This window comes from Paenibacillus oenotherae (genome assembly GCF_019443105.1).
Taxonomy (GTDB): domain Bacteria; phylum Bacillota; class Bacilli; order Paenibacillales; family Paenibacillaceae; genus Paenibacillus_Z; species Paenibacillus_Z oenotherae.
Window position 1 is genome coordinate 57,672 of record NZ_JAHZIJ010000008.1, and the last position, 57,671, is coordinate 115,342.

57 protein-coding genes and 1 pseudogene (2 of these 58 cut by a window edge) are annotated in these 57,671 nt (G+C 46.8%); 47 read left to right on the forward strand and 11 right to left on the reverse strand.

All coding sequences use genetic code 11. From position 1 onward, the window contains the following. Positions 1 to 282 carry the 3' portion of a CBASS cGAMP-activated phospholipase gene (locus K0T92_RS13050; RefSeq protein WP_219872922.1) on the forward strand. The gene continues 726 nt to the left of window position 1, outside the view, so only the last 282 of its 1,008 coding nucleotides appear in the window; the start codon falls outside the window, past its left edge; its stop codon occupies positions 280 to 282. A gap of 230 nt (positions 283 to 512) precedes the next feature. Further along, positions 513 to 1,019: a hypothetical protein gene (locus K0T92_RS13055; protein ID WP_219872923.1), complete on the forward strand. Its 507-nt coding sequence runs from the start codon at positions 513 to 515 to the stop codon at positions 1,017 to 1,019. 245 nt (positions 1,020 to 1,264) lie between these two features. On the opposite strand, the gene K0T92_RS13060 is transcribed toward K0T92_RS13055, so the two are convergent. Further along, a complete protein-coding gene (locus tag K0T92_RS13060; RefSeq protein ID WP_219872924.1) occupies positions 1,265 to 1,570 on the reverse strand; it encodes a hypothetical protein in 306 nt (101 codons plus the stop codon). Between the two features lie 98 nt (positions 1,571 to 1,668). Between K0T92_RS13060 and K0T92_RS13065 the strand changes: the two genes are divergently transcribed. The 4 genes from K0T92_RS13065 to K0T92_RS13080 all read left to right on the forward strand — a co-directional run bounded on the left by K0T92_RS13065 (position 1,669) and on the right by K0T92_RS13080 (position 4,396). After that, positions 1,669 to 1,878 carry a helix-turn-helix domain-containing protein gene (locus tag K0T92_RS13065; protein WP_219872925.1) on the forward strand — a complete coding sequence of 70 codons (210 nt, stop codon included), beginning with the start codon at positions 1,669 to 1,671 and terminating at the stop codon, positions 1,876 to 1,878. Positions 1,879 to 2,273: 395 nt separating this feature from the next. Then, positions 2,274 to 2,807, forward strand: coding sequence for a hypothetical protein (locus K0T92_RS13070; RefSeq protein WP_219872926.1), 534 nt, complete (start codon positions 2,274 to 2,276; stop codon positions 2,805 to 2,807). 498 nt (positions 2,808 to 3,305) lie between these two features. Continuing rightward, positions 3,306 to 3,962: a hypothetical protein gene (locus K0T92_RS13075; protein WP_219872927.1), complete on the forward strand. Its 657-nt coding sequence runs from the start codon at positions 3,306 to 3,308 to the stop codon at positions 3,960 to 3,962. A gap of 113 nt (positions 3,963 to 4,075) precedes the next feature. Beyond that, positions 4,076 to 4,396 carry an HNH endonuclease gene (locus tag K0T92_RS13080; RefSeq protein WP_219872928.1) on the forward strand — a complete coding sequence of 107 codons (321 nt, stop codon included), beginning with the start codon at positions 4,076 to 4,078 and terminating at the stop codon, positions 4,394 to 4,396. A 312-nt stretch (positions 4,397 to 4,708) separates the two neighbouring features. On the opposite strand, the gene K0T92_RS13085 is transcribed toward K0T92_RS13080, so the two are convergent. After that, positions 4,709 to 7,714: a DEAD/DEAH box helicase gene (locus K0T92_RS13085; protein ID WP_219872929.1), complete on the reverse strand. Its 3,006-nt coding sequence runs from the start codon at positions 7,712 to 7,714 to the stop codon at positions 4,709 to 4,711. Beyond that, entirely contained in the window at positions 7,711 to 8,895 is a 1,185-nt protein-coding gene (locus tag K0T92_RS13090) for a hypothetical protein (protein ID WP_219872930.1), read from the reverse strand. Before K0T92_RS13090 ends, K0T92_RS13085 begins: the two co-directional genes overlap by 4 nt. 190 nt (positions 8,896 to 9,085) lie before the next feature. On the opposite strand from K0T92_RS13090, the gene K0T92_RS13095 reads away from it, so the two are divergent. Further along, positions 9,086 to 9,754, forward strand: a complete 669-nt coding sequence (locus tag K0T92_RS13095; RefSeq protein WP_219872931.1) for a DNA alkylation repair protein — start codon at positions 9,086 to 9,088, stop codon at positions 9,752 to 9,754. 20 nt (positions 9,755 to 9,774) lie between these two features. Here the strand turns inward: K0T92_RS13095 and K0T92_RS13100 are convergent, their stop codons facing one another. Further along, positions 9,775 to 10,686, reverse strand: coding sequence for a helix-turn-helix transcriptional regulator (locus K0T92_RS13100; protein WP_219873052.1), 912 nt, complete (start codon positions 10,684 to 10,686; stop codon positions 9,775 to 9,777). 100 nt (positions 10,687 to 10,786) lie between these two features. Between K0T92_RS13100 and K0T92_RS13105 the strand changes: the two genes are divergently transcribed. From K0T92_RS13105 to K0T92_RS13140, 8 genes are all read left to right on the forward strand, one after another. Then, positions 10,787 to 11,731 (forward strand): alpha/beta fold hydrolase, encoded by a 945-nt coding sequence (locus K0T92_RS13105; protein WP_219872932.1) that lies wholly within the window; start codon positions 10,787 to 10,789, stop codon positions 11,729 to 11,731. A gap of 646 nt (positions 11,732 to 12,377) precedes the next feature. Then, positions 12,378 to 12,827 carry an aegerolysin family protein gene (locus K0T92_RS13110; RefSeq protein WP_219872933.1) on the forward strand — a complete coding sequence of 150 codons (450 nt, stop codon included), beginning with the start codon at positions 12,378 to 12,380 and terminating at the stop codon, positions 12,825 to 12,827. A 294-nt stretch (positions 12,828 to 13,121) separates the two neighbouring features. Continuing rightward, positions 13,122 to 13,676, forward strand: a complete 555-nt coding sequence (locus tag K0T92_RS13115) for a TIR domain-containing protein (protein WP_219872934.1) — start codon at positions 13,122 to 13,124, stop codon at positions 13,674 to 13,676. Between the two features lie 14 nt (positions 13,677 to 13,690). Continuing rightward, the gene (locus K0T92_RS13120; protein WP_219872935.1) at positions 13,691 to 14,521 is read left to right on the forward strand and encodes a macro domain-containing protein; all 831 of its coding nucleotides are present in this window, start codon (positions 13,691 to 13,693) and stop codon (positions 14,519 to 14,521) included. A gap of 489 nt (positions 14,522 to 15,010) precedes the next feature. Next, positions 15,011 to 15,889, forward strand: coding sequence for a TIR domain-containing protein (locus K0T92_RS13125; protein ID WP_219872936.1), 879 nt, complete (start codon positions 15,011 to 15,013; stop codon positions 15,887 to 15,889). Between the two features lie 648 nt (positions 15,890 to 16,537). Beyond that, positions 16,538 to 17,008, forward strand: coding sequence for a GNAT family N-acetyltransferase (locus K0T92_RS13130; protein WP_219872937.1), 471 nt, complete (start codon positions 16,538 to 16,540; stop codon positions 17,006 to 17,008). A 117-nt stretch (positions 17,009 to 17,125) separates the two neighbouring features. After that, positions 17,126 to 17,698 carry a hypothetical protein gene (locus K0T92_RS13135; RefSeq protein WP_219872938.1) on the forward strand — a complete coding sequence of 191 codons (573 nt, stop codon included), beginning with the start codon at positions 17,126 to 17,128 and terminating at the stop codon, positions 17,696 to 17,698. Positions 17,699 to 17,738: 40 nt separating this feature from the next. Then, positions 17,739 to 18,251, forward strand: a complete 513-nt coding sequence (locus K0T92_RS13140) for a hypothetical protein (protein ID WP_219872939.1) — start codon at positions 17,739 to 17,741, stop codon at positions 18,249 to 18,251. 313 nt (positions 18,252 to 18,564) lie between these two features. Here the strand turns inward: K0T92_RS13140 and K0T92_RS13145 are convergent, their stop codons facing one another. Further along, the gene (locus K0T92_RS13145) at positions 18,565 to 19,431 is read right to left on the reverse strand and encodes an SDR family NAD(P)-dependent oxidoreductase (RefSeq protein WP_219872940.1); all 867 of its coding nucleotides are present in this window, start codon (positions 19,429 to 19,431) and stop codon (positions 18,565 to 18,567) included. A gap of 179 nt (positions 19,432 to 19,610) precedes the next feature. On the opposite strand from K0T92_RS13145, the gene K0T92_RS13150 reads away from it, so the two are divergent. After that, complete coding sequence (locus K0T92_RS13150; RefSeq protein WP_219872941.1) at positions 19,611 to 20,111, forward strand: MerR family transcriptional regulator; 501 nt, start codon at positions 19,611 to 19,613, stop codon at positions 20,109 to 20,111. A gap of 194 nt (positions 20,112 to 20,305) precedes the next feature. On the opposite strand, the gene K0T92_RS13155 is transcribed toward K0T92_RS13150, so the two are convergent. Beyond that, a complete protein-coding gene (locus tag K0T92_RS13155; protein WP_219872942.1) occupies positions 20,306 to 20,863 on the reverse strand; it encodes a TetR/AcrR family transcriptional regulator in 558 nt (185 codons plus the stop codon). 135 nt (positions 20,864 to 20,998) lie between these two features. On the opposite strand from K0T92_RS13155, the gene K0T92_RS13160 reads away from it, so the two are divergent. The 27 genes and pseudogenes from K0T92_RS13160 (at position 20,999) to K0T92_RS13290 (ending at position 49,872) form a co-directional block, all read left to right on the forward strand. Beyond that, on the forward strand, positions 20,999 to 22,243 hold the full coding sequence (locus K0T92_RS13160; RefSeq protein ID WP_219872943.1) for an acyl-CoA dehydrogenase family protein: 1,245 nt from the start codon (positions 20,999 to 21,001) through the stop codon (positions 22,241 to 22,243). Continuing rightward, complete coding sequence (locus tag K0T92_RS13165; RefSeq protein ID WP_219872944.1) at positions 22,240 to 22,854, forward strand: hypothetical protein; 615 nt, start codon at positions 22,240 to 22,242, stop codon at positions 22,852 to 22,854. The genes K0T92_RS13160 and K0T92_RS13165 overlap by 4 nt, the downstream gene beginning before the upstream one ends. Positions 22,855 to 23,013: 159 nt before the next feature. Then, positions 23,014 to 23,928: a quinone oxidoreductase family protein gene (locus K0T92_RS13170; protein WP_246628133.1), complete on the forward strand. Its 915-nt coding sequence runs from the start codon at positions 23,014 to 23,016 to the stop codon at positions 23,926 to 23,928. Positions 23,929 to 23,932: 4 nt separating this feature from the next. Next, entirely contained in the window at positions 23,933 to 24,367 is a 435-nt protein-coding gene (locus tag K0T92_RS13175; protein ID WP_219872946.1) for a MarR family winged helix-turn-helix transcriptional regulator, read from the forward strand. Positions 24,368 to 24,597: 230 nt separating this feature from the next. Next, the gene (locus K0T92_RS13180) at positions 24,598 to 25,095 is read left to right on the forward strand and encodes an RNA polymerase sigma factor (protein WP_219872947.1); all 498 of its coding nucleotides are present in this window, start codon (positions 24,598 to 24,600) and stop codon (positions 25,093 to 25,095) included. Further along, positions 25,076 to 25,630 carry a hypothetical protein gene (locus tag K0T92_RS13185; RefSeq protein ID WP_219872948.1) on the forward strand — a complete coding sequence of 185 codons (555 nt, stop codon included), beginning with the start codon at positions 25,076 to 25,078 and terminating at the stop codon, positions 25,628 to 25,630. Before K0T92_RS13180 ends, K0T92_RS13185 begins: the two co-directional genes overlap by 20 nt. Positions 25,631 to 25,793: 163 nt before the next feature. Next, positions 25,794 to 26,996, forward strand: coding sequence for a pectin acetylesterase-family hydrolase (locus tag K0T92_RS13190; RefSeq protein WP_219872949.1), 1,203 nt, complete (start codon positions 25,794 to 25,796; stop codon positions 26,994 to 26,996). Between the two features lie 118 nt (positions 26,997 to 27,114). Beyond that, the gene (locus tag K0T92_RS13195; protein ID WP_281423148.1) at positions 27,115 to 27,327 is read left to right on the forward strand and encodes a type II toxin-antitoxin system RelE/ParE family toxin; all 213 of its coding nucleotides are present in this window, start codon (positions 27,115 to 27,117) and stop codon (positions 27,325 to 27,327) included. 100 nt (positions 27,328 to 27,427) lie between these two features. Then, complete coding sequence (locus tag K0T92_RS13200; RefSeq protein ID WP_219872950.1) at positions 27,428 to 28,321, forward strand: AraC family transcriptional regulator; 894 nt, start codon at positions 27,428 to 27,430, stop codon at positions 28,319 to 28,321. A gap of 109 nt (positions 28,322 to 28,430) precedes the next feature. Then, on the forward strand, positions 28,431 to 30,152 hold the full coding sequence (locus K0T92_RS13205; protein WP_219872951.1) for a glycoside hydrolase family 13 protein: 1,722 nt from the start codon (positions 28,431 to 28,433) through the stop codon (positions 30,150 to 30,152). Then, the gene (locus K0T92_RS13210; protein WP_219872952.1) at positions 30,146 to 31,816 is read left to right on the forward strand and encodes an alpha-amylase family glycosyl hydrolase; all 1,671 of its coding nucleotides are present in this window, start codon (positions 30,146 to 30,148) and stop codon (positions 31,814 to 31,816) included. Before K0T92_RS13205 ends, K0T92_RS13210 begins: the two co-directional genes overlap by 7 nt. 1 nt (position 31,817) lies before the next feature. Continuing rightward, a complete protein-coding gene (locus K0T92_RS13215; RefSeq protein WP_219872953.1) occupies positions 31,818 to 32,579 on the forward strand; it encodes an SDR family NAD(P)-dependent oxidoreductase in 762 nt (253 codons plus the stop codon). Between the two features lie 539 nt (positions 32,580 to 33,118). Beyond that, entirely contained in the window at positions 33,119 to 33,571 is a 453-nt protein-coding gene (locus K0T92_RS13220; RefSeq protein WP_219872954.1) for a MarR family winged helix-turn-helix transcriptional regulator, read from the forward strand. Between the two features lie 14 nt (positions 33,572 to 33,585). Beyond that, entirely contained in the window at positions 33,586 to 34,104 is a 519-nt protein-coding gene (paiA, locus tag K0T92_RS13225) for a spermidine/spermine N(1)-acetyltransferase (RefSeq protein WP_219872955.1), read from the forward strand. A 61-nt stretch (positions 34,105 to 34,165) separates the two neighbouring features. Further along, on the forward strand, positions 34,166 to 34,777 hold the full coding sequence (locus tag K0T92_RS13230) for an FMN-binding negative transcriptional regulator (protein WP_219872956.1): 612 nt from the start codon (positions 34,166 to 34,168) through the stop codon (positions 34,775 to 34,777). Between the two features lie 221 nt (positions 34,778 to 34,998). Then, positions 34,999 to 35,472, forward strand: coding sequence for an NAD(P)/FAD-dependent oxidoreductase (locus tag K0T92_RS13235; RefSeq protein ID WP_219872957.1), 474 nt, complete (start codon positions 34,999 to 35,001; stop codon positions 35,470 to 35,472). Between the two features lie 33 nt (positions 35,473 to 35,505). Then, positions 35,506 to 36,270, forward strand: a pseudogene (locus tag K0T92_RS13240) (FAD-dependent oxidoreductase); the annotation flags it as partial. Positions 36,271 to 36,312: 42 nt separating this feature from the next. Next, a complete protein-coding gene (locus K0T92_RS13245; protein ID WP_219872959.1) occupies positions 36,313 to 36,894 on the forward strand; it encodes a TetR/AcrR family transcriptional regulator in 582 nt (193 codons plus the stop codon). A gap of 242 nt (positions 36,895 to 37,136) precedes the next feature. Next, the gene (locus K0T92_RS13250) at positions 37,137 to 38,909 is read left to right on the forward strand and encodes a DUF2207 domain-containing protein (RefSeq protein WP_219872960.1); all 1,773 of its coding nucleotides are present in this window, start codon (positions 37,137 to 37,139) and stop codon (positions 38,907 to 38,909) included. Between the two features lie 38 nt (positions 38,910 to 38,947). Beyond that, positions 38,948 to 39,508: a LemA family protein gene (locus tag K0T92_RS13255; protein WP_219872961.1), complete on the forward strand. Its 561-nt coding sequence runs from the start codon at positions 38,948 to 38,950 to the stop codon at positions 39,506 to 39,508. A 624-nt stretch (positions 39,509 to 40,132) separates the two neighbouring features. Continuing rightward, the gene (locus K0T92_RS13260) at positions 40,133 to 41,248 is read left to right on the forward strand and encodes a LacI family DNA-binding transcriptional regulator (RefSeq protein WP_219872962.1); all 1,116 of its coding nucleotides are present in this window, start codon (positions 40,133 to 40,135) and stop codon (positions 41,246 to 41,248) included. A gap of 204 nt (positions 41,249 to 41,452) precedes the next feature. After that, positions 41,453 to 42,700, forward strand: coding sequence for a sugar ABC transporter substrate-binding protein (locus K0T92_RS13265; protein WP_219872963.1), 1,248 nt, complete (start codon positions 41,453 to 41,455; stop codon positions 42,698 to 42,700). Positions 42,701 to 42,766: 66 nt separating this feature from the next. Beyond that, positions 42,767 to 43,693, forward strand: coding sequence for a carbohydrate ABC transporter permease (locus K0T92_RS13270; RefSeq protein WP_219872964.1), 927 nt, complete (start codon positions 42,767 to 42,769; stop codon positions 43,691 to 43,693). Further along, entirely contained in the window at positions 43,693 to 44,526 is an 834-nt protein-coding gene (locus K0T92_RS13275) for a carbohydrate ABC transporter permease (protein ID WP_219872965.1), read from the forward strand. Before K0T92_RS13270 ends, K0T92_RS13275 begins: the two co-directional genes overlap by 1 nt. A 21-nt stretch (positions 44,527 to 44,547) precedes the next feature. After that, complete coding sequence (locus tag K0T92_RS13280) at positions 44,548 to 45,519, forward strand: 2-hydroxyacid dehydrogenase (RefSeq protein ID WP_219872966.1); 972 nt, start codon at positions 44,548 to 44,550, stop codon at positions 45,517 to 45,519. Positions 45,520 to 45,569: 50 nt separating this feature from the next. After that, on the forward strand, positions 45,570 to 47,897 hold the full coding sequence (gene yicI, locus K0T92_RS13285) for an alpha-xylosidase (protein WP_219872967.1): 2,328 nt from the start codon (positions 45,570 to 45,572) through the stop codon (positions 47,895 to 47,897). Positions 47,898 to 48,312: 415 nt separating this feature from the next. Further along, entirely contained in the window at positions 48,313 to 49,872 is a 1,560-nt protein-coding gene (locus K0T92_RS13290) for a gluconokinase (RefSeq protein WP_219872968.1), read from the forward strand. Between the two features lie 365 nt (positions 49,873 to 50,237). On the opposite strand, the gene nspC is transcribed toward K0T92_RS13290, so the two are convergent. Then, entirely contained in the window at positions 50,238 to 51,365 is a 1,128-nt protein-coding gene (gene nspC / locus K0T92_RS13295) for a carboxynorspermidine decarboxylase (RefSeq protein ID WP_219872969.1), read from the reverse strand. Position 51,366: 1 nt separating this feature from the next. Continuing rightward, the gene (locus tag K0T92_RS13300) at positions 51,367 to 52,605 is read right to left on the reverse strand and encodes a saccharopine dehydrogenase family protein (protein ID WP_219872970.1); all 1,239 of its coding nucleotides are present in this window, start codon (positions 52,603 to 52,605) and stop codon (positions 51,367 to 51,369) included. Between the two features lie 627 nt (positions 52,606 to 53,232). On the opposite strand from K0T92_RS13300, the gene K0T92_RS13305 reads away from it, so the two are divergent. Together K0T92_RS13305 and K0T92_RS13310 are read left to right on the forward strand one after the other, a co-directional pair. Continuing rightward, positions 53,233 to 53,661: a VOC family protein gene (locus K0T92_RS13305; RefSeq protein ID WP_219872971.1), complete on the forward strand. Its 429-nt coding sequence runs from the start codon at positions 53,233 to 53,235 to the stop codon at positions 53,659 to 53,661. Positions 53,662 to 53,717: 56 nt separating this feature from the next. Next, positions 53,718 to 54,302 (forward strand): TetR/AcrR family transcriptional regulator, encoded by a 585-nt coding sequence (locus tag K0T92_RS13310; protein ID WP_219872972.1) that lies wholly within the window; start codon positions 53,718 to 53,720, stop codon positions 54,300 to 54,302. A 379-nt stretch (positions 54,303 to 54,681) separates the two neighbouring features. Here K0T92_RS13310 and K0T92_RS13315 read toward each other — a convergent pair whose 3' ends face one another. From K0T92_RS13315 to K0T92_RS13325, 3 genes are all read right to left on the reverse strand, one after another. Next, positions 54,682 to 55,104 (reverse strand): SRPBCC family protein, encoded by a 423-nt coding sequence (locus tag K0T92_RS13315; RefSeq protein WP_219872973.1) that lies wholly within the window; start codon positions 55,102 to 55,104, stop codon positions 54,682 to 54,684. Beyond that, positions 55,101 to 55,430, reverse strand: coding sequence for an ArsR/SmtB family transcription factor (locus K0T92_RS13320; protein WP_219872974.1), 330 nt, complete (start codon positions 55,428 to 55,430; stop codon positions 55,101 to 55,103). Before K0T92_RS13320 ends, K0T92_RS13315 begins: the two co-directional genes overlap by 4 nt. 81 nt (positions 55,431 to 55,511) lie before the next feature. Beyond that, entirely contained in the window at positions 55,512 to 55,934 is a 423-nt protein-coding gene (locus K0T92_RS13325; protein ID WP_219872975.1) for a DoxX family protein, read from the reverse strand. A gap of 406 nt (positions 55,935 to 56,340) precedes the next feature. On the opposite strand from K0T92_RS13325, the gene K0T92_RS13330 reads away from it, so the two are divergent. Next, positions 56,341 to 57,456: a serine hydrolase domain-containing protein gene (locus K0T92_RS13330; RefSeq protein ID WP_246628134.1), complete on the forward strand. Its 1,116-nt coding sequence runs from the start codon at positions 56,341 to 56,343 to the stop codon at positions 57,454 to 57,456. A gap of 63 nt (positions 57,457 to 57,519) precedes the next feature. Then, positions 57,520 to 57,671 carry the beginning of a LytTR family DNA-binding domain-containing protein gene (locus tag K0T92_RS13335; RefSeq protein ID WP_246628135.1) on the forward strand. The gene runs 349 nt beyond the window's last position, so 152 of the gene's 501 nt are visible here — the first part of the coding sequence; the start codon lies at positions 57,520 to 57,522; the stop codon falls past the right edge of the window.

A 57,671-nucleotide genomic window follows, 5' to 3' on the forward strand; every position in this document is an offset into this window, starting at 1 on the left:
ACGGAACTATTTATGCGGGCGCAAGACTCTGCGTCTTTGGGAACAGCCATGTTGCTTGCTGGGCATCCTATCCATAATAATGTATACCGGCTTTCCAAAGAAGCTCCGCCGAAGCTTTACACCCTTGACGGAGTGAATAGAATTGATCTGTTGAAATCTCTAGCTGCAGATGTAGCAAGAGAAGAGATTGCGAAATTACGAAAGCTCGGCTTTTTTGATCAACCAGCAGAGGCTTTTGTTCCTATTCCAATGCCGAATGTGAAAGAGGGGGTTGCCGGATAAGGATGCTATTCGGCTAACGTTGCTGGGAACTTCACATAACACTGCATGCACGTTGTGGGGCACTGCCTCTCGGTCTGGGCCGAAGTTGAATTCGACTGGAACGAAATCAGATACAGGGGAGCGGGATCAGCCGGACACATCCAACTCCCTAACGCATCGCGATCGCCCTTCGGGGTTAACGAAGTTGGACGTTATGAACATAAAAACGTCATCAAAAAAGAGGTGATGATATGAGCTTGTTAGTTCAACGCAGAATAAAGAGTGCAGTTGATCGATTATTTTACTTCGATAGAGATTTATTCATTTATAATTCAAGCGAGAGATCAATTACTCATAGATTTGCATTATATTTAGGATATATGTTTTATCAGTGGGATATTGATGTTGAATACAATCGAGTTGGGAATGATCCTAAAAAAATCGACAGAATAAACCAAAGCTTAAAAGAAGATGTTAACAACACAGACGATATTTTTTCAGGTCGTATGACAATTTATCCAGACATAATAGTACATAAACGTGGTAAACCGAAGAATCATTTAGTTATTGAAGTAAAGAAAATAAATTCAACAAATGATGTTCTAGATCAGTATGATATAAAGAAATTAAGAAATTCTATTTTAGAACCAACACTCAATTACAAGTATGGCGCCTTTGTTAAACTTGGCTTGATTAACGAAGAGCCAATCCATGAAATTAAGATCTTTACAAAAGAGGATTTTAGCGGTTCGAATTGAACTTCAGCTAACACAATGTTCATATATTGGGGCATTCGTCCCACGAGATAAAAATTGATTTAGCAACAGAAACTGCAAGATGGTAAAAATTTCACCTTAGCGATGATATGCTGAAAAACTATATAACAAGTGATTGCGAAAAATCGATGTTTGAAGAAGTCAGGAGATTTTGAATTTCAGGGCTATAGGTATTTATTTCGTATATAGTCTATAACGGAGGTATTCCTAGAGTTCATTAATATACGTTAAGTTAACTTAGAAGAATCATTGAACTGCTCAAAAAACAAATACTTAATGAGTCCAGCCCCGTCTTTCAAGCCTTGTTTATAGATAAGGTCTTGAGAAATCGAGTGAAGATAGTTCATATGCTCTTCATATTGAAATAATAAATCATGAAAATCATCCGGTAAATTGGTTTTCAAGGTATTGAAATAATCCTTACATTTATGGGACAATAATTTAAACTGGTCATGATGCGCACGTAGATGGGAGCTAACGTGATTTGCTCGTTCATCAGTGAGTATTTGGAAAGTATTTTCAAGAGATTTCATATATTCACTCCTAGTATTAACCTTATAGAGATATTATATAACCCTATAAGGTTAATATAAAGCGTTTTTTGTGTATCAGAGGTAGGAGAGTGGGAAGCATGGTAAAGTGTCATTTGAGAAGACTAATGGCTGACCAGAAAATTGATGATATTACGCAACTTATGAAGTTATCTGGACTGAGTCGTAATGCAATTAATAAGTTGTATAGGGAAGAAAATATAGAAACAGTCAAAATGGAAACCTTATTTAAATTATGCGATACGTTCAAATGCAATTTATCCGATCTTATTGAATACATACCTGATTGAGAAGATGTTTTTTAGACATCACCAGTTCCAAGCCGCCGATTATTTCGGCGGCCTCTTTGAGTACGTTGTAAAAGCTTGATTGTGAGAAGTCGGTAACTATGCGCTGCGGCGGATTTTTCGCCGATAGCCCCGTTAAGCTGAACCTTATCATAAGTAAGGGCGAAAAATTTTGTGTGACAAGAAAGGGGTAGAGGGTTGTAGGACCACTAAGAAGACAACCCCCCCAGAATTAAAAGAATCAAGGAGAATATTCCTGAAAAGTTACCTAGAGTTGCGGAAAAAGCAGATTTAAAGTAGCGGATATTACTTACGTAACACTCTTTCAAGACATACGCTCCTCTTTTTTCTGATATCTCCAAGTACAGTAATAATTATAGAAAGAAGGTAAACTCACGGTGACAACCAATTTACTTGAACAATGGAAAGAAGAATACCTAAGCAATAATGAGACTTATAGTAACCATGTAACTAAATTTGTTCGTTATATTACGTCTATTGGTAAGGGAAATCAACCAATTGGGATTGGCAAAGACGATGTTGTTGAATGTATAGGTTATTATAATCAACAGGGGAAGATTAAAACAATTAGTACGATGGAGAGTCATTTAGAATCAATCAAGGCATTTTATAAATATTTGGTTGGACGAAAGTATGCAGATGACATATTTAATAACATCGCGTCATTCCAAGATTTTAAAGATAAAATAACAAATCGATATAACCTAACAAACCCTAAGAACAGAGAGTATTGGGAAGAATCAGAATTAGTCGATATTTTAGAGGCGATTGATGGATACTTTGAGAGAACAAATTTGTCTGAGGTTACTAAAGTCAACGAGAGAAAGATTCCACAAAACAAAGAAGTATTGGAGAGGATGAATCAATTTTGGATTTTGTATATAATGATGAGTTTCGAGTTGAGAGTCTAAATGAATTTTTTTGTGCATTTTTAAAGTCTACTAACTTATTTGAAATTCCAGATCATATTGGGAGTTATTCAGTCGAAATAATTATGGACTCAGCTTTATATGAGATGGTTAAAAATGGAACGAACCCAGCACTAATTGCTAAGATTAATGGAACGAAAATTTCAGCACTTGAGAAGAAATTTTATAGTAACGGTATCCCAATTAACAATTCAGATGAGTTAATAAACCATGAGATAGCAAAGAACAAGTACTACAATTACATTTAGCTCACTCAATGAAGGCAGGTACATTATCTAACACCGAATCCCGCCCTTGGTCCGGCAGAAGGATAGAAGCAAGGAAGCGGAATAGGCCGAACATATTTGCAAGATTAATTTACCTTCGCGAACTGGTATACTGGATTAATCCCTATCAATTGCATCAGTTTTTGACTTTGTGATGATACAGTCGTTATCTGAAAGAACGTTTAGTGTATGAAATATGTAAGGGGGAACATTGTTGAAAGAAGTAATTGAACAAAGATTTAATGATCTAATAGAAGAAGGCAAGAATCTTGCTGTTAAAATTGATGGCAAGGAAAATTTAATACCGAGGGGAAGTATTCATAGTTTTCAAGCATGGTTAGCTTCATGCTGTAATCTCATTCAAATGTTGGCCCCACAAGGCAGTTTCCACTATAGGGAATCTAACAATTTAATGGAGCATGAATTCATGAAGAATGGAATTCATGTGATAGTTTACTCAAAGATGATGGGGTTGTTTGCTTCCACATATATTGAATGGTCTAAAGGAACACTCGGACAAATTGAATATATAGTTGCTGCTGAAACATTCGATGATTTCTTAGATCATTCGTCCAATTATCATAAAGCTAACAAGAAGGTTGAAGCTTCGATATTGGCTAGTTCCGTATTGGAGGATACCGTAAAAAAGATTGCGACAAAGAACAATCTACCAGTCAAAGGCATTTCTTTAGAACCACTTATAGAAAGTTTGGTTGTAGTTGGAGTTTTTAATCAAGTAAAAGGAAAGAGAATTAAGGCGTATGCAGGAACCAGAAATAAGGCATTACATGCAGAATGGGAAGAGTTTGATATAAAGGACGTTGGGGAAATGATTAAAGGGATAAGAGAATTAATAGAAGGTTATCTCTAAGACGACAAGTTTCTTCAGAGAATACCAAATTCATGATTGGTTCATTCAACCCTTGTCTCGTAAGGGGATAAATTGGATACGGAGGCTCAAAAATGACTAAGGAGAGCTAAACCATGACGATGCCAACAAAAGCCAAGATTTTTGAACATTGGATGGACTGGTTGGATAAGAGAGGATTCGACTGGGGGGAGCCGTATTGCTGGGCTTGCAAACGTGATTTAGATGATAAGTATGATTTGAACAAGCCCAACGCTACACGTGAAGAGATAATAAAGAATTGGGGGAGGGCACCTCTTCAACGTTGCCACATAATTGCCCGTCAGTTTGGTGGAGAAGATACCCCGGATAATCTATTTCTGATGTGTATGAGCTGTCATGATCTGAGGAGGGAAAGTTGCCGTTACAGACAGCGCGTTGAACCGTATAAGCATTAATCGGTAGAATGTTGAACTGGCAAGAAAGCAGCAATACATCATCTGCATTCTCGGATGAAGAAACGATTCCTGAATAGGCTAGGGGATATGCCCACTCTGCGCTTGAGCAAGGTATATTAACAGGAACTCGTGGGACAACTTTTTTGCTTTGTACAACCAAATGAATAAGCTATTTCCGGACGCGGCGATTATGTGCGGCATGTATCGTTAGCCTGAAGAGCTGACGATCGATATCGAGCTCAATATCGATCGCTTCGTGTACCAGCATCATTATCATATGAATGGCTTCCGGTAGGCCAACCTAATCCCTTCTTAATCGCGCGACCAGTCCCGCCGTAACGAGAACATCTCCCTCAGCGCATCCGTCGACAGCTCGGTTATCCAGCCTTCCGAGCTGGAGATCACGTTGTCGCTTAGCTGCTGCTTGTTCTCCAGCATCTCGTCGATGCGTTCCTCGAGGGTGCCGAGCGAAATGAATTTATACACCTGCACGTCGCGCGTCTGGCCCATCCGATAGGCACGGTCGGTCGCCTGGTTCTCGACGGCCGGGTTCCACCAGCGATCGAAGTGAAAGACATGGTTCGCCGCGGTCAAGTTAAGTCCAACGCCTCCCGCCTTGAGAGAGAGGATGAACACGTTTGGCTGCTCGGACGACGGAAGGCCGCGGGACTGGAAACGTTCGACCATCCGGTCCCGCTGCACCTTTGGCGTACTGCCGTTCAGGTACAGCACGGGTTCGCCTAGTTCGCGCTGCAGGACATCCTGAATCATTTTGCCCATGCCAATGTATTGCGTGAAGATGAGGCAGCGCTCGTCCGCCTCGCGCAGCTCCTGGACCATCGCGAGAAGCCTCTCGAGCTTGGAGGAGCGGGCGACGATCGCCTCCGTCTGTAGAGGGCCATCCTCCGTCTCCGTTCCCGTATCCTCATCCAGCAGAGCCGGATGGTCGCATGCCTGCTTGAGCCGCGTCAGCGCTCCGAGAATCGCGCCTTTGCGCTGGATGCCGTCGAGCTTCTTCAGCTTCTCGAGCAGCTCCTTGACACAATTGTCGTACAACGCAGCTTGCTCGGAGGTAAGCGGAACATACGTCTTCATCTCGTTTTTGTCCGGCAGGTCGAGCTGGATGGCGGGATCCTTCTTTTTGCGTCGCAGCATGAACGGTTTCACTAGCCGCTTTAGCTCGGCCGTGCGACGCCCGTTCTGTTCGCGCTCGATCGGGGCTGCGAAGCGGTCCTGGAACGCTTTGGCGGTTCCGAGGTAAGTGGGCACGGTAAAATCGTAGATCGACCATAGCTCCGCCAGCCGATTCTCGATCGGCGTCCCGGTGAGCGCGATGCGATGGAGCGCGGGAAAGCTCTTGACCGCCGCGGCCTGCCTGGTCCCGGCGTTTTTGATATTCTGTGCTTCGTCCAGACAGACGGCGCCCCATTGGAACGCGGCCAGCGTCTCCTGGTCGAGTGAGGCGGTAGCAAAGGAGGTCAGCACGACGTCAACGCTGCGTACCTCCTTCCGGAACGCGTCGCCGCTCTTTCGCCCGGAGCCGTAATGCATGGCCACCTGCAGGGATGGGGCGAAGCGGGAAATCTCCTTCTGCCAATTGCCGAGCACCGACGTGGGGCAGACGATCAGCGAAGGGAGCCGCATGCCCTCGTCCGCCTGCTCCTTGGCGTACAACAGGTAGGCAATCAACTGGACCGTCTTGCCGAGGCCCATGTCGTCCGCGAGACAGGCCCCGAGCCCGAATCGGCGGAGAAAAGCCAGCCAGGCGAACCCCTCCTGCTGGTAGCTGCGCAGCTCGGCGCGCAGACCGGCCGGCGGATCGAGCCGTGGCCATTCGCTCTGCTGATTAATCTTGGCGAACAGCCCGGTCAAATGCGCGTTGAGCTCGACCTCGAGTTCAACGCGGGCGGCATCGGTCCCGAATGTCTCCGCGCTGGCGTCCATCGCCCCGCCGTCCGCGTCGCCGTCTGCCTGGCTCTGAGAGAGCAGATGCAATTGCAGCACATTCTGGAAGCTCAATCCCTGGCTCTTGTCCATGCCTTCCATCATGCGGCGGATCTGGGCGATCAACGCCGGGTCGAGCACGATCCAGCGGTCCCTGAACTTCACGAGTCGCTCCCCTCGCGCGAGCAGCTCTTCGAACTCCTCCTCGTTCAGGTCGGCGTCGCCAATGGAGATGCGCCAGTTAAAGCTCATAATCGCTTCCAGACCGAATAAGGACTTGCCGCCGCCCCGTTTCTTGGAACCGTCCTCCGACTGTACCGCCGCGCGCAGCCGCGGCTTCTTGCGGCTTGCGGCTTCCCACCAGGCGGGCAACAGGACCTGCCAGCCGGCTTCGAGCAGCCGGCGGCTGTCCTCGTTCAGGAACCGCCAGGCCGCCTCGTCGTCCAGCGGCTTGCCGAGCACGTCCTCGCCGCGCGACAGCCGATCGTGCGGAAGGCTGGCCCGCAGCCGTTGCAGCCAACCGTCCGAGCGGCTGCGAATGGCTTCCGCCCATGCGTCAGGCCATTTGCCTGCCGCCGAGCCGTCATTGCCGAGCCGCACTCTGTGGAGCTTGGCTGGATCGCTCTTGTCCTGCAGCACGAGCCGCAGCCGCCAGCGGGAATACTCGTCGCCTTCCCACGGCTCTATTAGCTGCAGCAGGGGGCGGAACGGCGCGACATCTGCTTTCCAGCCGATCTGCACAAGCCAGGTCTCGTCGTCGAGTCCCGCTGTCGCGGCCGCCGCGTTCTCGCGCGCGAATAGAGCCGGGAACTCTCGGCGCAGATCCGCCTCGTCCGGCTCCGTACCATAGAAGCGGCTCGTTACGGCCGCCGAGAAGGCCGCCATTAGCCCGTTGCGCGCCTCATCGCTCCAACTGCCTCGCTCCAGGTCCAGCTCGTCGCGACATGCCTGTCCAAAGGTCGCGCAGGCCGCAGCCGCATCCCAGATCCAGTTCAGAGAGCCTCTGCGGTAAGCCGCAAGGTCGGGCGCGTAAAGCCCCTTCTCCAGGCACTTGCCCAGCAACGGCGCCAATGCGACCAAGCGCGCGGCATCGTCCTCCCACTTCCACTCGATATGCGCCAGGAGCGGCCCCGAGGCGAAGAAAGCAATGACCTCTTCGGCGGGCAGCACGACGGCCTCGAGCTCCCCGATTTTGACAAGCTCCAGTCCGGTGCCATAGAAGGACTGCTCGTGCCAGGCGAACAGGCGATGCTTCAGCTGAAGGCCGGTCCACTCCCGCAGCGAATCCGGGTCTGCAAAGAACAACGCGTCGCCATGCGACGTCAGCACCATTCGAACCGCGATAGTATCCAGGTTATAAGTAGTGGTCGTCATGGGATTAGCCCTCCCTTTCGCAGTTCTTCCTGAAGGGCTCGCAACCGGCTATTCCGGCTGGCGAAGATCTCCATGTACGCCTCCCACCGCTGCTCGCGCTTCAGCTTTTTGTACAGCTTGGCCAGCCGTTTGAGCAGCTTGACCGCCCGCTTGTAGCCGTCGCGGTTTTTTAACAACACGTAGTTCTCTACGCCTTGGTGGTAGAAAGACAGCAGCGATTCCGGAGCCTCCTTCTCGATGGGCTGCAGATCCTTCGCTCGAAAGTCGAGAGGATCGCTGCCGAGGCTAAGCTGGTAATCGATCCACTGGTGCCAACGGCCATAGCGCATCAGGTTCTCCACGTACAGGCTGCTGCAGTAGGGAGGCAGGCTCACAATCGCGCTCCACATTCGTTCCTCGGCCTCCGGCCGTCGCTCGACGACGGCATTCCAGAAGCGGCCATATTCATCAAGGCTGCCGGATCTTCGCCCGATCTGCTCGTTCGCGTAATGAATCAACCAGGCTTCAAGCCGGATCCATTCGCCGTTCTCCTCCAGCAGGCGCAGGAAACGAAATATCTGCCTGGGCTCTAGCCCATGCCGCTCTGCAGCATCCAGCAGCCGCCAAGCCTCCTGATCCTCCCCGAGCCAGAAGCGCATCCAGGCGAGGGCGACGAGAGGGAAGAGCTCATTCCCCTTGCTCCGCTCTTCGGTCAAACGCGACAACTCCTCCTTGAAGAGACGAGGGCTGTCCGCAGCGGATGATACCAGAATCAGCCACAGCTCGACGTAGATATCCAGATAGGCGGGCGGATACCATGCACTCTCGATCGCCGTTTCACGAATGTATGCAGCCGTCTCCAGTAGACGCCCCTGCTGCTTGACCGCGATCTTCGGAGGCAAGTCGGTATGGAATTGGCTCTCGATTGCATGCAGCGTCTCGGATACCGCCATCTGGGCAAAGTAGCCCAAGTGGCGTTCGGTCGATTGCTTGCGGAGCAAGAACAACCCGACGTTCAGCTCGAACAGCCAGGTCTCCTCGAGTGTCAACTCCGATATGAAGGGGCGCACCATGGATCGCAATTCGGTGCCATAATTTTTTTCGTACGGGGTATTCGCCGCTTTCCGGGCGCAGCTGGCGATCATATCCTGCCACTGGGCAACCCTCAGCCCGATCGGTGAATTGGAATCCATTGTCGTCATGATGGAAGGTATTCCTTTCTAAGGATCATGATTGCGATTTGCTAACCAAAAGATTAAGATCTGAATGGTAGGGACATAATGTCGGCTTGAAAACGACCGATCGCAACCAACCCAATACCGCCGAAAGTAGAATATTCGATCTCGGAATACGGCAAAGATTGAGTTCTGTTTAATAAAGGAGTTGTGTCAAATGAATAAGAATAAAAGTACAGAAATGAAACGTTCTTCAAAAGCAGAAAACATTCTACCACAGATCAATAGTAAAACTAAGCTAGGCGATTTACGAAAAATCGCGAAGGACATTAAAATAGATCACGAACTAGCTATGGAATTTTGGTCAACCGAAGAGTTTTTGCCCAGACTATTGGCAATCTTAATTATGGACAAAAAACTTCTTTCAGAAGATGTGCTTAACAGGCTTGATAAGGATATGCAGATTCACACATTCGATGAGCGAAATAACTTAATGGATTGGTTAATGGCTAATCAGCTCACCAAAGACAAGAAGAACATTGCATTGATGGAGTTATGGGAAAATAGTCCATCTGCTCTTCAAAGGCGAGCCTTCTGGTATTATAAAGGGCGATTGAGATGGACTGGACAAACACCGCCTGATAACACCGAAGACTTACTATCTGCAATTGAAGCTAATATTACGCAGGAAGAACCGGAAGTTCAATGGGCTATGAATTTCACCGCAGGCTGGATAGGCGTTTATGATCAAAAGTATCGAGCACGTTGTATTAAACTTGGTGAGAAAACGGGTCTTTTTAAAGATCAAATGGTATCAAAGGGCTGTACCCCCAATTATTTGCCGGAGTTCATTGCGATTGAAGTTAATAAACGAAATAAGAATTAGTTACCCCGACGAGACCTTAATCAGGAATAGTTCTCCATCATTTGATATAAATAATTTCGAAAGTCTTCAACATAGGTTTGGGGCTCTACAACTTTTAGATGAGTGCCGAAGCTTGCTAAAAATTGAAATCCCATACGATTTTGAGGGACATGCATGGTTGCTAATAAAAATCCAGAACTATGGTCTTCAATACTTCTTCGACCATACCTTTCGATGATTTGATCTTTTATGCTAGGCGATATCCATGCCTTAATCGTGACGAGTTGCGGTAGATAACTTGCCTCGTGTTCTTGCTCTGACCAATCGTCTCTAGGATGAAACGCGCGTTCATCCATCGTAATATGATCGATCCGGGATAACTTGAATGATCGATATCCCTGTCGATGTAAACAGAATCCTTTCAAGTACCAACTCGATTCGCTAAAATGCAGCTCATAGGGCTCGACCATTCTATTCGTTACAGCCCCGTCTTTATCTGTATAATCAAACGAAACCAGTCTTTTCTTTGAAATAGATTCTTGACATGTTTTTAAGGTTTCAAGAATCTCGGACCGACCTTCCCAATCATAAAACGACAGTTGAATGGATTGATTGAGAGACAATGGACTAACCATTGCCTCTATTTTTTTTATCGTTCTTTCAACTTCTTCAGTAAGGAGAATTTGTTCCAATCCGCCGAGCGCAGTTAATATATTCTGTAAATCGGAGCTGCTTAAAAGGCGTTTATCCACCTTGTATCCATCCATTAGGCCGTAGCCGCCTTTGACCCCATTGATAGAGTAGATCGGGATGTTCGATAAGCTCAATGTTTCCATATCGCGAAGGATGGTTCTTTTGGAAACATTGAATAGTTGTGAGAATTCCTTTGTAGAAACCAGCTCTTTTTTCAGCAGTATCATGATAATCGAAATGAGTCTCTCCACTTTGTCCATCATTGTCCTCTTTTTTCTACATGATCTCGGAACGGTGACAATAAGATGTCACCTTTTGTCCATTATACTACATGTATCACAAAAAGGAGGGTTTGATTCCATGTTTAATCCAACCGATTTCCCCAAGCCCACCCTTATTTCAGTCAACGGTGTGGAACTCGAAGTCTTTGAAGCAGGCAGAGAAAACGCAGGAAAACCCATTGTGCTCTGCCACGGCTGGCCTGAACATGCTTTTTCCTGGCGCCATCAGGTGCCTGCGCTTGCCGCAGCGGGCTATCATGTCATCGTCCCCAACCAGCGGGGTTACGGCAACTCGTCCCGCCCGGCCGAGGTGACGGATTATGACATTGAGCACTTGTCGGGCGATCTCATCGCCCTTCTCGATCACTATGGATACGAGGATGCCACCTTTGTCGGTCATGATTGGGGTGCGATGGTCGTTTGGGGACTGACCTTGTTGCATCCAAATCGCGTGAACAAGGTGATAAATCTGAGCTTGCCCTACCAGGAACGCGGAGCAAAACCCTGGATCGAGTTCCTGGAGGAAATACTCGGCGGCGACTACTATTTTGTCCACTTCAATCGACAGCCAGGTGTCGCGGACGCCGTATTGGATAAGAATACGTTTCGGTTTCTTCGCAACCTGTACCGTAAGAACGAGCCTCTCAGAGCACCTGAGCCAGGCATGGCGATGATCAATCTTGCCAACGCGGAAACACCGCTCGGCGAGCCCTTGATGAACGACTGCGAACTGGCCGTTTTCGTATCCGCCTTTGAAACATCGGGGTTCAGGGGCAGCATAAATTGGTACAGGAACCTTGACCGCAACTGGCGCTTATTGGCGGACGTGGATCCTGTCATCCAACAACCCGCGCTCATGATCTATGGCGACCGGGATGTGGTCCCAAAATCCGAAAACCTGACAAAATTCGTGCCCAATGTGGAAGTGGTCAATCTGGATTGCGGTCATTGGATCCAGCAAGAAAAGCCGGAAGAAACAAACCAAGCGATTGTGAGATGGCTGGAACAGCAGGATGCCACCTAGTCCCAAGAGTGTTTCAAGGTTGAGCCTGCCCTCCGGCTTGACCGGAGGGTGGAATGAGACGCGGTCACCGTCTTCGAGGTGACTGATTGGGCATCGCTACCCCGGTAGGGCCAGGGCGTGTCTCCTGAAGACGCGGCGGTCGTGAGCCGTGCAGGCGGTGTTCGGTGTGATCAGCGTGTTGCCAGAGAGATATCTAAGTAACCGGCTGGCTAGAGGGTAACAATCAGTTTGTGCTTGAGATTAGGGGCTTTTCCTGACAAAGGAAAAGCCCCTTCCGCCATTTTGTTAGCAGAAGGGGCTACGCTAAATACTTATCGGTCTCTTCGTTAAAGACTAGTTCTACGCAGTCGACGCGGTACCTGTTGTCCAGAGTGGTGGTCATATGTCGCGCTGCAAGAAGCTGTCGTTGACCGGATTACGTATCCGCATCAATTGAGAATTTTTTTTCAATCCGAGCTCTTACAGAGGAGCAAAGGTCTTTACAACTATGTTCTATGGAATTCGCTTGATAGTCCGAAAGTAGGATATGATCGTATATTACAGCTATTTTTGGTAGAATTGTATTGAAATCATTCGTAAATAGCGTTGCCGGGTTGTGGTTCTTTCGATGCAGCCATGTAAAACTAATCATCCGGGAGGGAAAACAATGTCAGATCTCTTATGGCTCGAAGTCGTTATCGAAAATTACAACTCTGAAGTAACCATTCGAAATATTACGCTTGAATGGGGGAGGTTGTACAACTTAGGTGATAGGGACAACGAGATCAGTGCCGAATCGCTCAACGGAACCGTTATTAAGGCGGGCAAAAGGCTTTGGATTTGCGCATGCGGTCGCAGTTGGTCTCCATCCGGAACGGAAGGAAGCTTCCAGCTATTTGACCCTGAGAACAAGTTGATTGGCACGTATTCCTGGGATTGCCCCTTAGGTCAAAGAATGAATAAATCTTCTTGGACTAAAAGTAACGACACCAATTTTCGATTTGATTTTTACCCTGGGAATTGTAATTATGGTGGATATGAAAAACGTGACGGTACTAACATAGGCAGAGTCACGCTTCGTTTATGGGATGCAAGTAAACCGCCTTATACCCGATAAAAATGACGTATCCCATCTCTCAAAACAAACTTAGGATGATGCAAGAAAGAAGTGCCTGACCACGATTTCGGTAGTCAGGAATCAGCACATGCGCATCTACAGGGGAGCAAATGGAAGCCGGAAAAGAGGATAACGTTGGCAATCATGTGCCGAGACGCATTTTTCGCCGATAGCCCCGTTAAGCTGAACCTTATCATAAGTAGGGCGAAGTTTTTGGTTAGAGTAGTAGGGGACATATTTATGGTAAGATATTTCCATACGGGATAGCAAATTATTTTAATGGGGGGATAGACCATGGCAAACCGGACAGGAACCTATGTCGCCTTTGATGGTTTAGGAGAGACAGATCCTACAAAGTCTGATTTTAAGTATTATGCCACTCTACAAGCTTGGAGTTCGAACAAAAACATCCAGTTTTCGCTGACCAACAGTCACGAGAAAACGGATGCGGTACGTGATACAAGTAAACGGGCAACATTGTATGCACGCATTCAGGAACGCTTAAGAGCATCTAAAAACATGCTTGTTATCCTTAGCAGTAAGACTCGGTTTACCGGAAGCGTTTTATCCTATGAAATTGAACAGGCTATAGACAATTACAATATTCCGCTTATTATCGCCTACCCCGAATTCTCATCCATTTTGAACGTGGAGGGCCTCAGTGGCATTTGGCCAAAGGCACTCACCGAACGAATAAATAAGACTGGAGTAGAGGCAATCCATATCCCTTTTGCTAAAGAGTGCATTTTGAATGCTATCACGCGTTTTCATGTGAATGGTGAGCATCTTAGCAGTGGGAAGAATTATTACAACCGTGAAACGCAAGTCGAATGGGGCCTGATTCGATAAAGGAGAAGATGCAATTGAAAGTCCCGTTTTTCAGTAAAAAGATACTGCATACGTTCTACGGCTTTCTAAGCGTGATAAGCGTCATCACCTCTATTGTCTTTCTTTTCGTTGAAATAGATCCCAAAAGCAAGGCAGCCATTGGTGGAGGAGCACTAGCGTTGCTGGTCCTTGTTTACATCGTAATTTGGGTTCATGGCAATATGCGCCGAAGCATCACACTAACGATTAACACCTCAGAGATTGAGGTAAAGTTCGGTGATATATTTTCTGAGGAAGCTGATCTGAAAGTAATCGCTTTTAATGAATACTTCGACACACTGGTAGACGAAAAAGTCATCTCAAGTAGTTCACTCAACGGAATATATATCAAGAAATTCTATCAGGGAAATGTCGCTGTTTTAGACGACATTATTTCTTCTGACACCCACTTGCCAGAAATGATCGTCAGCGAAAATGCGGGAAGGACTGCGGGGAAGAAGACTAAATATAAACTTGGAACAATATGCACTGTAGACGACTATCTCCTCACCGCGTTCTCGCGTTTTGATGATAGAAACAAAGCATATCTCGAAATGAACGACTATATAAACTGCCTGTTGAATTTTTGGAATGAAATAGATAGAGTCTATGCCGGGAGAACAGTTGCCTTGCCTGTTTTGGGATCTGGGATCACTCGCTTCAGAGGATATGAAAATATATCGGATCAAGAATTACTTGAACTCATTATATGGACATTTAAAGTGAGCCGTATAAAATTTGCGTATCCTTCTAAGGTGAAAATCGTTGTCTGGCAGAAAAAACAAGAAAAGATAAATCTACTTGCGCTGAAGGACTTAGAATCTTGAAAGTAAGTATAAGGACCCAGGCCAAATTATAATGAACAGCTTCCGCTATGTCAGTAGAAGGGGCTAAGCTTATAAAATGCTTCTGTCTCCACGTTGAAGGAGAGCTTGAACCTGCCGACGGGCTTCCTGTCAGCCAGAGTCAATATGGGATCGCCCGCCCTATCCCTTACCGACACGAAGCTCTCCTTCGGTCGCATGACCTACCCACATCAGTTTTTATGTGTGTATTTCTGCTGAGGAGCGGTTTTCGGGCTAGTGGATTATTTTAGGAACAGTGCCATGAGTGACGGTGAAAAATTAGGATGTTAGTGATTTAAGTGTAGAGCCTCTGGATCATAAGTTTCAGAGGCATTGACTTCGTTTACGGGGAGATAACTGAAGCATTTGCGAAGTTCATGGGTTGGACGTTGTCTGCAATATCCGATGATAAAGGATTAACAAAAAATATGTCGAAGTATATTCCAAAGGAAATTAATGGGGGACGTTACGATGAAAGTATTTTTAAGTTGGTCAGGAGACGTTAGTAAAAAACTTGCTACTGTATTCCATGACTGGCTACCATCTGTAATTCAATCTGTTGAACCCTACATCTCTTCGGAGGACATTGATAAGGGTGCAAGATGGAGTCAAGATGTTGGAAAACAGCTAGAAGAAACCTCTTATGGAATTATTTTTATTACACCGGAAAACATCTCAGCTCCATGGATAAATTTTGAAGCAGGCGCTCTTTCTAAAGCGATGGATAACTCTCTTGTTTCACCGTTTTTATTTCAAGTTAAAAACTCAGATCTTAGTGGTCCTTTAACACAATTTCAAACTACACTATTTGAAAAAGAAGAAATAAAAAAACTACTTTTTAGTGTTAATAAGGCTTGTAGAGATGGAGCTCTAAGCGAGTCACGGTTAGTTACAGTGTTCGAAAAATGGTGGCCAGACTTAGAGCAGAGACTAACCGAGATTCTTCCGCTTTTAACTAAATCAAAAGAGAGGAAACAAACTTCCGATAAACCAATAGATAGTCATGCTGTTAAAACAGAGAAGATGCTTGAGGAAATTTTAGAACTTACCCGGCTTCAACAAAGAATCTTAAGATCGCCGGATGAGTTGTTTCCAAAAGACTTTCTTGAGTATTTATTGCACAATGCAAATTTTCGACCACATGTATCAAGCCGAGCTCTAATGCACCTTGAAAGAGCATATTCAGAACTTGAAGCAACCATCGAAAAATATGACTTTTCAGAATCTATTCCCAATCAAGATATATTACCTTTCATAAAAGAACTAGGTGATCCAATAAGGTATCTTGTAAAAAGAAATGCTCCATTTAATTCTACTAGTAGTAAAAAGTTAATTGAAACAATGAACTAGCATCCGGGATGCTTTTTTCTATTATTTCAAGGTGATTCAAGAAGTCGGATACTTCAGATTTCACGCATCGCATCTTAGTGCTGCTTGCTTTGTCTCAAGCATTTGGTTGGATACCAATAAGGATAAAACACCTGAATTGACCAAGCCTGCCAAAGCCGAAGCGGAGAAGTTCAAGGCGGATTGGGTGCTTTTTGAGTTCGCTCTATTTTTGATACGGGGAACCGTATCAAAAATAGAGCGAAAAATTGGGTGCCGGTTTGCTGGGATTGTTGGGTAACATGTGGAATAGTGGATTTTGGGAGCCCCCGAGACTGTTGATCTCAGGGGCTAATTTTTGACTAGAAATTGGCCACTATTTTCCATGGTCATGGTAAGATGAGAAGTAATATCGTAGTTCGCTCACAAGGCATATTGGGAAATAATATTCAAATTTACGAATAAGATATTAGACGAAATACTTGAAAATCAGAAAATCAAAGGAGATTTAAGAGAAATGTTTATTGAATTTGAAACATCTGAAAAAGGATTAATAAAGAATTCCCAGAGATAATGTTCGATGAATGTACTTGAATATACCCACTTGATTCTATTGAATTGGATTGCCCTTTAACAGAGGAGATTGAGAATCAACTCAAATCCAAATACCATGTGGAAGACGATCAAATAATAATTGCGAGATTAGAAATAACTGAGTTTCCAGATGAGTGGAAAGAAGAAATGGAAACTTCTTGGCATAACTGGTTGGATGCTCTAGATGGGGATCACGCTATAGTTGGAGCAAGGGCAGATCAAATAGTAGACGAGGATATTTATGAAGAAGATTTCTATTATGGAAGTTTGTATTATATTTGGAGGTTAGATGTTCACCCTAATTTTAGGGGGGAAGAGATCGGAATAAAGTTGATTAACTATACATTTAAGCATTTGTTAAGAAATGCTCAAGGTATTGTTTTCTTGATAGCTAAGCCAATGCAGTCAAGGCTTTCAAAAACTCAAATAAACTTCAACAGTTCAAGTAGACTATCAAAATATTACAGACGTTGTGGGTTTAAAAGAGTATCGAAAGAAAGAAGTAAATCAATTTTGATGGAAGTTCAAGTACATGAAATAAAAATTTGAAATAAAGAAATTAAACGCGTCGTCTAATACCGACATCCCCACTGCCTGCCGCCGCTTGGTTCAGTAAGTCGTTAAATGATAGTGTTGGGAGATTACTAAAACAAAGGGAGCTATTTCATGGGCATGTTTGAAGAATTTGAGGCAAAGAAGGCTGCTGGAGAAGCACTTTCTTTAGATGATCTTACTAAAGAACATCTCAAAACGATGTTTATTAATGAGCAGAAATCAGATTATATGATTTCTCAACTTTTTGAAGTAAAAGAATCAAAAATTACGTACAGACGTAAGAAATACGGAATTACTATTAGAAATTCAATACTTGATGATTATTTACTTGTTAAAACTGACCATGCACAAGAAATAAATAACAAAGTAAAGGCTGAACTTTTAGTTGAAGGAAACGTAACAATGATTGCAAAAGCCATTACTCATTTTGCATTTAGAAATGGTCCGGTTGAAGATATGCATGCACATCCAAATAATCAACTCTCAGAAATAGACATGGAGACTCTAAATAAATTCATGGTGAATAGAATAGCATACATTGTTAAATTAATAATTGAAGAACGATGGATCGAACTTGATTTTTTGATAAGGAATACTGATCGGTGGTACGGGCATCGATGGGATGAAGCTATTCCTGATGATGGGAATACGAGAAAAATAATTGAGTTAATGTTAAAGAAATAGTATTACCCTAGCAGAGCAAAGGCAAGAAGGAGGAGATCATATGAGCGGTACACGGTGGTTGTACATTAATAAAGAATTAAAGGTTATTAAGATTCCAAGTCCTAAGAATCACATATATAAACCTATTAAAGAGTGGGCTGGACAAGAAGTTCTAAAAATCCTTTTGTTTTACAAGACCAAAGATAGAAAACCATCAAAATTATTAATGATTGAATTTGACAGAATAACCTTGGATAGTAATGGGGGATATCAATTAACAGATGAGCTAGTACATGAAGCGATGTATAATTTTCTTGAATTTGGTTTTTCTACAACTGAAGAGCTCGCCCAAAGAGATTCGCCACCAGCGATACCGAGGGCCCCAATTTTACCAAAACCTGAAGAAAAAAAGGCACTATATAATTATCTTCAAAACCAGAATAAGACTTTATTTATGGATGCCCCTTACATTTTAGAATCAAGAATAAATGCATTGAATCAAATCTACAAAGAGAATTTAGACTTAGTAAAACAATCACAGAAATTAAGGAAGAAAATTGAAGGAAATTCATAAAAGGCGCTGACATCCTATACACTATATTCACGCATAGGGGCCATAAAGAATTGACCGATAAGATTGCACAAGAGAAATTCCACAGGTGAAGTGTCTTAGACAGTCGCAGTAAATTTGAATTTGATCTTAGTACAGTGAGCTGGCTGCGGCAAGCTCCTTTCGCATTTTTCGCCGATAGACCCGTTAAGTTGAACCTTACCCTAAGTAACGGCTACAATTTTCGCATTAAACGCTTGCTGGGTGTGGAAACGTGCTCCCGAGGGACAGGATGATATTGGTTTTCACCTCGGGGGCAACCTTTCGCGCAGGCGAACTACAGCGAGTTGTTTGGACTAGTGGAGAATTCGTGTTCATAAACCCCATTAACCCTTTCCAAAATGTTCCCCGCTTGATCTTCAAATTTTAATTCCGCAACCTGACCTTTCAGCAAAAACACGCCGGTTTCATTCCGGTGTTGCCCGAGGGCGCCTTCATACAGCTTGTTGGCGCCGTGGGTTGGCGGAGAGAAGAACAGTTTCATCAGCAGGGTAACCACTAGGGGAAGTCCGGATTTCATCCCTTTTCTTAGCGTGTTGTTGCCACCCGGGTCAACGCTGCGGATCTTGATATCATCCTTGGCAAGCTGCGGCGCGATGGCTTGAGTCCACAGGGAGAGCGCTAACTTGGAGGCGGCATAAGGGCCAAGCAGCTTGCGGAAGGTTTTAGGGCGCTCCAGGCTTTCGATAGTAAACTCTTTCGTAAATTTTAGAGCTGAAGATGAGGTGTTGATCACCGTTTTTAAGCGACCACCTTTTATGAGTTCCTTCAATTCCATCAGAATGATATACGGAACGACTGTCATCAGCTCATAATGATACTCGCGTCCTTGTTTCGAATAGCTTAGCTTGGAAAAGGATCCTCCGGCGTTGTTGAACAAAATATCGATCCGCTGCTCCTTGCTTTTGATTTCTTCCAAAACCCGTCTCAAGCTGGCATAATCGGCAAGATCATCCGTCTTATAAATGCGAAGCCATCCCCTCTGAACTGCTTCTTGGATCATCCTGTCTTCCGTCGGAAAGTCGGAACGGTTCAAAGCAATCACTTGCCAGTTTTCCGACAGCAATTTCCGGGTTAATGCCAACCCGATCCCTGCGCTTGCGCCCGTAATCGCGGCGATATTTTCACGTTGTTCCTTATCCATTGCATGTCTCCTCCTCCTGATATCGGGATATTTCTCCTGCTAATGCTCACTCTATAACTTGGAGTCGACTCCAAGTCAATACTGAAAAACCAAGTTCTGTCCAAAGGATAAGGGACTTGACTTGGAGCCAGCACCAAGATGTATAATGCAAAAAAAAGCAGTCTCTGGGAGGGAACAGGATGAAGGAAGCGCAGACTTTTACGATAAAGCAAACCGCCAACCAAACCGGAATTTCTGAAGATACGATTCGTTATTACGAGAAGATCGCTCTACTCCGCCGGGCTGAACGGAAGGATAACGGGCACCGCATCTACCGGCAGGAGGACATCGATACGATCCAGCTGATATCTTGTCTGAAAAAAACGGGGATGCCGCTGGATGAAATGCGGCCTTTCCTGGCGGTCTCCACTGATGCTGATCCCGCGGAATATCCCGAACTGGTGGAGCTCCTAAGGAGCCACCGGGAAAATATCGTCAGCCAAATCGCCTCTCTGCAGCAGGTTGTCGATTTTATCGATATGAAGTTGGAGAATGGAAGATACCGGCGGGACTGCTCGGAAGAAATTCAGGATGGCATGTCCGAAGACAGGATGGAAGAACCCAAACCCAAGTCGGTCTCGACTGTTCAGATGAGTTATTTTTCCGTATCCGCCGGAACGGGCAAGTCACCGACACTATAAGATAATCGCGGAATAGCAGGGGGGATTACCAGCGGCTGCTTCATCTCATAAACTGCTGCAGACAGGCACCATCAATTGTCAGGTCATATCTTACAATTGATGGTGCATCTTGAGGTTCTGTTTGCGGCTGCCGTTGTTCGTTGAAGCAACGGAGGATCGTTGGGACAGTCACGCTTCAGTAAGTAAATACGAGGTTATTCTGCGAATTTCCATTCTGAAAAGATATTCATTTTTGTATATAATTCTTCGTGATCGATAGGTATTTTGCTCTCAATCCACCAGGTTACCACACCAAGCACGGCTCCGATGTGGGCCTCTATTTTAATTTGCATGTCGATGGAATTCTCTTCAGTCAAATTATGCTGGGCCAAGTATACCTTCAAGCCCCTCCCCATCTCTCTTCGCAGCAGATTTCTCAAGGAATCCCTCTCTTCGGCTAAAAGAAGGGAAAACAATTTCTTATGTTTCATTGCTAAAGAAAGTAATTCCCTAAAATTATCGGATGGAGAAAAGGATACATCGTCAAGGTCCTTAAATTCTTCATCAGCAATTTGTTGCATAGCACGTGAAAGCAAATCGAATTTGTCCTGAAAATGGGTGTAGAACGTAGTTCGATGTACCATCGCCAGATCACAGATCTGCTTCACCGTTATATTCCCAAACGGCTGTTTTTCCATTAAATCTAACAGGGCATTGTATAAAAGCTTATGAGTTCGTCTGACTCGAAGGTCTTCGGTTGTTTTATTGTCCATGACAGATCCCTCTCTCTGTATCGTTTCTCGACAGATCTACGATTTTATCGGTTGTTGAAATCAATTATACATTATACCATTTATCCTATAAATGCATCTTAAATATACAGATGTATAATTAGGGAGTGGATTATAATGGCCAACTTAAGCACAGATCGTCAACTCACTGCTCTTGAACAGCAATTGCTAAACAATGCTACCGAGTTAGTTCCCTATCTGCAGATGTTCGGTACTATGATTGATGAAGAACGACATATTCCTGATGAAGTGATTCAAAAAATTTCGGATGCAGGGCTGTTTAAGCTTGGCACACCGAAAGAGTACGGGGGTTTTGATGTTAGTATCCGTGCCATGGTCGAGATTGTTTCCGAGGTGTCCAAAGGGAATGGTTCTGTTGGCTGGGTCGTTCAAATCATCAATGGAAATAACTATAATGCATCACTATCATTACCTCCCGACGTATTAGATTCGATTGCTAACCAGGTAGAGGAGATACGCTTTTGTTCTGTCCTGCTAGCACGTAAAGCGGTCGTGAAGAAAGTAGACGGAGGGTATTTGGTAGAGGAAGGCTTCTGGGGGTTCGGTTCAGGTTCAAAGCAAGCCACCCATGCTTTGTTAAACTTGAAGGACGGAAAGTCCATGCAAGAAGGCAAGGCTATGGAGATGATGCTGGCCGTTGTTCCGATGAGTGAAGTCACGATTGTTGACGATTGGTATACGATGAGTTTGAAAGGATCCGCAAGTAATAGTCTGGAACTCAAAAATGTGTTTATACCAGACCAATATGTCATCGCTCAAGAAGTGAATCAGGGAGGTCCATTGCCTGCCCAGTTGACGAGGCGTGACAGATACAGACCTTACGCGCAGCTTATTATCAGCATCACAACGGGAATAAGCGCGATTCTCGGACTCGCCAGAGGAGCTGTCGAGTATTTTGTTGAAAAAGCACCTCACAAGGGAATTGCTATGACGGTCCATACTTCTCAAGCGGCAGTGGGTCATATTCAGTATAAAGTAGGACTTGCAGCTATGAAGGTCGAATCCGCTCATCTCCATATCAGTCGAACCATTGACAATCTGGAGCGTCATGTGCAAAACACAGAACCATTTCGTTTAAAGGAAATGGCACAGCTGCAGACAGATATGACCTATGCAGCCATGTTGTGCTGGGAAGCCGTAGATCTGCTAATGGCAGAGAGCGGAGGGAGTGTCATTGCCGATTTCAATCGCTTGTCGCAAATATTCCGGGACATTAGAGGCGGCTCCAATCATGCGCTGACTACAGCATCGACTGGACTAGAGCTGTACGGAAGGGTACTGATGGGTATGCCTCCACAGCATGTCATGACATTAGGTGCCGCAAGGGGGAGGGACACATGATTCTCTCCCCTTCTCTCCGTAAGCTAGTACTCACTATACATGTGATTACTACCATGGGATGGCTCGGCTCCGCAGCCGCTTATATACCGATAGCCGCCTATGTCCTGAACAATCAGGATGCCGATATGATACGATCCGCTATCCAAATCATGTCCTTGGTTGCTAATGTTATTGTTCTCCCCGTGGCTTTTGCATCGCTGCTCACCGGAGTTGGTTTATCACTTGGCACCAGGTGGGGGTTGTTCCGTCATTATTGGATCTTTTTTAAGCTATTGTTTACCGTTATAGCCGTGGTTATGTTGGTCGCATATATACAAGAACTGAGCCATGCGGCATCCATCGCTTCAAAAAGTACATTGTCGAACGCCGACATAAGTATGTTGAAGGATTCGATTCACATCGTACACCCGAGTGGAGGATTGTTGATCGTGGTTGTGGCAGCAGTCTTGTCGGTGTACAAACCAAAAGGTATGACCAGGTATGGATGGCGTAAGCAGCTGGAATTCAAAAGCAGCACCGAGCCTTATACAACACCGCTCTGGATCAAAATGGTTGGCTCCGCAGTCGTCGTGTTGCTCCTGGTAATCGTTGCTTTAATCCTATTCAGGTAGGGATAGATAGTCTGTAGAAATGGGTTTGAAGAAATGTGCATATTGCACACAATCCGTGTTATACTGGATTACGTGCAATATGCACATAATTTGAAGTGAAAGAAGGGTACACTAACTATGAGGGCAGCAATTGTAATGGACAAAGGAGCAGCTCCCGTAATGGGTCATTTTGATCCCCCCGTTGCGACAGACGGCCAAGTTATCATTAACGTTTCGGCAACAGCCTTGAGTCGAGTTAGCAAGTTCCGTTCAATGGGTATGCACTACTCATCTGAAGTTAACTTTCCAATCGTAGCCGGTATTGATGGTGTTGGAACTTTGGAAGATGGGTCTCGTGTTTACTTTGCGCTGCCTACCGCACCATATGGCAGTTTGGCTGAGCGAACACTTGTCAATGAGAAGCTGACTGTCCGTTTACCAGATGGTATTGACGATCTCACTGCTGCCGCTATCGCCAACCCAGCTATGTCGTCATGGGCTGCATTGGTATTTCGAGCCGACTTCAAATCCGGCCAAACGGTATGGATTAATGGTGCTACGAGTGCATCCGGTAGCTTAGCCGTTCAGATTGCCAGGGGACTGGGGGCCAAGAAGATCATTGTAACGGGACGCAACGAATCGAAGCTGCAAGCACTTGAAGCTGATGAGGCCATTGCATTTGATATGACAGTCGATAATGGACAAAAAATGTTTGAAAACGCCCTAATGCCAGTTGTTGCTGAAGGTGTTGATGTTATATTGGATTATCTTTGGGGCGACAGCGCATTAGCCATCATGTCAGCTCTTGCTAAGACGAATACGGATCGTGCAACCCGCTTTGTAACCATTGGAACTTCATCTGGCCAAGAAAGCATTCATCTACCTTCATCTATTCTACGCTCATCAACAATCGAACTCGTAGGCAGCGGAGATAAGAGTGTTTCTAAAGCTGATCTGCTATCCGCTGTTAGAGGTGTTTTTGAAATGGCCGCCGAGGGAAAGATAACAATTGCCACAAAAGAGTTCGCTCTAGAAGATATTGGAGAGGCTTGGAATGCTCCACTGACGCCCCGTCCAGTTGTAAAGGTGCAATAAAGCAATGGAAAATGAGATTTTTAAAGCGCTGATCGATTTAGTTTCCATTATCAATAGGCCGGACCGCGATAAGAAAATGATTGCTAATGCTGGCGTGAATTTGGAGGCAGCAACCTTTCGTGTCTTAGTTGGGATCGCGCATCTCCAATCAACGAGTGTTGGTGAATTGGCTGCCATGATGGGAAAAAATTATTCGAGTGTTAGTCGGCAAATTGATAAATTAGAGACGGCCGGGTTGGTTCATACGTATCCATCAAGTTCCGATTCCCGCATTCGTGTGTCTGAATTGACGAAATACGGGGAGGAAATCAATGCAATGATTAACCTCACCCGTGAGCGCATCATGCGTGAAGCTTTGGCTGATTGGACTCAGGAGGAAAAAAACGGATTATTGAATCACTTGAGGCATTTATTCGAATCGCTGCAAAGGTTCGACTAGTTCCCCCTGACTTGTCTTATCCCCATCTTTTCCTAATCCTCCGTCTTGGCAATGGTGAACAAGAGTTGAATCACCGACAATCAGGCCGCCGATTACTTCGGTGGCCTTCCGTGCATTCCCTCGAAACTTTCGAACAACGCTTCGCTCGGATCGTCGTGGTAAAAAAATATTGACCGCAATGAAAAATATTAGAGCTCTCAGTTGTATTTAAAGTGAAAGGGGGTGCGGAGGTGTACAATTCATATGAGCTCAATGAATCTGTGCGGCGGGCCTTGGATCTATATTCACAGAGCATGATCAAAATTGCCTTTGCTTACTTGAAAAATATAGCTGATGCAGAAGAAGTAACCCAGGAAGTATTTCTCACCTATTTGCAGAAGCGACCTCTATTTGAAAACAGTGAACATGAAAAAGCATGGTTGATTCGAACAACCATTAATAAAAGTAAAAATATGCTTAAAACAGGCTGGTTCAAAAGTAGAAACCCTGTTCCCGAAGATCTTAGCTATCTCCCGGAGGAAGAAAATGAGGTGTTGCAGGCTGTGCTGGCCTTGGACAAGAAGTATCGAATTCCCATTCATCTGTACTATTATGAGGGGTATTCTATTCAGGAAATTGCAGATATCATGCAGTCCAAGTCGGCAACGGTAGGAACATGGCTCGCAAGAGGACGCCTTATCTTAAAAGAGAAGATTGGAGGCCTGGAGGATGAAGAAATCTGTTTATAAATCCGCGATGTCCCATGTGAAAACAAGTGAGAATTTTCAAGAAGCGACGTATCAGAAGTTGAGGTCGGAAATGGAAAAGACAACACAAACAAATAGGATCAATCAAAAGGAGCCGCTAAAAATGGAAAGAGCTAAAAAAAGAACGTTAACAGGTTGGACAGTCGGTATTGCAGCATGTGCGGTATTATCGGTGAGTATCTTTGCGATGAACCAGAATGCACCAAATCCAATACCGGGGCCATCTGCTGTTGTAACGAAGCCTCCAATTATGGGTAAAGTGGCAGTCAATATTGAGGGCGAGATTACGGAAGTAAGCGCAGATGGAAAAAGCTTTAAGGTTGGCGACTTATGGGTAACCATAACATCAGATACCGAACTGGGCATCGAAGGGCCAACGGCTGCCGAGCCGTCTGAAGAGCTGCTGCAAAAGGAATTTAAAGTCGGCAATATCGTATCCGGATTTACGACAGAGGATGTAAGCACAGGAAAAGTGAATGCAACGCGCATCTACAACAACATGGTTCCGCAGAAATAAGAACAAAGGGCACCCAAAAGGATGCCCTTTGATTTTGTTTTATAGATGAAATGCTGAACCGTGGAAAAATCTCGGTAAGAAATCAAACTGTGATAATATAAATTTAAATGTATTAAAAAGAAGTCAAACTCTAGTTTTATAGGGTTGGAAGGACGGTCTTTGTGTGGCAAAAAAGAAAATAGTGAAAAGAATCAACAGGATTCTCCTGACTGCGATAGGCGGAATTATACTTGTTTTGGGTGTTTCGGCGGGTTATGTTTATTTCTTCCTACTTGAAAGGCCTGCTGAACCGGATAACTGGGCTGCTGCGGAGCGCTATGTCTGGAATAAAATCAAGTTTGACCAGGATGCACAAGTCATTTCTGCCGACGGCTCAGAATACTATTTACTTGCCAATAAGGGAGCAGTTGCTGAAGATAAATTGATCATATATTTTTCTGGGGGCGGTGTGGCCTGGGATGCGGTGACTGCCGCGCAGCCGATCAGTCTGAGTAATGTAATGAAGAACGGTGAGATCAAATATTACTTTCCGAACATTCCATTCTTTAAAGTAAGTACGCTTGGCGGCCTGTTGAAAAATAGTAACCCTGATAATCCGTTCAAGGATTGGAGTATTGTATATATCCCTTATTCTACTGGTGATCTGCATATCGGGAATGCATCCAAGGAATATACGGACGCCAAGGGCAAGCCGTTTACAATGCGTTACAACGGTCAAGCCAATACGCGCGCAGCATTGGAATGGATTGCAACCCATTTCGCTGCGCCGGACAAGATCCTCATTGCGGGAGAAAGCGCCGGAGGATTCGGAGCTGCATTCTGGGCGCCTGAGATTGCGAAACGCTACCCGGATGCCCGCATTTATCAGTATTCGGACGGCTCCTACTTAAATGCCGACCGCTGGCCGGATATTATCGATAACGAATGGAAGGCCAATTTTGCAGCAACCTTTGGATATGAAGTCCATGGCGATTTGATTTCGTCCGTCTTCGCGGCGAACCACAAGCTGCTCCCGGACAACGCGGTACTTTTGCAGTCCAATACGCTTTATGATGAGCTGCTGTTCGACTTTGAGAAGGATCTGAATGGTGATGCTTCGGACGATGTCGAATATATGCATCGCTGGTCGGCCCGCATGCTGCAATCTGCCGGAGAGCTAACTGAACAATTGCCAGGCTACTATTATTACATCACTGATTACGGTGTTAACGAGAAGACGGGCAGGACACCACATACACTCTCCCCATTAGATCATTTCTACAAAGCCGAACAGGACGGGGTCAAGCTGATGAAGTGGCTGGACGATGCCGTGAATAAGGATGAATATTACTCCGTGGGGAGGCATTTTGTAGAGAAAGAGGGCTGACGCTGTCAGTCCAGCGTATCGGGTGTTTAGCATTATGTGGCGGGAAACTTATCATAAACGTGGTAAGCGAAGGCTGGTAGTGCCGGTTATTTTAATGATATAATATTGTCTGCAGAAGCTGGATCATCAGATTTCGAGCTTGGCTGACTTTCTCGAAATGGGTTCGGTTTTAGCAGAAGATGATTATTCGCTTATACAAAGAGGTTATCGCTTCATTGTAGTGAATCCATATCTTGTATTCTATCGTGTGATCAAAGAAACTGTGATTATCCATCGGATTTTGCACGGGCGCAGGGACTATCTTCGTGAGTTGTTTGGCTCGTTTGAATAAAGTTTTCATGTAAAGCTGCTCAGATAAGAGTGGCTATTTTTGTGCTTGTTCGCACATCGTTTAAAGTGAGAATTAACTCTGCTCTGGAGGTATCTATCTTATGGAATTACATGAAGAGCCCATTCTTTATAACGACCCGCTGCTTCGTATTCAAGTGCGCAGCTTTCACAGCAGGATAATATGCCAGCATGGGTGGCATTTCCATCCGGAGCTAGAGATTATTGCTGTACGATCTGGAACAATGGAAATTCACACACCAGCTGAAGTTTATCACTTACGAGCGGGGGATGTGTTAATTCTGGGTTCTAGCCAGCCCCATCTCGATCTGAGAAAACAAGACCAATTGGTTGATTATGTTGTGATCCAATTCGAGCTGGAGGCATTCTTGGATTCCAACATGCTCCCTTTCCTTTATTTGTTTCAGGAATCATTGCTGCCTTTGGTAAAGTTAAACGCATTGTTTAGAGATAATTCGGAGTTGCGGAAACAATTCTACACAACAGTAATCGAATTGCAGCAGGAACATGAGCAGGAGCAAAGAGGCTATGAGATGGCCATTAACTATTTGGTCAAGAAGTGTCTTTTTCTATTGATACGTCATGACACGGAGGGGTTATTAGAACATAACCGATCGATGAACTATGCCAAGCTGAAGTTAGTTTTTGATTATGTAGAAGCTCATTTATCGGATAAAATAACGGTTGAGCAGGCTTGTCTTCTCGTCAATTTCAGCTATACCTATTTTCTTAAATATTTTAAACAGACCCTGGGCATTACTTTCACTGACTACGTCATTCATCGCAGAATCAAATACGCAGAACGCCTGCTTCTGACCGAAGATCTCAGCATTTCGCAGATTGCTGAGCAGGTCGGCTTGCCGAACCTGTCCCATTTCTACAAATTGTTCAAACGAGTCCATCATTGTTCCCCCAAAAGCTTTAAAGACACCATCATAGCCAGAGCTAACGAAACCATTCATGGCAGGGTCGAATAATCACAACAGAATAGCATCATTATAGAGTGGTATCGGATATTGGAAGCCTGTTTCAATACAGATACGATAGGAGATGAGAATAAATAATACATCTTCGAGGTGACTCTATATGGTGCAAGAAGCAGCTGCTTATAAAAGAAAATGGTGGAAAGAAAGTGTCGTGTATCAAATTTACCCGAGAAGTTTCATGGATACCAACGGGGACGGCATTGGAGATCTTAAAGGGATTACTTCGAAGCTCGATTATTTGCATGATTTAGGCGTTGACGTGATTTGGGTCTGTCCCTTCTACAAATCGCCAAACGATGATAACGGATATGATATTAGTGATTATTATGCGATATCTGAAGAATTCGGAACAATGGAAGATTTTGAACAGTTATTGGCGGAAGCTCATCGCAAGGGAATTAAAGTTATCGCCGATCTCGTCTTAAACCATACTTCTGACGAGCATCCATGGTTCGTTGAAGCCCGTGAATCCAAAGACAGTCCTAAACGGGATTATTATATATGGAGGAAAGCGAAAGAAAACAACGAGCCTCCATCGAACTGGGGATCATTCTTCGGCGGTTCTGCATGGGAATTTGATGAACAGTCCGGGGAGTATTATTTGCATATTTTCAATCGAAAGCAGCCGGATCTGAATTGGGAGAATCCGCTTTTAATAGAGGAGCTTCATCGCATGGTACGATGGTGGCTGGATAAAGGCTTGGATGGATTTCGTATCGATGCGATCAATCATATCGTCAAGATGGAAAATTTTCCGGATGCAGAAGCGCCAGCTCATGAGAAAATCGTGTCCGCACATCATTATTTCTCCAATCTGCCTAAAGTACACGAACATATTCAAAATCTCAATCGAGAAGTGCTCAGCCACTATGACATCATGACCGTCGGGGAAGCTGCTAACACGGGGCCAGAAGAAGCTTTGTTGTATGTAGGTGAAGATCGGGACGAGCTTAATATGGTCTTTCACTTTGAGCATTTGGGCATGGATTTCGGAAATGAGGGTCTTGAGGGTTGGGAGAAGACGCCTTGGCAATTATCTCAGCTAAAAGAAATCATAAACCAATGGCAAACTAAGCTTCATAATAAAGGATGGAACGCTAACTTCTGGAGCAATCATGATCAGCCGCGGGCAATTTCTCGTTTCGGTAATGACCAAGAGTTCCGTATAGAGTCGGCGAAGCTGTTGGCAACACTGATGTTTATGCTGGAAGGCACCCCCTATATCTATCAAGGGGAAGAAATCGGCATGACCAATATAAAGTTTGATTCGATTGATGATTATAGAGATAGCGTTACCCAATATTTCTATCGTCAAGCACAGCAAGAAGGCTGGGCGGAGGATCGGATCATGAGGGCCATTCACCAGTCAAGCAGAGACAATGCCCGAACGCCAATGCAATGGAATGATCATTCTCATGGCGGATTCACAACCGGAACGCCATGGATTCAAGTTAACCCTAATGCGAGCTGGATTAATGTAGAGTCTGCTGAGAATGAGCCCAATTCCATATTGAACTACTACAAGAAATTAATTTCTGTTCGCAAAGGGCATCTCGTTGCAGTCTATGGCAAATATGAGCCCATTCTCCCGGAGCATTCGTCCATTCTAGCCTTTACAAGGACTTTAGGAAATGAACAATTGTTCGTGGTGATGAATTTCTCCGCCACACGGGCTCACCTGGAAATCCCCGAGGCGCTGGCAGACCAATCTTTTGAATTGTTGTTATCCAATGTAGAGTCAGATACGGATAAAATATTAGCTGAGGGTCATCTTCAGCCCTATGAGTCAAGAATCTATTCAAAGGTGGTCAAACCATGCTGACTAAATTTCCAACAAAGGGAACTAACGGTGTGCGATTTGTATATTATACGGATACTCCTGTTGATAGTGTTGCTCTAGCAGGCACCTTCAATAATTGGAATGGCGATAGAAACTACATGAGCAGAATGGAAGAGGGGACAGGTTGGGAGATAGAACTGCCTATTCTTAAGGGGAGGCATCTCTATAAATTTGTGGTGAATGGGGAAGCTTGGATTGTAGACCCGCTCAATCCGAGTATTTCGGAAGATGCGCAGAACAACTCTGCGATTACGGTAACTGAACATGGTGATGTGCTAATCAGAACAAATGAGATTTCGGAAAGTAATCCGGGCTATATGTATGAGAACTTCACAGCTCTTCCTAGTCCGGAATGGCTTAAAAAATCGGTCATTTATGAGCTTCATCTCCGTGCGTATACGGACACCGGTTTCCGAGGACTGGCTGATAAAATAGACTATTTTAAAGAAATGGGAATCAACACGCTTTGGCTGATGCCGTTTAACGAAGTGGGACATGAACGCAGGATTGGTAAATACGGTGATCCCTACGCGGTAAAAGATTTTTATTCGATCGATCCACAATTCGGAACCAAAGATGATGTATTGTTATTTATGCGCAAAGCCCATGACAACGGGATCAGGGTCATTCTGGATTGGGTCTTGAACCGCACCAGCGTGGATCATATTATGACAGGAAGTCATCCGGAATATTTTACACATAATGAACAGAATCAGATCTATTATGATGTGCCTCTTCGCGAATATTTTGCCGGGTTGGAATTTAGCAACCGCGACATGAGGCAATATGTCATTGATGCTATGAAATACTGGATTACGGAGTTTGATTTTGACGGCATTCGATTGGATGATTCGGACATTACTCCCTACGATTTCCTCACTGAGATCAAGCAGGCTCTGCAGGAAGTAAAAGCGGATCTCATCCTGATCTCTCAGTCCTACGATGAATATCATCATCTTGAATCATGTGATTTGACCTACAACGGAAATCCGCGAATTCTGATTCGTCAGATGATCGACAGAACGATTACACAGCATGATTTTGCAACGAGTTATAACTCTTACAAGTACAGCTTTCCCAAGAATGCTCTGCGGATGAATTGGCTTGAGGAGAAAGAACAGTCCAGAATCTGTGAGTATTTAGGCGAAGAGCATGCCGGACCTGCGGCTTCGGTCTTACTGACGCTCGAAGGCGTTCCCCTCGTCATGATGGGACAGGAATTTAATGAGAATACGATGGAAACATGGACGTCCTTATTCGATGAGTATAAGCTCAACTGGGATTCGTTTGATACAGGGATGTTCGAGCACTATAAATCCCTGATCCATCTTCGAACCAATGAGCCGGCACTTTGGGCGGGCGAATTAGCGTTCATACGTAACTCGGAACAAATGGTGTTATCCTATATTAGGCAGCACGAAGGCATCCAATTTCTGATTGTCGTTAATTTGTCAGGGGAGGCATTGCTCGTTCATTTTGATGAGAAAGCCCTCGTAGACGAATTCATCAATGGCAAGGGAAATATACGCTATCGCACCGGAGGGGGCGATCTCCGCACCGAGAAAGATGGTTCAGCATTATGGGTGGATAGCTATGAAACAATCATATATAAAATAGATGAATGCAAGGAAGAGGGTGCTCTCTGAGATGTACCCGCAATTTGATTTGACTGGCAAGATTGCCATGATTACAGGAGCTAGTAAAGGGATCGGGTTCGGGCTTGCAAAAGCATTGGCTCATGCGGGTGCGAAGGTTGCTGTTGCAGCAAGAAACGGGGAAGAACTGGATCGGTTAGTAGCGGAAATCCGGGCTGACGGAGGCGAAGCGGTCGCTTTTGTACTGGATGTTCGGAATGTGAAGGAGATTGATTCGGTCATTAATGGGGTTAAGATGCATTTTGGAAGATTGGATATCCTGGTTAACAATGCCGGACTCGGTGATAATCATCCAGCAGTCGATGTGACAGAAGAAGATTGGGACAAGATGATGGATGTTAATCTCAAAGGTTTGTTCTTCTGTTGTCAATCGGCAGGGAAGATTATGCTAGCCCAGGGATATGGCAAAATCATAAATATGAGCTCACAGGCTAGTGTTGTTGGCATTGTAGATCACGCTGTATATTGCACCTCCAAGGGCGGGGTTAATCAGTTGACGCGAGTTCTGGCATTGGAATGGTCTGCTGGAGGCGTGAATGTAAACGCAGTCGGACCAACCTTTACATATACGCCAGGAAATTCAGAGCGTCTCGATGACCCTGCGTATTTAGAAGGGGTGCTGGCAAGAATACCTAATCGACGTTTGGCTGAGATTAGTGATGTCGCAGGTGCAGTCATCTATCTCGCTTCACCAGCAAGCGATATGGTAACGGGTACCACTCTGATGGTTGACGGAGGCTGGACTGCGCAGTAAATGACTTAGGCCCCCGTATCACAGTAATAAGGAGCTGTTCAGAACGGAGCGAGGTAAAACATGCGAAACGGCATGTATTTGCTCGTTTCCGGCCCCATGAAGGTGAAATGCCTGCCAGCGTGCAGGTATTTCACCTTCGTTTTTCCTTAACGGCTGATTTTTTCACAAATTCATGCTTCATCGCAGGCATTCTACTATTATGGCTTCTTGTAACCGAAATTCATGCTTCATCGCAGGCTTCTTACTCCGTCACGCTGCCCTCTAATCACACTTGGAGAAGGGGTTGTCCAGATAGATGACCCTACAAGATCAACTCCGCAAGACGATGAATCCCCTGCTCAATCGATGCTTCATCTACTTTTGCGAACCCCAATACCCATCCTTCTCGGTTGCTTTCCAAACAATAGGGTCCAAGAGGGTAGACACGCCTTTTGAAGGGCTAGCTTTGACATACGCTGCATTTTGTTGCAAATGCAATAAAATTGTTGTACTATTCTCTTATTGCCTTTGACAAATATAATTTTAGCGGAGTTGCATATATGAAGGAAATTCTAAGGGAAATTGGAATGATCGCCAGGGCCCTGGATTCAATAAGCAATATAGAATTTAAAGAATATGACCTTACGAAAGGACAGTATTTGTACCTTGTCCGAATATGTGAAAATCCTGGAATCATTCAAGAAAAATTAGCTGAAATGATTAAAGTAGACCGGACAACGGCAGCTCGTGCAATAAAAAACCTTGAAATTCATGGCTTTGTTGAAAAGAGAGATGATGAACATAACAAGAAAATAAAAAAACTATTTCCAACAGAAAAAGGGAATCGTATATTTCCTTTTATAAAAAGAGAAAATGATCATTCAAATCGTGTTGCATTAGCGGGATTTGCCGAGAGTGAAGCAGAAACCATTGCTCACCTGCTTCAAAGAATTAGAAAAAATATAGAGGTTGACTGGGAATTTGTGAAGAAGGGAAACAAGAGAGAGTATTGAAAGGAGCTATATCTATGACTGTGAAAATAAAAAAGTGCAGCGTTGAAGATTTGCAACTACTCCAGGAAATAAGTATTGAAACATTCAACGATACATTTAAAGATCAGAATTCACCTGAGAATATGAAAGCCTATTTGGAAAGAGCATTTAACGCTAATCAGTTGGAACAGGATTTGTCCAATGTCTCTTCGGAATTCTATTTTATCTATTTCAATGATGAACTCGCTGGATATTTGAAGGTAAATCGTAATGACGCCCAATCCGAAACGATGGGTGATGAGTCGCTCGAAATTGAAAGGATTTATGTTAGATACAAATTTCAAGGAAAAGGGATTGGAAAATACCTGCTGAACAAAGCGGTGGAAATAGCCACGAGACATAACAAAAAGAGGGTCTGGCTAGGCGTTTGGGAAAAGAATGAGAATGCCATTGCTTTTTATAAAAAAATGGATTTTGTTCAAACTGGAAACCACTCTTTTTATATGGGCGATGATGAACAGGTTGATTTTATTATGACCAAAGCACTGATATAACCAGACAGATGGGCACAATTGGTTTATGATTAGATTTTTATTTGCGGGAGGAGAATACAATATGTATGTACCTGCACATTTTGAAATTACGGATCTATCAACTGTCTATAAGATTATTAGAGAAAATAGTTTTGCTGCATTGTTTTCTCAACATAAGGGCGCACCCTATGCTACCCACTTGCCACTAATTCTCGATCAAGATCATATGTATCTATACGGGCATTTTGCTCGTCCAAATCCTCAATGGAAGGACATTGGGAATCAAATTGTGTTAGCTGTATTTCATGGCCCTCATTGTTATATCTCCCCTTCTTGGTATGAGACGAATCGGGCAGTTCCAACATGGAATTATGTGACGGTTCATGTATACGGGGAAGTCGAGCTTATAGATGACGAAGATGAGTTAGCGGCTTCCTTGAATGATATGGTGTTGAAGTACGAATCCCCTGATAGTTCCTACAGCTTGCGGGATATAGACCCCGGCTATCTTAGTGGTTTGAATAAAGGGATTCAAGGGTTTAAGTTGAAAATCAACAGGATAGAAGGGAAAGCAAAGTTAAGCCAAAATCATTCCATCGAGCGTCAGCAATTGGTTATTCAACAACTTGAGAAAAGTCAAAATGCTGACGAACACAAAATCTCTGCTTTGATGAAAGAAAGTCTCAGGCATTAACGAATACGGATCATCCAATAACGCATACATTAACTTTCTATAACTACAGGCCATCCTTTTAGTGGGATGGCTTTTTCAAATCATAAGTAACGTAAATAACGATTTGAAACGTGGAATGTTCCCTAAATGTTAACAGTTACAACACTTTTGACATTGTGTAAGTGGTATCGCAATGATAAAATTAAACTAAAAATTTAGTCTAATTATTGGAGGCGAATAGTATGAAGAAAGTGTGTATCGTAGGGGCGGGTCTAAGCGGCTTGGTTACGGCGGCTTTATTAGCGAAGAGAGGGAACCAGGTTGTTGTTATGGAACGTGCGCCGATTCTGGGCGGCAGAAGCCATGTCATTTCAATGAATGGCTTTAAAATGAGTTATGGCGCCCATGCGGTATTGGCTCCCAAACAGGAACCTATGCGTTCCATCGTTCAAGAACTTGAACTGCCGATGGAGTACAGGAAGGCAAGCTTGTCCAAATTCAAGCTCTTTATGGAAGGCAAAGTCATCTCAAGTCCTCTTGGCTTCGGTGCGCTGACCTCTCCCGCAATTTCGGGTTTATTCAATCATTTGAAATGTTTGAAGCAATTTTACCAGATGGTAAAGCAAGCACCGGCTTTTCCGCAAACCATGTCCGTAGGCCAATGGATCCGAGACAACGTGGGAAACCCCGAGATTGCCAAAGTCCTTTCAGCTTAAGCATCATTATCGGTCTATGACGGCGAGCTCGACTTATATTCTATGAACCGTTTCGTTGAATTAACCGCCCGCCAGTATGAGAAAAACGAGCCTTTAAGCTATATGGGGTATGACGTCCTCTTGGAAGAGCTGCAAAAAGCAATTACAAAAAATGGGGGCATTATTCGATTGGGGAAACCCGTCTCGGAACTTATTGTTGAGGCTGACCAAGTGAAAGGTGTAGTGTGTGCGGGGGAACGGCATGAATTCGATGAAGTGGTGCTGAACGTGCCACCGAAAGAGTTAACGAAGCTTTTAAGTTATCCATCCCTTGCAGATGAGTTCGGCGAGTATGTCAATCAATCGGCTCATTATGTGTTCGTCTATGATATCATGTTATCTAAGAGGCTCCGCGGCGATATCGGTAATTTGTTGGATCTGGATGGAGGCTTCTACATCAATGATTACGGCTTAAACAATCCTGCTTCCGTACCCGCCGGCGGACAGTTAATTAACGGCCTGAAATTTTTGACCGGACAGGAGCAGCTAGACGACAGCCACGCGAAGGGCTCGCAAACCGCATTTGAAGCTTTGCTCCATAAAGTGTACCCAGGATGGGAAAAGTATGTGGTACACAAACGAATGATCAACAGAGCTATGGTGAACGGAATTGCCAGAAGAACGTATGCCAAACTGTTGCCTCTGCAAAGCCGAGCCGTACGAGGATTATATCTGGTTGGAGATTCTACACAAGGGTCGGGATCGCTTGGTATGCCTTGCTATGATAGCGCGAAGAAAGTAGCGGATTTATTATCCTGAATGAAATAGGAAGTATGAGCTTTTAGACGGAGGAATCCATGCATGGGCCAGGGAAAAGAGAAAATTCTGCAAACCGCTTTACAGGAATTTTCGGAAAAAGGATACGATGGGGCTAGAATTGATTATATTTCAAAAATGGCCGGTGTTAATAAGGCATTAATTTATTATCACTTTAAAAGCAAGGAAGAATTATTCACGGCGGTTATTAACGACTTATTCGAAAAAGCGGTTTCCGTTTCAATTGAACCTACAGGTACATCGGTTCGCGAAAACTTGATTCAAGTCATGGAACATTTCATTGATTTTCTTCATTCCAACCCGTATTTCGTGAAGATTATGGATCAGAGCGTCGCGCAAGATCGAGACATATTTCAACAGCTTCATCGCCAAAATTTCTTTTTCGAGATGGTGATGGGGATGTATCAGCTTGGTGTCCAGACCGGCGAATGTAGGAAGGTTGATCATCCTGAAGATTTCGTCGTGAGCTTACTAGGTGCGGTTTATTTTTATTTCTCTCATCACAAGGCGATTCGGAAGTTTTACGGGAATATCTCTGAAGAGGAAGTTATCGTGATCCGAAAAAAAACGATGAAGGATATGATCTCAAGGTTGATTTTTTTATGATCCTAGGCACCCAATCGGGTGCCTTTCGTCTGCATTGAGGCTCAGACGCTACCTTGCGGAAGTACAAGAGTGGTTGCCCCGCCTGTGAAATCCCCGGAATATCAGAGATTCCAGCCAATATTGCGAAAACAACTAAAATATTCCCTTATTCCAGTCGATACAAGTCGTAGGAACTATATTTCAATCATTTTTCCAAGCAGAAACAATTGCGTGCGACTATATCACTGTGTCTGAGAGGAATTATGTCCATGCCATTTAGGCCTAAAGTCTTTGGTATTCTAATCATTTTATTATGCCTGTTCCTGCATCTGTCCGTCTCTCCCGTGAGTGCGGAGGAACGTTCGTTCGAGATCAGCAAGGTCGACATTCATGCGGTCATCGACTCTGACGGTAATATGCAAATAACCGAGAGGGATGTATACCGATTTGATGGTGTCTTTCACGGAATTCTAGTCGACTTGAATACGGACGGCTCGGACGGCATCGAGAACTTCACTGCCTACGAGGTATCGGACGAAGGCGAAGTTCCGCTTAAATTCGAGCAATCAGGTGACGGGGACGCACTCCATTACAAGATTTATTCCGATTCCGCCGATACAACGAAGGAGTTCCTGATCTCTTATACCGTCAAGAATGTCGTACAAGTGTATGCAGACACCGCGGAGCTGTACTGGAAGTTCTTCGATGAGACGAATGCTAATGCGTTTGGGACGGTGAATATCGAGATCGAACTGCCGGAAGGGATCACGAGGGACGAGGTCACGACGTTCGGTCATGGCCCGTTAGACGGAATCATTCATGTTCTGGACGATGGAACGGTCTCCTTCCAGGTCAATTCGCTGCCGGCCAATGAGATGCTCGAGGCGCGAGTTCTGTTCCCTGTGAGCTATGTCCTTGGCAGCAAGAGAATAAGCAGCGAGCCGATGCTCGATAAGATTCTGGAGCAGGAAAGGAACTGGAGGGCAGATGACAAGAGCCCGGAGAGTTCGAATGATTACACGGTACCCTATGCGCTGCTCCTGCTGCTTGCCAACCTCGCGGTCGGCATCACGATATACTTCCGATACCGCAAGGCCCCCAAATCGAATTGGAAGGGTGATTATTATCGCGAGCTTCCCTCCGACGCTTCGCCTGCCGTTGTGAGCTTTCTGCTCGATTACCGAATCGAGCCCAGGGATCTGATGGCGACTCTGCTCGACTTCGTGAGAAGGAAATATATCGTCATGGAGAAGCTGAATTCGCCGAAGGCCGGAGCGGGAGCGGGCAAAGGGAGTGACTATTCCTTCGTATGGCGAAACAAGAATACCGAAGGCTTGCTGCCGCACGAAGCGATGCTGCTTCAATGGTTTTTCGGCAAGATAGGCGATGGCAATAAGGTGACCCTTTCGGAAATTCGCTCTGAAGCGTCCTTGCGTTCTGATTTTCCAGTGAAATGGTTAGACTGGCAGCGGAAAGTCAGGGAAGCGGCCATGAATCGGGGATATGTGGGGATAAACTCCGGTATCTACAGATGGGTAATTCTCGTCTTCCTCGTACAGTTCATCGGCTTCTTGTTCTTTGCGCCAATCGATTGGAGATGGTTGATGTTTTGCTCGCTTCCGCTTCCTTTCTTCAAGCCGAAAGGAGTTCTGAGAACGCTAAAGGGACAGACCGAATACGAGAAATGGAAGGCGTTCGGCCGGTTCCTTAGCGCTTACAGCCGAATCGAGAAGCGTGATACGATGGCCGTCCACTTATGGGATCATTATTTCGTATACGCAATTCCGCTCGGAGTGGCGAAGAAGATGATTAAGGACACGAAGGTCAAAATCCTGAATAAGAAAGACAGCGGCTACGACGATGCCACCCTCTACGCTTCGGCGGCTATTATTGAATTCGACCAGCTGAACAAGCTATTCAATGGAACGGTCTCGGAGGCAAATAAGACGAGCAGCGGGGACTCCTCTGATTCCGGTGGATGGTTCTCTTCCGGAGGCGGTGACGGAGGGGGCGGCGGCGGACGCGGAGCGTTCTGATGCAGGATAAATGAACGACTAATAGGGAGGGCAATCTTATGTCCATGGGCGGTTATATTGGAATTGGTATTTGCGTTATCGTTCTTCTGTGGATCATCGTTACATATAACCGGCTTGTGGAGCGGCGCAACCGGGTGCGCAACAGCTGGTCGCAGGTGGACATCGTTCTCAAGAATCGCTTTGACCTCATTCCCAACCTGATCGAAACGGTATCGGGATATACGGGCTACGAGAGAGAGACGCTGAGTCAGATAACGGAGATGAGAACGAAATATGCCTCTGCATCGTCCGTCGCCGATAAAGCTTCGGCCAGCGGTGAATTGTCGGCGGCTCTCGGCCGAGTGATGATGGTTGCGGAGGGCTATCCCGACTTAAAGGCGAGCGCGAACTTTCTATATCTCAAAGAACAGCTTACGGAGATTGAGGATAAAATCCGGTATGCCAGACAGTTCTACAATGATGCGGTCGAAGTATTCAACACCGCGCTTGCCGTTTTCCCGTCCAATCTGTTGGCCGGAATGTTCGGGTTCCGCGAGGAAGCCTTCTTCAGAATGGATGAAGCCGAGAAGGCTTTGCCGAAGGTCCCGTCCAAGTTCTAATGTAAAGAAGCTCTCTCGCGATTCGCATCGCAAGAGGGCTTGGCACGAACGAGGTTCAATCGAGCGCTGTCGTCAGTTTGGCTGGTGAACGCCTACAGACCATATTATTGTCTATGCATGGCCATCCGTTGAAGGATGGCCATGTTTAGCAGCTTCCAATTACAAGAAGAGCCTATCGCGTGCTCGCCACATAATTATAGACGGTATCTCTCAGCTCCCACTTTAAGAAGCTGTACGATGTGGAATGCCTGCGATCATGGGACTGCCCATGTACTCCTCGCCAGAGGACGATACGTTATTCAATCGCCGAGACAAACGAGATGCGAGTCAGGTGAAACATGCGAAACCGCAGTTTTTCTCTCGTTTCTGACCTGATAAAGGTGAAATGCCTGCCAGAGTGCAGGCATTTCACCTTCGTTCCCCTTTTAACGGTCGTTTTTAACTCACATTCATGCATGATCGCAGGAATTTTGCGATTATGGCTTCTTTGTCACCGAAATTCATGCACATTCGCAGGCTTCGGCTTTAGCGGGAGCGTGGAGTGGTGGATAAGAGAATTAGCACTTAAAGCTTTAAGCTTTTAAACAAATGATGTACGTAACTCAAAAAATTATGGAAACCATCATGAAAGCGTTGACATTGCAAATTCAGGTTGCTATGATTAGTGGCGTAGTACAAAATCTCGAGATTAAGTCGTGGTGTGATATGGAGCAAAACAAGCGGTTAACCGTCAAGCAATTGGCAAAGCACATTGGTGTTTCTGTGGCCACATTAGACCGTGTGTTGAATAACAGGGGGAATGTCAAACCCGCCACCTATCAATTGGTGATGGACAAGATCAAAGAGATGAACTACACGCCGAACAAATCGGCCAGTTTTTTGTCTCGCAAGAACGAATATACGATGGCGATCGTATTCCCGGAGCTGCCTGAATATTTCTGGATGCAGGTGGAGAAGGGGGTGCAGGTTGCAATCGAGGAATTCCGCGATTACGGGCTGCATGTTCATGTTATTCGTTCCGAAAAGTACGATCTTGACCGCCAGAAAGAAATTGTAGCGGGGCTCGTCGATTCGGGCAAGTATGACGCGATTGCCATATCGCCGAACGATCCGCAGGAATTCGCGGACATTATCGACCGCGGGGTGGATCGCGGGATAGCGATCTGCACATTCAACAGCGACTCGCCGCTGAGCAAGAGACTGTTCTACGTTGGCTGCGATTATCGCGTGGCCGGCAGGCTGGCTGCGGATATGCTGTGCAAGCTGATCGGGCCGAAGACGCGGATAGGGCTTATTATGTCCTATACCAATTTTCAAATGCAGCAGAAGGTGACCGGATTCCGCGAGGTAGTGGCTGAATATGGCCATATCGAGCTGGTAGGGCCGCTCAAGCTGCAGCAGGATGAGTATGATTCGCTCGATACGTTTATCGATTACTTCAATCAAGTTGACGGCATCTACGTGTCCAGCGCCAGGCTGCATACGGTTGCGAAGCATCTGGCCGCGGCGAATTTATCGAAGCCGATCGCTCTGATCGGTCACGATATGACGGAAGAGATTTATGATTATCTGCGCAAAGGTGTTGTTACGGCGACGATTTGCCAGGATCCAGTTAATCAAGGCTATTTGACCGTGAAATCGATGTTCGAATATTTGGTTTCCGGAGAGAAAGTGAATGAGAAGGAAAACATCACCAAGCTGGAATTGGTTATGAAAGAAAATGCGCGTTATTATATTTGATCCCTTCGCGGGAATATAAACAATAATCCTCGGCGCTGCGCGCAGTTTCTTCTTGCGTTAGAGCGACAGGGGTTACTGCGTCATAAAATGATGTACGTACATCATTTTATGACGGTCAACTTGAGGGATTCATCTTTGTTGTAATGGATAAATTCCACATCAGCAGTGCAAATTATTTTTGACATCATGAGGGGGAACAAACAAATGAAAAAAAGCTGGCCCAAACTTATTCTTGCAACCGTTATCATGTCGCTTGTGCTTACGGCTTGCGGATCAGCGGAAAATTCGAATGAGCAAGGAAATGCGGCAAAAGGCGATAAAGTAACGATTCAATGGTGGGATTCGATGACAAGTGAGGCGACACAAGGCGCTTTGACGAAAATCATCGCCGACTATGAGACGGCTAATCCGAATGTCAAAATCGAACGCACCTTCATTTCCTTTGCCGATATCAAAAACAAGCTTCTTCTAAGCTCGGCTGGCAATCAAATGCCGGATATCGTATGGCTGGACAACCCGGATCATCAAGCTTTCGCAGCGGCGGGCATTCTGGCTGATATTACGGAAGAAGTGAAGGCATGGGGACAAGCCGACAAGTATTTCGAAGGTCCGTGGTCTTCCACGATGTATGAAGGCAAAAACTACGGTGTACCTATCGGCAGCAACAATCTTGCCCTGTACTACAACGTAGATATGCTGAAGGCAGCGAATGTAGCGCCTCCGAAAACATGGGATGAGCTCAAGGAAGCAGCGAAGAAGCTGACAACAAAAGATGTATACGGCTTCTCGATGACGGCTGTCAAAACGGAGGAGGGCACGTTCCAATTCCTGCCGCTCATGTATCAAGCAGGCTCCGACGTTACGAGCTTCGACAGCGCGGGAACGGTTGAGGCTGCATCGCTTCTGCAATACATGGCTTCGAACAACTATATGTCCAAAGAAGTTCTGAATCAGAAGCAGTCGGATACGGTTGTGCAATTCTCGACAGGCAAAACGGCTATGATGATCAACGGCACCTGGCAAATTCCGCTGCTTCGAAAAGAAGGCAAAGTGAACTGGGATGTTGTGCAATTGCCAGTGAACAAGCAGGGCGGCACGATTCTCGGCGGCGAGAACTGGGCGATTACAGATGCTTCGAAGCATAAGGATATCGCTTTCGACATTATCAAGTTCGCTAACGAACCGGATAATCTGAAGAGCTTCCTGCAAGCGGCAGGTCGCCTTCCAAGCCGTGCTGACTACTTGGAAGATCCGTTCTGGCAGGATGATAAGCAGCTGAAAGTATTCGCTGACTCCATGGAAGTGGCCAAAGCTCGCGCTTACGGTCCGAACTACCCGAAAATTTCGGATTCCATTCAAATTATGCTGCAGCAGGTCATTTCGGGATCCAAGTCTCCGGAGGATGCGGTTAAGGAAGCAGGAGCCAAAATTCAGCCGATCCTGGCGCAATAGAGAGATACGAGGGAGGGATGCGAGCAGCCTCACATCCCTCCTAATTCGGTAGACAGAGGTGGAGAAATGAAAGCCCAGAATGTACAGAAAGGCTCTAAGACCAACAGAGGCGGGATCCGATTTTCCGATTGGAACAACTATTTGTTTCTGCTGCCGGCGCTTGTTTTTATGGCGATCTTTATTATTTATCCGATCTTTTATAACGCGGTACTCAGCTTTAAGGATGTCAATGTATACAATTTGAACGGAAAGCAAAATTTCGTCGGCTTCGATAACTATATCAAGACGTTTAAGGACCAGGTCTTTTATATTGCTGCTAAAAATTCCGTTATTTTCACAGTCGTAAGTATTTTCTTCCAATTCGTGATCGGCTTTGCGCTGGCGCTATTGTTCAATTCGAAATTTCCGGGACGCAATCTGTTCCGTTCATTGATGCTGCTCGCCTGGATGCTTCCCGTTGTTATTACCGGTACGGTATTTCAATGGATGATGTCCGGCGACTACGGCGTCATTAACTATTTCCTGCAATCGATAGGGCTGATCGATCAGCCGATCAACTGGCTGAGTGAAGGCAATACCGCTTTGCTTGGAACGATTATCGCGAACATCTGGATCGGTATTCCGTTTAATATGATCATTCTGCTGTCCGGACTTCAGACGCTTCCGGAACAGCTGTACGAGGCGGCTAAGCTCGATGGCGCGAACCGTCTGCTGCAATTCAAGCATATTACGCTGCCGCTGATGAGGCCGACGATTCTGGTTCTGCTTATGCTCGGCATTATCAATACGTTCAAGGTGTTCGATCTGATCTTTATTATGACGGCGGGCGGCCCCGTTACGTCTTCTACAGTGCTGCCGATCTATGCCTACCAGCTATCCTTCTCGATGTTTGATTTCAGCCACGGCGCTTCCGTATCGATGATTATGTTCGTGCTGCTCATCCTGGTCGCGATTGTGTATCTGAAAATGTCTAATAAGGAGGAGGCTCACTAATGGCGGATTCTAAGTGGAAGAAGGCAGGCATAACTGTACTTGCGACGTTGATTATTATTGTCTTTCTGTTCCCGGTGTATTGGATGGTGAAGACTTCGGTAACGCCGATCACGGAGCTGTATAACAATCCGCCGCATTTGCTTCCTGTCAAAGCAACCTTCGACTCGTATATCAACAACTTTGTCCGCAATCAGGACATGATCGGTTATATCGGCAACAGCGTAGTCATCTCGCTTGGTACGATGCTGATGACGGTGGTGCTGGCGGTTCCGGCGGCTTATGCGCTGTCCCGGCTCAAAATTAAGGGCAAGGCGATCATTATGATCCTGCTGCTGTCGATTCAAATGCTGCCAGGCATTATGATGGCGATGCCGCTATACATTATGTTCTCCAAGGTCGGGTTGACGGACAACTATATCGGTCTGATTCTCGCCAACCTTATACACGCTTTGCCCTTTGCAGTTATCACGCTTCGTCCGTTCTTCCTGAGCTTGCCTAGCGGGCTGGAGGAAGCGGCGTCGATCGACGGCTGCAACAAATTCACGTCATTTACGAGAATTATATTGCCGCTCATTACGCCAGGACTGCTGACGGTAGCCGTATTCTGCTTCCTGTTCGGATGGGGCGACTTCATCTTCGCGCTGACACTGACGACAGGCGATGCGGTGCGTCCGCTAACGCTGGGCTTGTACCGGTTTATCGGCCAATACGGCACGGAGTGGAACAATCTGATGGCGGTTGCGACACTTGCCGCATTGCCGATCATCATCATTTTCGTATCGATGCAGAAATATGTGGTTGGCGGCATTACGGCCGGCTCCATGAAGGACTAATCGACAAGGGAGAGAGGCCTGATGAAGCCACGCGTCTATATCGCAAGAGATTTGCCCGATGAAGTTAGCGCCTACCTGGCCGAGCATTGCGAGGTTCGGAGCTGGCGGGGTGATGAGCCGATCACGCCCCAGCGGTTAGCGGAGGAAATTGGCGATGCGGAAGGGCTGCTCGTTACAGGCACCGCAATCGACGAAGGCGTGCTGCGCGCAGCGCCGCAGTTGAAGGTGATCAGCAACCTGTCCGTCGGCTACAACAACCTGGATTTGGCGCTGCTGAAGGCACGGGGGATCACCGCGACACATACGCCGTATGTGCTTGATGAAACGGTAGCCGACCTCGCTTTTGCGCTTATCTTGAGTACGGCTCGCAGAGTGGCGGAATTGGATCGGTTCGTAAAGGCGGGACGCTGGCAGCAGGGACAGGACGCCGAGCTGTTCGGGGTCGATGTCCATCATGCGAGGCTAGGCATCATCGGCATGGGGCGGATCGGCGAAACGATCGCGCGGAGGGCGAAGCTCGGGTTCCTAATGGATGTTGTTTATTATAACCGCAATCCGAAGCCTGATGTGGAGTCAAAGCTGGGCATTGCGTACAGCTCGCTCGACGAGCTGCTGAGAACGTCGGATTATGTGCTGCTTATGACGCCGCTGACGCCGCAAACGCGGCATCTTATGGGCGAAGCCGAGTTTGCTTTGATGAAGAGCAGCGCCATATTCATTAATGTATCGCGCGGTGAAACGGTGGATGAGCAGGCGCTCGTCCGGGTGCTTAATGATAAGCGAATCTATGGAGCGGGTCTGGATGTATACGAGAGAGAGCCGATAGACGCGGCTCATCCGCTGCTCGCGATGGACAACGTCGTTACGCTGCCGCATCTCGGCTCGGCGACGGCGGCTACAAGGCGGAATATGGCCTATGCCGCGGCCCGCAATTTGGTTCATGCTCTGAGAGGCGCGGAACCGGTGCATATTGTTCCCGAATTGCAATCTTAAAATCTTTCAATACAACAGATGACTATAACAGACAGATAGGTGGAAATGGGATGAAATTTACTGATGGTTATTGGCATATGCGGCAAGGAGTTACCTTCAACTATCCGATCGAGATCCGGAATGTCCGGACATATGAGGACAAATTGACCGTACTGGCCTCCTGCAAAAAAATTGTAACACGCGGCGACACGCTGAACACGGCGATTCTTACAGTTAACTATACATCACCGATGCCTGACGTTATCTGTGTGGAGCTTGTTCACCATAACGGCAAGCTTCCGAAAGGCCCGGAATTTGCCAAGAACGTTAACCGGGACACGCAAGTCTCGGTACAGAACGGCCAGGAGGTTGCCAGCTTCACAAGCGGCAAGCTAACCGTTCAGATTCATAAGAACGAGGGCTGGAACACTGAATTTATTTTCGATGGCAAACGTTTGACCGGCAGCGGCTACAAGAGCCCGGGACATGTCAAGCTGTCCGATCAAAGCACGTATATGAGAGAGCAGCTTGACCTGGGCGTAGGCGAATATATATACGGCCTCGGCGAGCGGTTCACCCCGTTCGTGAAGAACGGCCAAGTCGTCGACCTGTGGAACGAGGACGGCGGTACGTGCAGCGAGCAAGCGTATAAGAACGTGCCTTTTTATATATCCAACTTCGGCTATGGCGTATTCGTCGATCATCCCGAGCGCGTATCCTATGAGGTCGGCTCGGAGCAGGTCGCTAAGGTGCAATTCAGCGTTCCCGGCGAAACGTTAAAATATTATATCATCGGCGGAGCTTCCTTGAAGGAAGTATTGAGCAATTATACGCTTCTGACGGGAAGACCGGCGCTGCCGCCAGCGTGGTCCTACGGACTGTGGCTGACGACGTCGTTCACGACGAGCTATGACGAGACGACGGTCAACAGCTTTATCGACGGCATGCTTGAGCGCGAAATTCCGCTTCACGTGTTTCATTTCGACTGCTTCTGGATGAAAGAATTCCAATGGTGCGATTTCGAATGGGACCGGGACGTATTCCCAGACCCGCAAGGGATGCTGGATCGCCTGAAGAGCAAAGGGCTCAACATCTGTGTATGGATCAATTCCTATATTGCGCAGCAGTCCTATTTGTTCGATGAGGGAAAGGCGAACGGCTACCTCGTGAAGACGAAAGAAGGCGACGTGTGGCAGTGGGATCGCTGGCAGGGCGGCATGGGGCTCGTTGATTTCACGAATCCCGCAGCGGTTCGCTGGTATAAAGACAAGCTGAAAGTGTTGATCGATATGGGTGTCGATTCGTTCAAAACCGACTTCGGCGAGCGCATTCCGACCGATGTCGTCTACTTTGACGGCTCCGATCCCGTGAAAATGCACAATTACTATACACATCTATACAATAAAGCGGTATTTGAAGTGTTGGAAGAAACGAAGGGCAAGAATGAAGCGATGGTGTTCGCCCGTTCGGCGACTGCAGGCGGTCAGCAGTTCCCGGTTCACTGGGGCGGCGACTGCACAGCCAATTACAATTCCATGGCGGAAACGCTGCGCGGCGGTCTGTCGCTGGGCCTGTCCGGCTTCGGCTTCTGGAGCCATGATATAAGCGGCTTCGAGAACACGGCGACGCCGGATCTGTACAAGCGCTGGACGGCGTTTGGCTTGCTGTCCTCGCACAGCCGCCTGCATGGCAGCCAATCCTACCGGGTGCCTTGGCTGTTCGATGACGAAGCGAGCGATGTGCTTCGTTACTTTACCAAGCTGAAATCGACGATGATGCCTTATTTGTTCGGCTCCTCCATCGAAACAACGCATACGGGCTTGCCGATGATGCGCGCGATGGTGCTGGAGTTCCCGGGCGAAGCAGCCTGCGAACAGCTTGACCGTCAGTATATGCTGGGCGAGTCGCTGCTGGTGGCGCCGATCTTCAATGATCGCGGCGAAGCCAACTATTATTTGCCGGGAGGACGCTGGACGAACTTCCTAAGCGGCGCCGTGGTGGAAGGCGGACGCTGGGTTTCCGAGCAGCATGACTATTTCAGCCTTCCGCTGATGGCAAGGCCGAACAGCCTTATTGCGGTCGGAAGCAATGAGCTCCGTCCGGATTACGACTATGCCGACGGCGTGACGATTCACGCGTTCGAGCTGGAGGATGGGCGCGAAGCGAAGGCCGTTGTGTTCAGCACGAAGGCTGAGCAAGAGCTGGTAGTTCGCGCAGTGCGCAGCGGCGGTGCAATTGAGATTGCCGCAAGCGGCGCAGGCAAGCCGTGGGAGATGATTCTCCGCGGCGTGTCCGAGGCGGCAGAGGTTAGCGGAGCCGATTGGAGCGTAACGGAGGCGGGCATTCGTTTGGTACCGCATGAAGCTGCGGGTCGAATCCGCGTGCAATTAAGGGGATAAACGGTGGATTTTCAGGCTGACCGAAAGTCCGGCCACACGAGAACCAGCGGCGATTGATTTCATCTCTACAGGGAGAGAAGGAATCCTGCATAAGCGCAGGAATTTCGGTCAAAAGACCCCGTTGGAGCTGGAATGCCTGCGATTGTGCAGGAATATGGGGCAGAATGAGCCTGATTGAGGCGAATAGGATGAAATGCCTGCTCTTTGGCAGGCATTTCATCTTTAGCGGGCGAAACGGAGAGAAAGCCTGCATTTACGCATCTTTGCCTTCACGCACTCGCGCATTACCCAGGCATGCTTGATGTTTATGGATTTGCTACCCTAAGAATAGGGCACTTTAACAGTCTGGAATATAGAGGATGGCGCGTCTTCGGCGGGTCGTCCTCTCTTTTGCTAATAGGGGGGATAGAAGGGTATGGGATCGGATAAAACGGTAATCGGGATCGATATTGGTACGACAAGCACGAAGAGCGTCGTGTTCGGCATGAACGGATCGGTGCGGGGAAGCTGCTCCATTCATTATCCGCTGCTGCATGAGCGGCCGTCATGGGCCGAGCAGGACCCGGACGCGATCGTGGAGGCCGTCACGCGAAGCGTTAAGGGCGCTATCGAGCAGAGCGGCATATCGGGCGTAGATGTGGCCGGAGCATCGTTAAGCTCGGCGATGCATTCCGTAATTGCCATTGATGAGACGGGCAAGCCGCTTACGCGAAGTATGACCTGGGCGGACGGACGGAGCGAGGCGGAAGCTCAGCATATCCGGCAGCATGTTCCTGATATTTACTTCCGCACAGGCACGCCCATTCATCCCATGTCGCCGCTTCCTAAGCTGATTTGGCTTAGAAACAATCGGACGGACGTGTGGGAGAGGGCCGCTAAGTTCGTTTCGATTAAGGAATATGTGCTGTTTGTACTGTTCGGACAATGGGCGGTCGACTATTCGCTTGCTTCCGCGACGGGATTGTTGAATGGACAGCAGCTCGACTGGGACGAGCAGGCGCTTCGGCTTGCGGGGCTAGAGACGGGCAGGTTGTCGCCTCTTCAACCGGGAACATACCGGATGCAAGGGCTATCCGCCGATTATGCGCAGAGGATGGGACTGGGCAAGGAAACGCCGTTCTTCCTCGGCGGAAGCGACGGGGCGATGGCCAATATCGGTGTCGGAGCCATTGGTCCGGGCGAAATGGCGGTGACGATCGGTACGAGTGCGGCGGTTAGAATGATGATGGATCGGCCGCTTACCGATGAGCGGCAGCGTACGTTCTGTTATCACGTGGCGGACAGCTCCTATGTAATCGGGGGAGCTGCGAATAACGGCGGAATCGTACTGCAATGGCTGAGGGAGAAGATGTTTGCTGGCGGCGGCTTTGCGGGAGCTGGAGGAAGTGGCGCTGCAGGGATTGAAGGACGCGGGTCCGTGGAGGCGCTGCTGGAAGAGGCGGCTAAAGTGTCCCCCGGAGCGGAGGGCTTGCTGTTCTTGCCGTTCCTGACCGGAGAACGGGCTCCGATCTGGAATGCCGAGGCGAGGGGTACCTTCTTCGGTGCGAATCTGGGCCATGGCCGAGGACATTTCGTACGAGCCGGGCTGGAGGGCGTTATGCTGGGCGTGCTGTCGGTTGCGCATGCGCTGGAGGACTTGGCCGGGCCAGCAGTCGAGGTGCGAGCTTCGGGCGGCTTTACGAAGTCGCTGCTTTGGCGGCAGATGCTGGCTGACATGCTAGGGCAGCGGGTTAGTATCCCCCGCGTAACGGAAGCGTCCGCGCTTGGCGCGGCGGCGATTGCGATGCAGGAGCTCGGAGAGCTCGGACATTGGAGCGATATAAAGTCGTGGATCCCGATCGACGAAGTGCTGGAGCCCAGCGCAGCCGCAGCGAAAGTGTACCGCGAGCTGCTTGGCATCTACACGCGGCTGTGCGGGGCGCTTGCGCCTGCCTTTGCGGAAATTGCCGATTTGCAGCGCAAGCGGAGCGGGTAGCAGTAATTCTCTTCTCCGCTATCTGCATTGGCCGGGGGGCCCCAGCGTATCCTTTCCCCTTCTCCAGGTGTAGTTTGACGGCAGTATGACGGAGTAAGAAGCCTGCGAATGTGCATGAATTTCGGCTACAAGTCCGTCAGAATGGTAAAATACCTGCGATCATGCATGAATTTGAGCAAAAATAGGCCGTTAAGGAGAAAAGAAGGTGAAATACCTGCACTCTGGCAGGCATTTCACCTTCATGGGGTCAAAATAGAGAGAAAAACTGCCGTTTCGCATGTTTCGCCTAGTCCTAGACCTAGACCTAGTCCTAGTGGGAGCTGAAGTTTCCACTAGGACTTTCGGTACAGCCCCTTGATTATTCATTAAGCGAGTCTCATCTTAAAATCCTGATAGCCGAACTCGCGGACGACGCGGCAATTGCCGTCTTTGTCCTGCACGGCGATGGCTGGCAGCGGCATGCCGTTGAAGGTGTTGGTCTTGACCATGGAGTAGATCGCCATATCGCCAAACACTAATCTGTCGCCGTTCTTCAAGGGCTGATCAAAGGAATAGTCGCCGATTACATCGCCTGTAAGACAGGTTGGACCGCCGAGCCGATAGGTGTATGGCTTCTCGCCGGCTTCGCCCGAACCGAACAGCGGCGGACGATAAGGCATTTCCAGAACATCCGGCATATGGCATGTAGCGGACGTGTCCACAATAGCAATCTCGATGCCGTTCCTATGGATATCCAGTACGGAGGTGACCATATAGCCCGCATTGAGCGCGATGGCTTCTCCGGGTTCGAGATAGACTTCCAAGCCGTATTTATGCTGCATGCGTTGAATGCAGGCTTCGAGTCTCGGGATATCATAGTCATCTCTTGTAATATGGTGACCGCCGCCAAAGTTGATCCATTCCATTTGGGCCAGCCATGGCCCGAACTTGTCTTCGACCGCATTCAGCGTTGTCTCCAGATCATCCGAGTTCTGCTGGCAAAGGGTATGGAAGTGCAGTCCCGAGACGCCTTCAAGCAGCTCTGGACGGAACTCGTCGCGCCGCACGCCGAATCTCGATCCCGATGAACATGGATCATAGATCTCATGTCCCTCTTGTGTCGAGCATTCCGGATTGATGCGAATGCCCACTTTTCTGCCGGCTGCAAGAGCTTTAGCTTTATACTTCTCCAGTTGGGAGAAGGAGTTGAAAATAATATGATCGCAGATGGATATAATATCGTCGATCTCATCCTCACGATAGGCAGGGGCAAAGACATGGTTTTCTTTGCCCATTTCCTCATAACCCAGCCGTGCTTCGAATAAACCGCTCGCGGTAGTGCCGCTTAAGTATTGTCCAATAAGTGGATACATGGCAGTCATGGAAAAGGCTTTCTGTGCCAGCACGATCTTGGCTCCGGTACGCTGCATGATGCCGCTTAAGATGTTCAGGTTCTTCTCGATAAGTGCTTCATCAACTACAAAGCAGGGCGTCGGCAATTCCTCGAACCGCATATTAGCGAACGAGCTCCGGCTTCTTAGCTTCCTCAGGCAATGCGTCCACAAGCACCGGGTTGAAGTTCTCTACCCATGGAAGTCCCCATTTGTTCAGCTCTTCCATGAACGGATCCGGATCGAACTCCTCGATATTGTATACACCCGGCTTATTCCATTTGCCGGTCAAGACCATAGCCGCGCCGATCATGGCAGGAACGCCCGTCGTATAAGAGATAGCCTGGGAGCCCACTTCCTTATAGCACTCTTGGTGGTCACAAATATTGTAGACATAGTAAGTCTTGTCCTGGCCGTCTTTTTTACCTTTGAAGATACAGCCAATGTTGGTTTTTCCCACCGTGCGAGGTCCAAGGGACGCCGGATCTGGAAGGATGGCCTTCAGGAATTGAAGCGGGATAATTTGTTTTCCTTCATATTCGATCGGTTCGATGGAAGTCATTCCTACGTTCTCAAGAGCCTTCAGGTGCATGAGGTAGCTTGGGCCGAAGGTCATGAAGAAGCGAATGCGCTTCAGTCCAGGCATATTTTGCGCAAGGGACTCAAGCTCTTCATGGTATAGCAGATACATGTCCTTCTCGCCAACCTCGGCAAAGTTATACACACGCTTGATTTCCATCGGCTTCGTTTCGATCCATTCCCCGTTCTCCCAGTAGCGTCCGTTGGCGGACACTTCGCGGATGTTGATCTCAGGGTTGAAGTTGGTTGCGAAAGGATAGCCGTGATCGCCGCCGTTGCAATCCAGAATGTCGATATATTCGATTTCGTCAAAATAATGCTTCAGCGCATAAGCAGAAAATACGCCAGTTACGCCTGGATCGAATCCGCTGCCCAGAAGAGCCGTGATTCCAGCTTTCTCAAAGCGCTCGCGGTATTCCCACTGCCATTTATATTCGAACTTGGCCGTATCTTCCGGCTCATAGTTTGCTGTATCCATATAGTGCGTTCTGGTGGCCAGGCAAGCATCCATGATCGTCAAATCCTGGTAAGGAAGAGCCAGGTTCATAACGATATCCGGCTTGACTTCATTAATCAGAGCGATCAGCTCATCGACATTGTCAGCATCGACCTGTGCAGTCGTAATTTTGGTTTTGCCGCCGTCCAATTTCGCCTTGAGTTCGTCGCATTTGGATTTTGTACGGCTCGCGATGCAGATTTCCTCGAAAACTTCGCTGTTCTGAACACATTTATGAATGGCTACTGATGCTACGCCGCCGGCGCCGATGACAAGTGCTTTTCCCATTATTTGTTCTCCTAACCAAATTATATTTTTATAATGCAAAACGACAACATAAAAAAAGCAAGCGAAACACGCATCATGGCGCATCACACTTGCTTGATATGATCAAATATTAAAACATTCCCAATAAGCATGACCAGACAACCCTCTTGCTCGCTTGTCAGTCAGCCATAAAACGCAATCGTTTCATGGAAAGGCTCTTCATATTCAAATCTATCATGTTAGGATCAGAGTCTATATAGCAAATAATTACTTTTACCACTCTTATTGACCGTTTCACAAGTTGATGTGCTGATGCACTGGTTGTAAAGTAACCAACTTATAAAATTTGAGCTTTTAACTCAATCAATAAAGCAACGAAAGTTGCCGATCGGCATTTGACCCGGCTGTCCGTATGGCCTTAACTTCTTGTGGAAGTGGTCAAAGATTATCTGCTTGGAAAGATCCTACATGTGTTGAATATTAGCTTTCCAAATTTAATACCCCTTCATAATAGCAGGATCGCGTATATCGGGCAAGAAAAAAATTATTAATAAATTAATATTTCTCCGTGGAGCAAGGTTCGGCATTTACATACATACAGAATGTATGTTAAATTGGTGCTATCATAACCGAGAGGGGAATTGTTTTATGAACGTATCCGGCTTTTATCCCGTTATTTTAACAGATCAAGTTGTTTCCACGGCGGCATTTTACGAGGAGCACTTTGGATTCACGAAGGTTTTTGAAGCGGACTGGTATATCAGCTTGAAAATGCTTGGCAAGGACAGGCCCTTCGAACTGGCTGTTCTTGATGCCTCTCATCCGACCATTCCAGGTGCGTACAGGACCAAAGTGAAAGGGCTGATTCTTAACATCGAAGTGGACGATGTCGATGCGGAGTACGAACGTCTTATTCGTGGAGCCAAGCTGCCGCTGGAGCTTGATATCCGGAGCGAGGATTTTGGCCAGCGGCATTTCATTACCTCTGATCCGAGCGGGGTATTAATTGATGTTATTACTGTCATCCCGCCCTCCAATGATTTCAGCGCCCAATATTCCGAAGAGGTCTGGAAATAAGGGAATACTGGCATGCCCAAGCGAATCATCTGAATGTGAATGGAGAACAATGAATAATGAGAAGAAACAAAGCAGAGACTGCGGAAACGATTCATAAGCTAATCGAAGTCGCGAGAACTCATTTTACCAATTACGGCTATGCTGGTGCGGCATTGGAATCGATCGTTCATGAGGCGAATCTGACGCGAGGAGCGGTCTATCATCATTTTCGCAGTAAGAAGGAATTGTTTCGAATCGTACTTGAAGATGTCCAGCGAGAGGTTGCCGAAAGGGTGGAGCAGGAAGCATCGGCAAGCGAGGATGCATGGGAGCAGCTCTACGCGGGCTGCCGCGGATTCATTATGGCTGCTGTCGAAGAGCGGAATCGGCGTGTCATGCTGATCGACGGCCCGGCGATTCTTGGCTGGGAAGTGTGGAGAGGGATGGATAAGAACCATTCCATGCGTTTATTGAGGGAGCAGCTTGGAATCATGCAGGAGAAGGGGTATCTTCGGATGGTTTCCCTTGATGCCATGACCCATTTTATTTCGGGCGGATTGAATGAGACGGCGCTGAGGCTGGCCAACGAGTCCTTTCAGCCTGCTGCTCTGGATGAAACGATGGGGGTGCTTGCTGTATTCTTGGAGGGGTTGAAGCAATAACAATTACCCGCGCCTGCTGCTTATTGACAAGCTGTGCGGCGGAGGTCGGCTGCTGCAGCAGAGAAGAAATCCTGCGCAAGCGCAGGGATTTCGGTTAAAAGTATGACCGAGAGCTGGAAAGCCTGCGATTGTGCAGGAATATGCGGTAGAAAGGGCCGATTGAGGCCACTAAAGATGAAATGCCTGCGCTTTGGCAGGCATTTCATCTTTAGCAGGAAGGAATGAAGAGAAAGCCTGCTGTTACGCAGGCATGTTCGCCGCCTAGGAGCTTCCCAAACGGATCACGGTGTCAAGTAGCATGACAAAACCTCCCATTAGAGCATTGCTTCTAGCTTGCTCCAAATGGAAGGTTTTCAATTTGTTTGTATGTCGAATACGGTTACTGCGCCAACACCTTGTCAAGATCGCCGCACCATTTGCTCCAGCCATATTTGGCGCCCTCGAGACCATGAACATTGGAGAATCCGGTTTGTTCGAGATGCAGATTAACCTTTCCTTCCCCTAAATCCTGCAGCGTCCAGATGACCGTGTGCTTCTCCTCTCCGCTGGCCCAAGTATAGGATATCCGGTTTGGCTCTTCCACGATAAGCACTTCTCCGTCAATTACGCCATCCCAATACTCAGACGGCTGAGTGCGGAACTGGAACCGGTGTCCGACGACGGGCTTGAAGTCATTCTCCATCCCCACACCTGTATGGATGTTCGCCACCCACTTGGCAAGCTTGCTTGAATCGGTTAAGGCGGACCAAAGCTTCTCGATCGTTGTTGTGTACTGGAAATCCAGGGTTAATGCTAGACTCATTCTTCTTCCTCCTCTAATAGTTGGTTTAAGCGCAATAAATTTGTGTGCCAGAATTTGCTGTAGAAAGCTAACCAATCTTGAACTTCTTTGAGTGGAGAGGCGTTCAGCCGGAATCGCGTTTCTCTGCCGACTTTTCGGTCAAGCACCAGTCCGGCCTCTTTAAGGATTGTCAAATGCTTGGATACCGCTGTGCGGCCCATTGGAAACTGTGAAGCCAACTCATGGAGCGGTATCTCCTCAGCCTCCGCTAACAGACGAATCAACCGGCGCCTGGTTGGATCTGCAATCGCGTCGAACACATCCCGCAGCGGGTTGTTCTCGCTCATAGCCCCCCCTCCAAAACATTATTTGCTGTAATAGAAACCTATAGATGGTACGAAGGGACAGCTGTTAATTTCATCACCTCCTTAAAGTGTGCGGCTCTTAGGACGAAGCGCCCACGAGGCGATATTGAGCGCAGCATACGCAAGCGGAAGGATAATAGCAAACCCGCTGTCACCATTATCGTTAGCGAGCAGATGTGATAAGGCCGCCCCAGTCATTAAAAAGAAGATGCCAGCGTGAGCCCATTCTTTGAGCCGGGGGAAGCCTGGCACGAGAAGAGCGATGGCCCCGAGCGCCTTCCATATCCCGAGAATGGTCAAGACGTATAAAGGGTACCCAAGATTCGTCACGAGCTCAAGGTTCCCCCCATACTGCATCAGCTGCCCGATACCGCTTAACATAACAGCTGCTGCGAGCAGAAAGGTAACGGACCAATAAGCAATCATTTTCCCTCGGGAGGGGATTTCTACTTTCGCGGCTATTTCCGCACCAACAATCGTACTCATTATTGTTCCTCCTTCTCATTGTTCCAAGTCTTATTCAGGCTTCAAGTTTTCCAGATGATCAATCTCCGATGCGACACCATTTGGTGTTGCTTTTATAATACGACACCATTTGGTGTCCTGTCAACAACATCTTTGCGTCGGATTGCGAGAAGAGGGGGCTGTCCCGAAGGCTTCTTACTCTGTCACGCTATCGAATTCCTTGCCCATTGTAAGACCGCAAAAAAGTCGTCTTAGCCTTGAATTTTGACCGCTTGGTTCAAACGCGTATCTAAATCCTGAACCATCGACTAGATTAATGTATGACAAGTACATGAAGCGAAAGGTGGCCCATATGATGAGAATAGGGATTCGAATAGTGGTCGGCATAATCATCCTGGCTGGAATTGGATTTGGGGTCTTAGCCTACATGAACAGGCCGATACCGCAAGCGGCCGTTACGGAGAAGATAGGAGAACAGCTAACAGAAATCGTAGCGAATCATGATTCGTTATCCAGCGCATTATTGACCATTTACTCCAACCGGACGGGCTACTTCGAGCAATTTGCAGTGGGTACGAAGAATCGCACGACAGATCAACCTGTTCAACCCGACAGTCAATATCACGCAGCCAGCGTCGGTAAAACGATGTGTGCGGCTATCTATGGCATGTTGGTGGACGAAGGTAAAATCAACTTTGACGACAAAATCAATGCCTGGCTGGATGCTGACATCCTGAAAGGATTATTTGTGGTAGACGGCACGGATTATAGCGGTCAGGTAACACTGAGGCAGCTGCTGAGCCATACATCAGGGGTTGGCGATTATTTCGAAGGTCCGGTAATAAGCGGGGAGCCTATGCTGGAGATGCTGACATCTAATCCGAATCTTTCATTTACGCCAGAAGAGCTGGTCGCGTTTACTAGAGACAATCAGGCTCCGATTGGAAAGCCAGGACAACAATTTTATTATTCGGATACGGGGTATATTCTGCTTGGCTTCATTCTGGAAGCGATTGAGGGAAAGCCTTACTCGGCGATCTTGGAGGAACGAATATTCCAGCCCTTGGGCATGAAGGATAGCTATCTCATGTTTTATCAGGATGAACCGGCCGATATTCTGGGGATTTATATCAATGGCATTGACTACAGCGACAGAAACGCATTATCGGTTGATTGGTCGGGCGGTGGTGTTGTTACCACGATGAATGATCTGTTAACGTTCATGAAGGCTTTCGAAACGGGGACTTTAGTATCGGATGAAGTTTATGAAGAGATGACGGATTTTAATCACCGCTATGACAAAGGGATTTATTATGGGATGGGCATGATGTATTTTGACTTTAGCGAGTTGTCATTTCTGTTAGGATTAAGCTCCATGACGGATGTGTATGGCGGCGTGGGAGCTACAGGATCTTATGTCCTCTATGATAAAGAGAAGGATACCTATTTTATAGCGAATTTTGGATCGCTTGATTTTGCGGAGAAAGGTATAGAGGAATTAGTAAAAATAAGGATGATCTATGATAGGATGATAGTGGAATAAATACTTCTGTCATGAGGAGACATGATGGTTCAATTATTGTGTTCAAATAAGGTGTATGAGAAATTGAAGCAAGAACTATCCAAATACAGCATCGAGATTAAGCAAGACAGTGACTGGGTGCTCGTTGAAAAAGGATATGACCTGCCAAGCGACAAGCTTAGTATTGTATTCGATGCCATCGATTACATGGATGTGATCAAGCTGCTGGTCTCTGG

Excerpts from the sequence above, each read along its gene's own strand:
- K0T92_RS13055 (WP_219872923.1), top strand. The coding sequence starts at position 513 with ATGAGCTTGTTAGTTCAACGCAGAATAAAGAGTGCAGTTGATCGATTA.
- K0T92_RS13060 (WP_219872924.1), bottom strand. The coding sequence starts at position 1,570 with ATGAAATCTCTTGAAAATACTTTCCAAATACTCACTGATGAACGAGCA.
- K0T92_RS13065 (WP_219872925.1), top strand. The coding sequence starts at position 1,669 with ATGGTAAAGTGTCATTTGAGAAGACTAATGGCTGACCAGAAAATTGAT.
- K0T92_RS13080 (WP_219872928.1), top strand. The coding sequence starts at position 4,076 with ATGACGATGCCAACAAAAGCCAAGATTTTTGAACATTGGATGGACTGG.
- K0T92_RS13085 (WP_219872929.1), bottom strand. The coding sequence starts at position 7,714 with ATGACGACCACTACTTATAACCTGGATACTATCGCGGTTCGAATGGTG.
- K0T92_RS13090 (WP_219872930.1), bottom strand. The coding sequence starts at position 8,895 with ATGACGACAATGGATTCCAATTCACCGATCGGGCTGAGGGTTGCCCAG.
- K0T92_RS13095 (WP_219872931.1), top strand. The coding sequence starts at position 9,086 with ATGAATAAGAATAAAAGTACAGAAATGAAACGTTCTTCAAAAGCAGAA.
- K0T92_RS13100 (WP_219873052.1), bottom strand. The coding sequence starts at position 10,686 with ATGGACAAAGTGGAGAGACTCATTTCGATTATCATGATACTGCTGAAA.
- K0T92_RS13105 (WP_219872932.1), top strand. The coding sequence starts at position 10,787 with ATGTTTAATCCAACCGATTTCCCCAAGCCCACCCTTATTTCAGTCAAC.
- K0T92_RS13110 (WP_219872933.1), top strand. The coding sequence starts at position 12,378 with ATGTCAGATCTCTTATGGCTCGAAGTCGTTATCGAAAATTACAACTCT.
- K0T92_RS13115 (WP_219872934.1), top strand. The coding sequence starts at position 13,122 with ATGGCAAACCGGACAGGAACCTATGTCGCCTTTGATGGTTTAGGAGAG.
- K0T92_RS13125 (WP_219872936.1), top strand. The coding sequence starts at position 15,011 with ATGAAAGTATTTTTAAGTTGGTCAGGAGACGTTAGTAAAAAACTTGCT.
- K0T92_RS13135 (WP_219872938.1), top strand. The coding sequence starts at position 17,126 with ATGGGCATGTTTGAAGAATTTGAGGCAAAGAAGGCTGCTGGAGAAGCA.
- K0T92_RS13140 (WP_219872939.1), top strand. The coding sequence starts at position 17,739 with ATGAGCGGTACACGGTGGTTGTACATTAATAAAGAATTAAAGGTTATT.
- K0T92_RS13145 (WP_219872940.1), bottom strand. The coding sequence starts at position 19,431 with ATGGATAAGGAACAACGTGAAAATATCGCCGCGATTACGGGCGCAAGC.
- K0T92_RS13150 (WP_219872941.1), top strand. The coding sequence starts at position 19,611 with ATGAAGGAAGCGCAGACTTTTACGATAAAGCAAACCGCCAACCAAACC.
- K0T92_RS13155 (WP_219872942.1), bottom strand. The coding sequence starts at position 20,863 with ATGGACAATAAAACAACCGAAGACCTTCGAGTCAGACGAACTCATAAG.
- K0T92_RS13160 (WP_219872943.1), top strand. The coding sequence starts at position 20,999 with ATGGCCAACTTAAGCACAGATCGTCAACTCACTGCTCTTGAACAGCAA.
- K0T92_RS13165 (WP_219872944.1), top strand. The coding sequence starts at position 22,240 with ATGATTCTCTCCCCTTCTCTCCGTAAGCTAGTACTCACTATACATGTG.
- K0T92_RS13170 (WP_246628133.1), top strand. The coding sequence starts at position 23,014 with ATGGGTCATTTTGATCCCCCCGTTGCGACAGACGGCCAAGTTATCATT.
- K0T92_RS13175 (WP_219872946.1), top strand. The coding sequence starts at position 23,933 with ATGGAAAATGAGATTTTTAAAGCGCTGATCGATTTAGTTTCCATTATC.
- K0T92_RS13185 (WP_219872948.1), top strand. The coding sequence starts at position 25,076 with ATGAAGAAATCTGTTTATAAATCCGCGATGTCCCATGTGAAAACAAGT.
- K0T92_RS13200 (WP_219872950.1), top strand. The coding sequence starts at position 27,428 with ATGGAATTACATGAAGAGCCCATTCTTTATAACGACCCGCTGCTTCGT.
- K0T92_RS13205 (WP_219872951.1), top strand. The coding sequence starts at position 28,431 with ATGGTGCAAGAAGCAGCTGCTTATAAAAGAAAATGGTGGAAAGAAAGT.
- K0T92_RS13210 (WP_219872952.1), top strand. The coding sequence starts at position 30,146 with ATGCTGACTAAATTTCCAACAAAGGGAACTAACGGTGTGCGATTTGTA.
- K0T92_RS13215 (WP_219872953.1), top strand. The coding sequence starts at position 31,818 with ATGTACCCGCAATTTGATTTGACTGGCAAGATTGCCATGATTACAGGA.
- K0T92_RS13220 (WP_219872954.1), top strand. The coding sequence starts at position 33,119 with ATGAAGGAAATTCTAAGGGAAATTGGAATGATCGCCAGGGCCCTGGAT.
- paiA (WP_219872955.1), top strand. The coding sequence starts at position 33,586 with ATGACTGTGAAAATAAAAAAGTGCAGCGTTGAAGATTTGCAACTACTC.
- K0T92_RS13230 (WP_219872956.1), top strand. The coding sequence starts at position 34,166 with ATGTATGTACCTGCACATTTTGAAATTACGGATCTATCAACTGTCTAT.
- K0T92_RS13235 (WP_219872957.1), top strand. The coding sequence starts at position 34,999 with ATGAAGAAAGTGTGTATCGTAGGGGCGGGTCTAAGCGGCTTGGTTACG.
- K0T92_RS13245 (WP_219872959.1), top strand. The coding sequence starts at position 36,313 with ATGGGCCAGGGAAAAGAGAAAATTCTGCAAACCGCTTTACAGGAATTT.
- K0T92_RS13250 (WP_219872960.1), top strand. The coding sequence starts at position 37,137 with ATGTCCATGCCATTTAGGCCTAAAGTCTTTGGTATTCTAATCATTTTA.
- K0T92_RS13255 (WP_219872961.1), top strand. The coding sequence starts at position 38,948 with ATGTCCATGGGCGGTTATATTGGAATTGGTATTTGCGTTATCGTTCTT.
- K0T92_RS13260 (WP_219872962.1), top strand. The coding sequence starts at position 40,133 with ATGAAAGCGTTGACATTGCAAATTCAGGTTGCTATGATTAGTGGCGTA.
- K0T92_RS13265 (WP_219872963.1), top strand. The coding sequence starts at position 41,453 with ATGAAAAAAAGCTGGCCCAAACTTATTCTTGCAACCGTTATCATGTCG.
- K0T92_RS13270 (WP_219872964.1), top strand. The coding sequence starts at position 42,767 with ATGAAAGCCCAGAATGTACAGAAAGGCTCTAAGACCAACAGAGGCGGG.
- K0T92_RS13275 (WP_219872965.1), top strand. The coding sequence starts at position 43,693 with ATGGCGGATTCTAAGTGGAAGAAGGCAGGCATAACTGTACTTGCGACG.
- K0T92_RS13280 (WP_219872966.1), top strand. The coding sequence starts at position 44,548 with ATGAAGCCACGCGTCTATATCGCAAGAGATTTGCCCGATGAAGTTAGC.
- yicI (WP_219872967.1), top strand. The coding sequence starts at position 45,570 with ATGAAATTTACTGATGGTTATTGGCATATGCGGCAAGGAGTTACCTTC.
- K0T92_RS13290 (WP_219872968.1), top strand. The coding sequence starts at position 48,313 with ATGGGATCGGATAAAACGGTAATCGGGATCGATATTGGTACGACAAGC.
- nspC (WP_219872969.1), bottom strand. The coding sequence starts at position 51,365 with ATGCGGTTCGAGGAATTGCCGACGCCCTGCTTTGTAGTTGATGAAGCA.
- K0T92_RS13300 (WP_219872970.1), bottom strand. The coding sequence starts at position 52,605 with ATGGGAAAAGCACTTGTCATCGGCGCCGGCGGCGTAGCATCAGTAGCC.
- K0T92_RS13305 (WP_219872971.1), top strand. The coding sequence starts at position 53,233 with ATGAACGTATCCGGCTTTTATCCCGTTATTTTAACAGATCAAGTTGTT.
- K0T92_RS13310 (WP_219872972.1), top strand. The coding sequence starts at position 53,718 with ATGAGAAGAAACAAAGCAGAGACTGCGGAAACGATTCATAAGCTAATC.
- K0T92_RS13315 (WP_219872973.1), bottom strand. The coding sequence starts at position 55,104 with ATGAGTCTAGCATTAACCCTGGATTTCCAGTACACAACAACGATCGAG.
- K0T92_RS13320 (WP_219872974.1), bottom strand. The coding sequence starts at position 55,430 with ATGAGCGAGAACAACCCGCTGCGGGATGTGTTCGACGCGATTGCAGAT.
- K0T92_RS13325 (WP_219872975.1), bottom strand. The coding sequence starts at position 55,934 with ATGAGTACGATTGTTGGTGCGGAAATAGCCGCGAAAGTAGAAATCCCC.
- K0T92_RS13330 (WP_246628134.1), top strand. The coding sequence starts at position 56,341 with ATGAACAGGCCGATACCGCAAGCGGCCGTTACGGAGAAGATAGGAGAA.